61 protein-coding genes and 1 pseudogene (1 of these 62 running past the window's edge) are annotated in these 55,712 nt (G+C 65.3%); 21 read left to right on the top strand and 41 right to left on the bottom strand.

Annotated elements, in window-relative coordinates:
* Positions 1 to 849: pseudogene (locus A5658_RS28405) on the top strand (glycosyl transferase); its annotated part reaches 184 nt to the left of the window's first position; the annotation flags it as partial.
* A gap of 73 nt (positions 850 to 922) precedes the next feature.
* Here the strand turns inward: A5658_RS28405 and A5658_RS07660 are convergent.
* The gene (locus tag A5658_RS07660) at positions 923 to 1,642 is read right to left on the bottom strand and encodes a hypothetical protein (RefSeq protein WP_156751318.1); all 720 of its coding nucleotides are present in this window, start codon (positions 1,640 to 1,642) and stop codon (positions 923 to 925) included.
* A 379-nt stretch (positions 1,643 to 2,021) separates the two neighbouring features.
* Between A5658_RS07660 and A5658_RS07655 the strand changes: the two genes are divergently transcribed.
* Positions 2,022 to 2,816, top strand: coding sequence for a hypothetical protein (locus tag A5658_RS07655; protein ID WP_156751317.1), 795 nt, complete (start codon positions 2,022 to 2,024; stop codon positions 2,814 to 2,816).
* Positions 2,817 to 2,885: 69 nt separating this feature from the next.
* Here A5658_RS07655 and A5658_RS07650 read toward each other — a convergent pair whose 3' ends face one another.
* From A5658_RS07650 to fgd, 4 genes are all read right to left on the bottom strand, one after another.
* On the bottom strand, positions 2,886 to 3,218 hold the full coding sequence (locus A5658_RS07650) for a metallopeptidase family protein (RefSeq protein ID WP_231997243.1): 333 nt from the start codon (positions 3,216 to 3,218) through the stop codon (positions 2,886 to 2,888).
* 334 nt (positions 3,219 to 3,552) lie between these two features.
* The gene (locus A5658_RS07645; RefSeq protein ID WP_067332848.1) at positions 3,553 to 4,701 is read right to left on the bottom strand and encodes an acetate kinase; all 1,149 of its coding nucleotides are present in this window, start codon (positions 4,699 to 4,701) and stop codon (positions 3,553 to 3,555) included.
* On the bottom strand, positions 4,698 to 6,794 hold the full coding sequence (gene pta / locus A5658_RS07640; RefSeq protein ID WP_067332847.1) for a phosphate acetyltransferase: 2,097 nt from the start codon (positions 6,792 to 6,794) through the stop codon (positions 4,698 to 4,700). The genes A5658_RS07645 and pta overlap by 4 nt, the downstream gene beginning before the upstream one ends.
* Positions 6,763 to 7,773: a glucose-6-phosphate dehydrogenase (coenzyme-F420) gene (fgd, locus tag A5658_RS07635; protein ID WP_067332846.1), complete on the bottom strand. Its 1,011-nt coding sequence runs from the start codon at positions 7,771 to 7,773 to the stop codon at positions 6,763 to 6,765. Before fgd ends, pta begins: the two co-directional genes overlap by 32 nt.
* 35 nt (positions 7,774 to 7,808) lie before the next feature.
* Here fgd and A5658_RS07630 point away from each other — a divergent pair, with 35 nt between their 5' ends.
* Positions 7,809 to 8,549, top strand: coding sequence for an MBL fold metallo-hydrolase (locus A5658_RS07630; protein ID WP_067332845.1), 741 nt, complete (start codon positions 7,809 to 7,811; stop codon positions 8,547 to 8,549).
* Between the two features lie 219 nt (positions 8,550 to 8,768).
* On the top strand, positions 8,769 to 9,158 hold the full coding sequence (locus tag A5658_RS07625) for a heme-binding protein (RefSeq protein WP_067332859.1): 390 nt from the start codon (positions 8,769 to 8,771) through the stop codon (positions 9,156 to 9,158).
* Between the two features lie 72 nt (positions 9,159 to 9,230).
* On the opposite strand, the gene A5658_RS07620 is transcribed toward A5658_RS07625, so the two are convergent.
* The 9 genes from A5658_RS07620 to A5658_RS27955 are packed head-to-tail and all read right to left on the bottom strand — an operon-like array spanning position 9,231 to position 15,874.
* Entirely contained in the window at positions 9,231 to 10,574 is a 1,344-nt protein-coding gene (locus A5658_RS07620; protein ID WP_067332844.1) for an NtaA/DmoA family FMN-dependent monooxygenase, read from the bottom strand.
* Positions 10,571 to 11,692: an LLM class flavin-dependent oxidoreductase gene (locus tag A5658_RS07615; protein WP_067332843.1), complete on the bottom strand. Its 1,122-nt coding sequence runs from the start codon at positions 11,690 to 11,692 to the stop codon at positions 10,571 to 10,573. Before A5658_RS07615 ends, A5658_RS07620 begins: the two co-directional genes overlap by 4 nt.
* The gene (locus tag A5658_RS07610; RefSeq protein ID WP_067332842.1) at positions 11,689 to 12,789 is read right to left on the bottom strand and encodes an LLM class flavin-dependent oxidoreductase; all 1,101 of its coding nucleotides are present in this window, start codon (positions 12,787 to 12,789) and stop codon (positions 11,689 to 11,691) included. The genes A5658_RS07615 and A5658_RS07610 overlap by 4 nt, the downstream gene beginning before the upstream one ends.
* A complete protein-coding gene (locus A5658_RS07605; protein WP_067332841.1) occupies positions 12,786 to 13,292 on the bottom strand; it encodes a GNAT family N-acetyltransferase in 507 nt (168 codons plus the stop codon). Before A5658_RS07605 ends, A5658_RS07610 begins: the two co-directional genes overlap by 4 nt.
* Before the next feature lie 44 nt (positions 13,293 to 13,336).
* Positions 13,337 to 14,248, bottom strand: a complete 912-nt coding sequence (locus A5658_RS07600) for an SAM-dependent methyltransferase (RefSeq protein ID WP_067332840.1) — start codon at positions 14,246 to 14,248, stop codon at positions 13,337 to 13,339.
* Positions 14,245 to 14,616 carry a DUF3054 domain-containing protein gene (locus A5658_RS07595; protein ID WP_067332839.1) on the bottom strand — a complete coding sequence of 124 codons (372 nt, stop codon included), beginning with the start codon at positions 14,614 to 14,616 and terminating at the stop codon, positions 14,245 to 14,247. Before A5658_RS07595 ends, A5658_RS07600 begins: the two co-directional genes overlap by 4 nt.
* A gap of 54 nt (positions 14,617 to 14,670) precedes the next feature.
* A complete protein-coding gene (locus A5658_RS07590; RefSeq protein WP_082993009.1) occupies positions 14,671 to 15,171 on the bottom strand; it encodes a helix-turn-helix domain-containing protein in 501 nt (166 codons plus the stop codon).
* A 44-nt stretch (positions 15,172 to 15,215) separates the two neighbouring features.
* Positions 15,216 to 15,737, bottom strand: coding sequence for a PaaI family thioesterase (locus A5658_RS07585; RefSeq protein ID WP_197503074.1), 522 nt, complete (start codon positions 15,735 to 15,737; stop codon positions 15,216 to 15,218).
* Positions 15,734 to 15,874, bottom strand: a complete 141-nt coding sequence (locus A5658_RS27955; protein WP_156751316.1) for a hypothetical protein — start codon at positions 15,872 to 15,874, stop codon at positions 15,734 to 15,736. Before A5658_RS27955 ends, A5658_RS07585 begins: the two co-directional genes overlap by 4 nt.
* Before the next feature lie 450 nt (positions 15,875 to 16,324).
* On the opposite strand from A5658_RS27955, the gene A5658_RS07580 reads away from it, so the two are divergent.
* Positions 16,325 to 17,209: an NmrA family NAD(P)-binding protein gene (locus A5658_RS07580; protein ID WP_067332837.1), complete on the top strand. Its 885-nt coding sequence runs from the start codon at positions 16,325 to 16,327 to the stop codon at positions 17,207 to 17,209.
* A 19-nt stretch (positions 17,210 to 17,228) separates the two neighbouring features.
* Here A5658_RS07580 and A5658_RS07575 read toward each other — a convergent pair whose 3' ends face one another.
* A complete protein-coding gene (locus A5658_RS07575) occupies positions 17,229 to 18,089 on the bottom strand; it encodes a lysophospholipid acyltransferase family protein (RefSeq protein WP_082993011.1) in 861 nt (286 codons plus the stop codon).
* The gene (locus A5658_RS07570) at positions 18,082 to 18,894 is read right to left on the bottom strand and encodes a class I SAM-dependent methyltransferase (protein WP_067332857.1); all 813 of its coding nucleotides are present in this window, start codon (positions 18,892 to 18,894) and stop codon (positions 18,082 to 18,084) included. Before A5658_RS07570 ends, A5658_RS07575 begins: the two co-directional genes overlap by 8 nt.
* A gap of 73 nt (positions 18,895 to 18,967) precedes the next feature.
* Here A5658_RS07570 and A5658_RS07565 point away from each other — a divergent pair, with 73 nt between their 5' ends.
* Both A5658_RS07565 and A5658_RS07560 read left to right on the top strand, forming a co-directional pair.
* Positions 18,968 to 19,534, top strand: a complete 567-nt coding sequence (locus A5658_RS07565; protein ID WP_067332836.1) for a TetR family transcriptional regulator — start codon at positions 18,968 to 18,970, stop codon at positions 19,532 to 19,534.
* 110 nt (positions 19,535 to 19,644) lie between these two features.
* Positions 19,645 to 19,875, top strand: coding sequence for a hypothetical protein (locus tag A5658_RS07560; protein ID WP_067332835.1), 231 nt, complete (start codon positions 19,645 to 19,647; stop codon positions 19,873 to 19,875).
* Positions 19,876 to 19,892: 17 nt separating this feature from the next.
* Here the strand turns inward: A5658_RS07560 and A5658_RS07555 are convergent, their stop codons facing one another.
* Positions 19,893 to 20,246, bottom strand: a complete 354-nt coding sequence (locus tag A5658_RS07555; protein WP_067332834.1) for a hypothetical protein — start codon at positions 20,244 to 20,246, stop codon at positions 19,893 to 19,895.
* Positions 20,247 to 20,317: 71 nt separating this feature from the next.
* On the opposite strand from A5658_RS07555, the gene A5658_RS07550 reads away from it, so the two are divergent.
* Genes A5658_RS07550 through A5658_RS07540 form a run of 3 tightly spaced genes read left to right on the top strand, consistent with a single transcriptional unit; the run spans position 20,318 to position 23,553 of the window.
* The gene (locus tag A5658_RS07550; protein ID WP_067332833.1) at positions 20,318 to 21,502 is read left to right on the top strand and encodes an acyl-CoA dehydrogenase family protein; all 1,185 of its coding nucleotides are present in this window, start codon (positions 20,318 to 20,320) and stop codon (positions 21,500 to 21,502) included.
* Positions 21,499 to 22,647, top strand: coding sequence for an acyl-CoA dehydrogenase family protein (locus A5658_RS07545; RefSeq protein ID WP_067332832.1), 1,149 nt, complete (start codon positions 21,499 to 21,501; stop codon positions 22,645 to 22,647). The genes A5658_RS07550 and A5658_RS07545 overlap by 4 nt, the downstream gene beginning before the upstream one ends.
* Before the next feature lie 48 nt (positions 22,648 to 22,695).
* Complete coding sequence (locus tag A5658_RS07540; RefSeq protein WP_067332831.1) at positions 22,696 to 23,553, top strand: SDR family oxidoreductase; 858 nt, start codon at positions 22,696 to 22,698, stop codon at positions 23,551 to 23,553.
* Here the strand turns inward: A5658_RS07540 and A5658_RS07535 are convergent, their stop codons facing one another.
* The 6 genes from A5658_RS07535 to A5658_RS07510 all read right to left on the bottom strand — a co-directional run bounded on the left by A5658_RS07535 (position 23,554) and on the right by A5658_RS07510 (position 29,982).
* Positions 23,554 to 23,889: a YnfA family protein gene (locus tag A5658_RS07535; RefSeq protein WP_067332830.1), complete on the bottom strand. Its 336-nt coding sequence runs from the start codon at positions 23,887 to 23,889 to the stop codon at positions 23,554 to 23,556.
* 3 nt (positions 23,890 to 23,892) lie between these two features.
* A complete protein-coding gene (locus tag A5658_RS07530; RefSeq protein WP_067332829.1) occupies positions 23,893 to 25,047 on the bottom strand; it encodes a cellulase family glycosylhydrolase in 1,155 nt (384 codons plus the stop codon).
* An 86-nt stretch (positions 25,048 to 25,133) separates the two neighbouring features.
* Positions 25,134 to 26,786, bottom strand: coding sequence for a hypothetical protein (locus A5658_RS07525; protein ID WP_067332828.1), 1,653 nt, complete (start codon positions 26,784 to 26,786; stop codon positions 25,134 to 25,136).
* A gap of 236 nt (positions 26,787 to 27,022) precedes the next feature.
* Positions 27,023 to 28,306, bottom strand: coding sequence for an O-succinylhomoserine sulfhydrylase (locus A5658_RS07520; protein WP_082993008.1), 1,284 nt, complete (start codon positions 28,304 to 28,306; stop codon positions 27,023 to 27,025).
* Positions 28,303 to 28,734, bottom strand: a complete 432-nt coding sequence (locus A5658_RS07515; protein ID WP_067332827.1) for a rhodanese-like domain-containing protein — start codon at positions 28,732 to 28,734, stop codon at positions 28,303 to 28,305. Before A5658_RS07515 ends, A5658_RS07520 begins: the two co-directional genes overlap by 4 nt.
* Before the next feature lie 246 nt (positions 28,735 to 28,980).
* Positions 28,981 to 29,982, bottom strand: coding sequence for a hypothetical protein (locus tag A5658_RS07510; RefSeq protein ID WP_156751315.1), 1,002 nt, complete (start codon positions 29,980 to 29,982; stop codon positions 28,981 to 28,983).
* A gap of 416 nt (positions 29,983 to 30,398) precedes the next feature.
* Between A5658_RS07510 and A5658_RS07505 the strand changes: the two genes are divergently transcribed.
* Positions 30,399 to 31,223, top strand: a complete 825-nt coding sequence (locus A5658_RS07505) for a hypothetical protein (protein ID WP_067332825.1) — start codon at positions 30,399 to 30,401, stop codon at positions 31,221 to 31,223.
* A gap of 141 nt (positions 31,224 to 31,364) precedes the next feature.
* On the opposite strand, the gene A5658_RS07500 is transcribed toward A5658_RS07505, so the two are convergent.
* From A5658_RS07500 to purT, 4 genes are all read right to left on the bottom strand, one after another.
* On the bottom strand, positions 31,365 to 32,087 hold the full coding sequence (locus A5658_RS07500) for a hypothetical protein (protein ID WP_067332824.1): 723 nt from the start codon (positions 32,085 to 32,087) through the stop codon (positions 31,365 to 31,367).
* A 28-nt stretch (positions 32,088 to 32,115) separates the two neighbouring features.
* Positions 32,116 to 32,451: a hypothetical protein gene (locus tag A5658_RS07495; RefSeq protein WP_067332823.1), complete on the bottom strand. Its 336-nt coding sequence runs from the start codon at positions 32,449 to 32,451 to the stop codon at positions 32,116 to 32,118.
* A gap of 292 nt (positions 32,452 to 32,743) precedes the next feature.
* Positions 32,744 to 33,655, bottom strand: a complete 912-nt coding sequence (locus tag A5658_RS07490) for a tyrosine-type recombinase/integrase (protein WP_082993007.1) — start codon at positions 33,653 to 33,655, stop codon at positions 32,744 to 32,746.
* Between the two features lie 173 nt (positions 33,656 to 33,828).
* Entirely contained in the window at positions 33,829 to 35,007 is a 1,179-nt protein-coding gene (gene purT, locus A5658_RS07485; protein WP_231997242.1) for a formate-dependent phosphoribosylglycinamide formyltransferase, read from the bottom strand.
* A gap of 113 nt (positions 35,008 to 35,120) precedes the next feature.
* On the opposite strand from purT, the gene A5658_RS07480 reads away from it, so the two are divergent.
* Both A5658_RS07480 and A5658_RS07475 read left to right on the top strand, forming a co-directional pair.
* Positions 35,121 to 35,591: a helix-turn-helix domain-containing protein gene (locus A5658_RS07480; RefSeq protein WP_067332853.1), complete on the top strand. Its 471-nt coding sequence runs from the start codon at positions 35,121 to 35,123 to the stop codon at positions 35,589 to 35,591.
* A gap of 60 nt (positions 35,592 to 35,651) precedes the next feature.
* Complete coding sequence (locus A5658_RS07475; RefSeq protein WP_067332852.1) at positions 35,652 to 36,467, top strand: class I SAM-dependent methyltransferase; 816 nt, start codon at positions 35,652 to 35,654, stop codon at positions 36,465 to 36,467.
* 3 nt (positions 36,468 to 36,470) lie between these two features.
* On the opposite strand, the gene A5658_RS07470 is transcribed toward A5658_RS07475, so the two are convergent.
* Both A5658_RS07470 and A5658_RS07465 read right to left on the bottom strand, forming a co-directional pair.
* Positions 36,471 to 37,103 carry a PaaI family thioesterase gene (locus A5658_RS07470; RefSeq protein ID WP_067332821.1) on the bottom strand — a complete coding sequence of 211 codons (633 nt, stop codon included), beginning with the start codon at positions 37,101 to 37,103 and terminating at the stop codon, positions 36,471 to 36,473.
* The gene (locus A5658_RS07465) at positions 37,100 to 38,398 is read right to left on the bottom strand and encodes an adenylosuccinate synthase (protein ID WP_067332820.1); all 1,299 of its coding nucleotides are present in this window, start codon (positions 38,396 to 38,398) and stop codon (positions 37,100 to 37,102) included. Before A5658_RS07465 ends, A5658_RS07470 begins: the two co-directional genes overlap by 4 nt.
* A gap of 152 nt (positions 38,399 to 38,550) precedes the next feature.
* On the opposite strand from A5658_RS07465, the gene A5658_RS07460 reads away from it, so the two are divergent.
* Complete coding sequence (locus A5658_RS07460; protein WP_369830496.1) at positions 38,551 to 39,105, top strand: peptidase M50; 555 nt, start codon at positions 38,551 to 38,553, stop codon at positions 39,103 to 39,105.
* Between the two features lie 22 nt (positions 39,106 to 39,127).
* Positions 39,128 to 39,907, top strand: coding sequence for a site-2 protease family protein (locus A5658_RS07455; protein WP_067332818.1), 780 nt, complete (start codon positions 39,128 to 39,130; stop codon positions 39,905 to 39,907).
* A 37-nt stretch (positions 39,908 to 39,944) separates the two neighbouring features.
* On the opposite strand, the gene A5658_RS07450 is transcribed toward A5658_RS07455, so the two are convergent.
* The 3 genes from A5658_RS07450 to A5658_RS07440 all read right to left on the bottom strand — a co-directional run bounded on the left by A5658_RS07450 (position 39,945) and on the right by A5658_RS07440 (position 41,566).
* Positions 39,945 to 40,376: a hypothetical protein gene (locus A5658_RS07450; protein ID WP_156751314.1), complete on the bottom strand. Its 432-nt coding sequence runs from the start codon at positions 40,374 to 40,376 to the stop codon at positions 39,945 to 39,947.
* 144 nt (positions 40,377 to 40,520) lie between these two features.
* Positions 40,521 to 40,946: a thioesterase family protein gene (locus tag A5658_RS07445; protein WP_067332816.1), complete on the bottom strand. Its 426-nt coding sequence runs from the start codon at positions 40,944 to 40,946 to the stop codon at positions 40,521 to 40,523.
* Positions 40,947 to 40,969: 23 nt separating this feature from the next.
* Complete coding sequence (locus tag A5658_RS07440; RefSeq protein WP_067332815.1) at positions 40,970 to 41,566, bottom strand: TetR/AcrR family transcriptional regulator; 597 nt, start codon at positions 41,564 to 41,566, stop codon at positions 40,970 to 40,972.
* An 89-nt stretch (positions 41,567 to 41,655) separates the two neighbouring features.
* Between A5658_RS07440 and A5658_RS07435 the strand changes: the two genes are divergently transcribed.
* The 3 genes from A5658_RS07435 to A5658_RS07425 are packed head-to-tail and all read left to right on the top strand — an operon-like array spanning position 41,656 to position 44,220.
* Entirely contained in the window at positions 41,656 to 42,321 is a 666-nt protein-coding gene (locus A5658_RS07435; protein WP_067332814.1) for a peroxiredoxin-like family protein, read from the top strand.
* A 5-nt stretch (positions 42,322 to 42,326) separates the two neighbouring features.
* A complete protein-coding gene (locus tag A5658_RS07430; RefSeq protein WP_082993005.1) occupies positions 42,327 to 43,283 on the top strand; it encodes an SDR family NAD(P)-dependent oxidoreductase in 957 nt (318 codons plus the stop codon).
* Positions 43,284 to 43,332: 49 nt separating this feature from the next.
* Complete coding sequence (locus A5658_RS07425) at positions 43,333 to 44,220, top strand: cation diffusion facilitator family transporter (protein ID WP_067332813.1); 888 nt, start codon at positions 43,333 to 43,335, stop codon at positions 44,218 to 44,220.
* Here the strand turns inward: A5658_RS07425 and A5658_RS07420 are convergent.
* Positions 44,217 to 44,633, bottom strand: coding sequence for a DUF3151 domain-containing protein (locus tag A5658_RS07420; protein WP_067332812.1), 417 nt, complete (start codon positions 44,631 to 44,633; stop codon positions 44,217 to 44,219). The genes A5658_RS07425 and A5658_RS07420 overlap by 4 nt on opposite strands.
* 106 nt (positions 44,634 to 44,739) lie before the next feature.
* Here A5658_RS07420 and A5658_RS07415 point away from each other — a divergent pair, with 106 nt between their 5' ends.
* A complete protein-coding gene (locus A5658_RS07415; protein ID WP_067332811.1) occupies positions 44,740 to 45,591 on the top strand; it encodes a hypothetical protein in 852 nt (283 codons plus the stop codon).
* 75 nt (positions 45,592 to 45,666) lie between these two features.
* Here A5658_RS07415 and fbaA read toward each other — a convergent pair whose 3' ends face one another.
* Positions 45,667 to 46,701: a class II fructose-bisphosphate aldolase gene (gene fbaA / locus A5658_RS07410; protein WP_067332810.1), complete on the bottom strand. Its 1,035-nt coding sequence runs from the start codon at positions 46,699 to 46,701 to the stop codon at positions 45,667 to 45,669.
* Positions 46,702 to 46,835: 134 nt separating this feature from the next.
* Here fbaA and A5658_RS07405 point away from each other — a divergent pair, with 134 nt between their 5' ends.
* Positions 46,836 to 47,519, top strand: a complete 684-nt coding sequence (locus A5658_RS07405) for a DedA family protein (protein ID WP_067332809.1) — start codon at positions 46,836 to 46,838, stop codon at positions 47,517 to 47,519.
* On the opposite strand, the gene A5658_RS07400 is transcribed toward A5658_RS07405, so the two are convergent.
* The 6 genes from A5658_RS07400 to A5658_RS07375 all read right to left on the bottom strand — a co-directional run bounded on the left by A5658_RS07400 (position 47,520) and on the right by A5658_RS07375 (position 52,357).
* Complete coding sequence (locus tag A5658_RS07400; RefSeq protein WP_082993004.1) at positions 47,520 to 48,551, bottom strand: PE-PPE domain-containing protein; 1,032 nt, start codon at positions 48,549 to 48,551, stop codon at positions 47,520 to 47,522.
* Positions 48,445 to 48,708, bottom strand: coding sequence for a hypothetical protein (locus tag A5658_RS28400; RefSeq protein ID WP_067332807.1), 264 nt, complete (start codon positions 48,706 to 48,708; stop codon positions 48,445 to 48,447). The genes A5658_RS07400 and A5658_RS28400 overlap by 107 nt, the downstream gene beginning before the upstream one ends.
* Before the next feature lie 60 nt (positions 48,709 to 48,768).
* Positions 48,769 to 49,266: a peptide-methionine (R)-S-oxide reductase MsrB gene (gene msrB / locus A5658_RS07390; RefSeq protein ID WP_067332850.1), complete on the bottom strand. Its 498-nt coding sequence runs from the start codon at positions 49,264 to 49,266 to the stop codon at positions 48,769 to 48,771.
* Between the two features lie 24 nt (positions 49,267 to 49,290).
* The gene (locus tag A5658_RS29180) at positions 49,291 to 50,640 is read right to left on the bottom strand and encodes a 3-oxoacid CoA-transferase (protein WP_067332806.1); all 1,350 of its coding nucleotides are present in this window, start codon (positions 50,638 to 50,640) and stop codon (positions 49,291 to 49,293) included.
* Complete coding sequence (locus A5658_RS07380; protein ID WP_067332805.1) at positions 50,637 to 51,755, bottom strand: glycoside hydrolase family 76 protein; 1,119 nt, start codon at positions 51,753 to 51,755, stop codon at positions 50,637 to 50,639. Before A5658_RS07380 ends, A5658_RS29180 begins: the two co-directional genes overlap by 4 nt.
* Positions 51,756 to 52,018: 263 nt before the next feature.
* Positions 52,019 to 52,357, bottom strand: coding sequence for a hypothetical protein (locus A5658_RS07375; RefSeq protein WP_067332804.1), 339 nt, complete (start codon positions 52,355 to 52,357; stop codon positions 52,019 to 52,021).
* Positions 52,358 to 52,543: 186 nt separating this feature from the next.
* On the opposite strand from A5658_RS07375, the gene A5658_RS07370 reads away from it, so the two are divergent.
* Positions 52,544 to 52,876: a nuclear transport factor 2 family protein gene (locus tag A5658_RS07370; protein WP_231997241.1), complete on the top strand. Its 333-nt coding sequence runs from the start codon at positions 52,544 to 52,546 to the stop codon at positions 52,874 to 52,876.
* Here A5658_RS07370 and A5658_RS07365 read toward each other — a convergent pair.
* Entirely contained in the window at positions 52,873 to 55,470 is a 2,598-nt protein-coding gene (locus tag A5658_RS07365) for a LuxR family transcriptional regulator (RefSeq protein WP_067332802.1), read from the bottom strand. The genes A5658_RS07370 and A5658_RS07365 overlap by 4 nt on opposite strands.
* Positions 55,471 to 55,712 lie beyond the last annotated feature (242 nt).

The following is a 55,712-nucleotide window of genomic DNA, read 5'->3' as shown; positions in this document are numbered from 1 at the left end:
TTCGCGGAGATTTACTCCTGGCGCGCAACCGATGAGCAGGCGGTGTGTGCTTCCTGGGTCGGTCAGCACGCCGAGGCGTTCACGCTGTGCCGGCGCCTGCTGGCCCAACCCGACATCCCCGACCCGGATCGGCAACGCATCGCGGCCAACCGCGACCTTTTGGTGCCAGCCATGATCGAAGCGGCCGCGCCGTATCCCGACGCCCTGGTGCAGTCATTGACCGCTGGGACCGATGCGGCCGACGTCACCGTCAGCCTGATCGCCGGACCGGACCCCCGGAGCGCCGAACAAACCATCAACTCATTTCTGAACTGCTGCCTCGACGTCACACGGGTCGGTCGCTTCCTAGTGCTCGACACCGGCCTATCCGCACCCGACCGCGCGTTGCTGCAGGAACGCTACGCGTTCCTCGAGTTCGCCCATTCCGTCCCCAGGGGCAAGCCCGCCGCTCAGCTGGCGGCGCTGCGCGTTCAGATCGACGGACGGTTCTGGCTACACCTGGGCGAAGGCTGGCGGTTTTTTGCCTCCGAGAACTACATCACCCGCCTGACCGCGGTGCTCGACGCCGAACCGCAAGTGTTTCAAGTGGGCATAAACCTCGCCGACGCGGTCAAACTGACCGGCGCCTGCGCCGTCGAGCAGGCGATACGCCGGGCACCCGACGCCGGCCGCTACACCCTGACCGAGGCGATGGCCCGCGGCCCGGCGATGTTCGACACCGCACGCCTGGATCAGGCCATCGGTGCGCAGAACAGTGACCCCGCCGAGCGTGGACGACCGGCCGCCGGCACGGGACTGCGCACCGCCAGCCTCGACGAAGTGCTCTGCATCTCCGGTGCCGCGCGATGATCCTCGACCACATGCACAGCACACCCACGGCTTGCCGAGGTCGTATCCCTCGAATCCGGCGCGAGCGCGGTTGCTACTTCGGGTGAGGCGGCGACGGACATTTGCCTTCAGCGTTGGCCGAACTCAAGGTGACAAGTGCCGCCTGCAGTGTCCCGCCCCCATTTTTGGTTCCCAGTGCGGTGATGCACTTGCCTTGCGAGACGGCCTGCGAAGTTGCGGGGACACCCTTGGTGTAATCCGTCTTGTCGGTGACCGTCACAGCGGTTTGAGACGGGTTGCCATTGGCGTCGACGTCGTCGACTTTAATGTTGTTCCCCTCGACAGCAGCAACCGTGCCCACCGCCAGGAAATTTTGGTCAGGGCCCGGGGCGCCGGGCGAACCGGCTGCTGCGGGCTTCGGTTGCGGGCACTTGCCGTCACCCCCGGGCGGGCTCAGCTGCACGGCTAGGGCCGTGGCCGGGCCACCAGGTTTGGCAATCACTCTCACGCAGTTGCCGACAGCCACATCGGTAACCTGCGCCTTCGAGTATTCGGTGACTTTGGCCGAGGGGCCGAGGTCGACGGTGGCCGTCCCACTGGTCTCGGTGACCTGGACTGCGCTGCCGGACACCGACGCTACCTGGCCCTGAACCGAGTCTTTGTGTTTGCCCTTGGCGACCGCCGTCGTCGAGGTAGCTGGAGGCTTCTTCTCATCGTGCGACTTGCTGCACGCACCCAAGGACAGCGCGGTGGCGCTCGCGACCGCGAGGATCGCGAATCCGGCCAGCCGGGCGGGCTTGAAAGTTAATTGCATCGAAAACCTTTCAAATTGTTCGGCCGCTTTGGCCAAGTCGGCTAAGTGACCGTTCGGCCGGAGGCGGAACTGAGTACCGCGATGGCTGGGCCCTACATTACTGCGTTTTTTGCGCAAACGAGCCGAATCGTCCGACTGACCGGACACGGCGAAGCCGCCCGGCGCTGGCAGGTCACCTTGTGAGGATGTACTTGTGAGGATGCAATTGCCAGGCGGCGCTATTCGACCGATTGGGCTGGCAATGCCTACAGAAAGTCGTAAGCGCGTTCCCTGCCGCGCGTAGCGTCGTCGCAATGGGAACATTGTCTCTATTGGGCCCGCCGGATTCTTACGGAATTGTCGCCGCGGCGTCGCACGAGTTCTGCGCAGGCACGTTGCGGTGATCGATCCTGACGAGACCCAAGCTGCTCCAGATCGGGATGATCGGACGGAGCAAAGCATGGAGGTATCGCAGAGTCAGGATGAGCCGCGTACAGCAGCGTTGACGTCTTCGCAAGACGATTCCGACGACATCGTCCCCGACATCTATCACCGCTCCGTCTGGCATCGCATAAAGGAGGCAGCAGGATTCAGCTTGCTACTGATCCTGTTCCTCGGCGGAACCGCGGTGACATTCCTCAACGTCGCCAGACATCCGCCGCGGCCGCCTGTGCAATCAAGCGTGAAGGGGCCGATCGACGGCACTTACCGCATAGACCGATATCAGGGCGAACTCACCACTCGCGCGCCAGACGAGAAAATTTCAGCCGCTGGGCCGAAAAGCGGCATTGTCGAAACACAATGGTGGGCTTTCCAATCGGCCTGCCCTCCGCCATCGTGCATCGCGGTAGCGACACGGCTCGACGACACCACCCACACTCAGATCGCGGCCCGTCTAGCTCCGGGCCAGGCTGAGAACAAGGGTATTCAATCGCTTCGTTTGGTCAACGGGAAGTGGGTCAGTGATCCGCCTAACCGCATGCCGCAGGATTGTGCAGCCGGTAAGCCGGGACGTGACATGTGGCGCCTCACAATGGAATTGACTCAGCTCGCCGACGGCACACTCAAGGGTCAGGAATCCGATTTGATTGAATCGAACGAATGTGGCCGCGCCGGCACTGTGGTGACGACACCGGTTGTGGCGACGCGCATTGGCGATTTACCCACCGGGCTTACACCGCTGAAAACTAAATAGGGCCACCGCGAATCCGCTCGTTGAGCGTTGCTACCTCGGTAGCGATCGAGCTCCAATAACTCGCTTCACTTAAGTCGCGAAATACCGCGCTAGCTCTTGGAGCACGACTTGTCTGACTACACGGCGCAATTGTTCGGCATCGCCGCCAGCGAGTCGAGTGAGCGGCCCGCGAAAGATGCAGACCTTGGCCGGAAGCATTCCGCCGGCTCCGAAGAGCGACCCTCTTGCGGCCCTCGGCATGCCGCTGTATCGGCCGAGCGACCGCCCGTCGAGAGGCTCGTCCTCGATCACGATCGCCACATTGCTCACTTCCGCACGAAGATCGGCCGGCAAAGAACTCAGCGCCTCGTCGATCGCCTCTTCGAAAGGATCGTCGAGATCCGGCTTGCTGTGTTTGCCCACTCGCGCAACGATGCCACGCCTAGCTGTACTGCTCTGGCAGGTTGGCTGAGGAAGTCCGGCGACTCGCCGCCGCGGTCGTCGATGGCGAAGGTGTCCCCTTGTTGAGTGGAACTGCTACCACTTCACCTCCACGGGCGAGAGAACCAATCCGCGTCTTACCTGAGAAAAAACCCTGTCGAAAACCAACTATTCTCAGGCCTAGCTCAGTTACTCTGTCCGGAATATTGGAACTTTCGTCCAAGGAGTAGCGGTGAAGAGCCTGAACAGCATCTTCACGACCTGACCCGGGGGGAGGCGGATGCTCCGGCGGGTCTTCCCGCCGGAGCATTTCGCGTCAGGCCCCGATCGCGACCAGGCAATCCCGCGCGATCGCCAACTCCTCGTTGGTGGGGACCACCAGCACAGCGACCGGCGAATCATCGGTGGAGATACGCCGAGGGCCCTCGGCGTGCTCGACATTTCGCTGCTCGTCGATCTGGATGCCCAAGCCTTCGAGGCCGCTCAGCGCGTCCAAGCGCACCGCGGCGGCGTTCTCCCCGACGCCCGCGGTAAAGCTGATCACGTCGGTATGGCCCAAAATCGCCAGGTACCCGCCGACATATTTGCGCAGCCGGTGAATGAACACGTCGTAGGCCAATTGCGCTGCGCTATCGCCCGATTCGATCAACGCGCGCAGTCGGCGGAAATCCCGCTCGCCGGCCAGCCCGAGCAGGCCGGAGCGATGGTTGAGCATCGACTCGATGTCGTCGACACTCATGTCGGCCTGGCGGTGCAGGAAGCTGACGATGCCCGGATCGATGTCGCCACTGCGGGTGCCCATCACCAGGCCCTCCAACGGGGTCAGACCCATCGAGGTGTCGACGGGTCGGCCACCGGAGATCGCCGAGGCGGACGCACCGTTACCCAGATGCAGCACAATCTGATTCACCCGCTCCCAGCGCAGACCCAGGAATGCGGCGGCCTGCTCGCTGACGTAGCGATGGGAGGTGCCGTGAAATCCATACCGCCGGATATGCCACCTCTCCGCGAGCTCGCGATCGATCGCATAGGTCGCGGCGGCGGCGGGGAGGTTGTGGAAGAAAGCGGTGTCGAACACCGCGACGTGCGGCACATCCGACAACATCGTGCGCGCGACCTCGATGCCCTCCAGGGCTGGCGGATTGTGCAGCGGAGCCAGCATCGACAGTTGTTTCAGTTGCGCGACGACCGCGTCGTCGATCACGGTCGGCCGGTAGAAGACCGATCCGCCGTGCACCACCCGGTGTCCCACCGCGACCAGCCCGCAGGCGGCCAGATCAATACCCTCGTCGGACAGCGCCTCGAACGCCGCCTGCAGCGCTGCGCGGTGATCGGCCACCGGCGACCCCGGCTCGCCGATCTGCTCGATGGTGCCGTCCGCCAGCGATTCGCCCGAATCCGGTTCGATCAGTTGATATTTCAACGACGACGAACCGGCGTTCAGCACCAGGACGCGACGGCTCATGAGGCGCCCTGCGCCTGGATCGCGGTGATCGCGACCGTGTTGACGATGTCTTCGACCAGGGCGCCGCGGGACAGGTCGTTGACCGGCTTGTTCAAGCCCTGGAGCACCGGGCCGATCGCGATCGCACCCGCGCTGCGCTGCACCGCCTTGTAGGCGTTGTTGCCGGCGTTCAGGTCAGGGAAGATCAGCACGGTGGCCTTGCCGGCCACCGGCGAGTCCCGCATCTTGGTGGCCGCCACCGAGGGCTCGACGGCCGCGTCGTACTGGATGGGCCCTTCGACCAAAAGCTGCGGGGCCCGGCTACGCACCAATTCGGTTGCCGCCCTGACCTTGTCGACGTCGGCGCCGGTACCGGACGCCCCCGTCGAGTAGGACAGCATGGCCACCCGCGGCTCGATGCCGAACTGCGCCGCCGTCTGCGCGCCGCTGATCGCGATGTCGGCGAGTTGCTCGACCGTCGGGTCGGGAACGATCGCACAATCCCCGTAGGCCAGCACCTGATCGGGCAGGCACATCAGGAAAACACTGGACACCGTCGAGATGCCCGGGGCCGTGCGGATGATCTCGAAGGCTGGTCGAACGGTATGGGCGGTGGTGTGCGATGCCCCGGACACCATCCCGTCGACATGGGAGTTGTGCACCAGCATGGTGCCGAAATACGAGACGTCGTGCATGATCTCGCGGGCCTGCTCGATGGTGACGCCCTTCTTGGCCCGCAACTTGGCGTACTGCTCGGCGAACTGGTCGCCCAACTCACTGGTGCGCGGGTCGTAAACCGTTGCGTCATCGATATTTACGCCGAGCTCGGCCGCGCGGGCGCGGACCTGGCTCTCGTCGCCGAGGATCGTCAGGTCGGCGATGCCGCGCTGCAGGACTCGACCGGCGGACTTGAGGATCCGGTCGTCGTCGCCCTCAGGCAGCACAATGCGCTTGCGATCCGAGCGGGCCCGTTCGCGAAGCTGGTAGGTGAACATCTGTGGCGTGGTCACCTTGGGAATCGGGATCGCCAACTGCGCCAACAGGTCCGCGAGATCCACGTGACTCTCGATCAGCTGCAGCGCGGTGTCGACTTTTCGCTGCGACGTCGCGGTGACCCGGCCGCGGGCCGATCCGACCGCGGTCGCGGTGTCGAAGGTGCCCAGCGTGGTGGCAATGATCGGCAGGCGCAGCCGCAGCCCGGCCACCAGCGCCCCGATCGACGGGTGCAACTCGAAGCCACCGTTGAGGATGATGCACGCCAGCGACGGAAACCCTTCGGCGGCATGGGCGCTCGCCACCGCCAACACCACATCGGAGCGGTCGCCGGGCGTCACCACCGCCGCAGCCTCGTCTAGTCGCTCGAGCACGTGATCGGCCGTCATGCCGGCCACCACCACGCCCATCACTTCGCGGTTCATCAGCGCCGCCTCACCGCTGACCAGGGTGCCGTTCACGGCGGCCTGCAGATCGGCGACCGTCGGCGCGACCAACAACGGTTCGTCGGGCACGGCATAGGTCTTTGGTGCAAGCGGCCGCAGCGCATCGGTGATCGCGCTCAATTGCGTTGGCTCGCAACGGTTGGCCACCACGGCAGCGGTGTGGGCATGCTGTGTGTTCAGTTCGGCCAGACAAACCTCGACCGCATGCACGACTTGGTCGACGCTGCGGTCCTTGGCCCGCAGGGCCAGCACCACCGGCGCGCCGAGGTTGACCGCGATGCGCGCGTTGACACTCAACTCGACCGGGCTCGCGACGTCGGTGTAGTCGCTGCCGACGACGACAACCGCGTCGCACTTGTCGGCCACCGCGTGATAGCGCTCGACGATGTCGTCGATGGCGGCGTCGCGGTCGGCATGCAGCTGCTGGTAGCCCACACCGATACACCGCTCGTAGGGCAGGCCCGCGGTGCTGTGCGCCAGCAGCAGCTCCAGGATGTAGTCGCGGTCGCCACCGTCGGCGCGTGTAATCGGCCGGAACACACCGACTTTGGCGACGGTGGCGGCCAGCCGATGCAGAATCCCCAGCGCGATCGTGGACTTGCCGCTGTCGCCCTCGGCTGCGGCTATGTAGATCGCGGACACGTTAGCCCAGTCGCCGGAGCCTTGGCTCGAGATCCTTCTGGAACAGCTCCAAGAAGCGGCGCTGGTCCTGCCGAGGGTCGTGGAACACCAGGTGGTTGAGGCCCCAGTCGACGTAGTCCTTGACCTTCTCGACGGCCTCGTCGGGATCCGACGCGACGATCCAGCGCTTGGCGACCTGTTCGATCGGCAGCGCGTCGGCGGCCTTCTCCATCTCGATCGGGTCGTTGATGCTGTGCTTCTGCTCGGCGGTCAGCGACAGCGGCGCCCAGAATCGCGTGTTCTCCAGCGCCAGCTTCGGATCTGGGTCGTAGGAGATCTTGATCTCGATCATCCGGTCAATGTCGTCGGGGTTCTTGCCGGCGGCCTCGGCGCCCTCACGCATGGCGGGAATCAGCTTGTCCTTGTACAGCTCTTCGCCTTTGCCGGAGGTGCAGATGAAGCCGTCGCCCGCGCGGCCGGCGTACTTGGCAACCTGCGGCCCGCCCGCGGCGATATAGATCGGGATGCCGCCCTCGGGCACGTCATAGATCGAGGCGCCCTTGGTGTTGTAGTACTCGCCCTCGAAGTCGACGCGGTCGCCCAGCCACAACTCGCGCATGAGCCGGACCGCCTCGCGCAGCCGCGCGTAACGCTCCTTGAACTCCGGCCACTCCCCCTCGTACCCGGTGGCAATCTCGTTGAGTGCCTCACCGGTGCCGATGCCGAGGAAGATCCGGTCCGGATACAGGCAGCCCATGGTCGCGAACGCCTGCGCGATGACGGCCGGGTTGTAGCGGAAGGTCGGGGTCAGCACCGACGTGCCGAGCTGCAACCGCTTGGTGCGCTCACCGACCGCCGTCATCCAGGCCAGCGAGAACGGCGCGTGCCCGCCCTCGTGGCGCCACGGCTGGAAGTGGTCGCTGACCGTTGCGCTGTCCATGCCATGCGCTTCGGCGGCGACCGCCAGCTCGACGAGTTCCCGCGGGGCGAACTGCTCCGCCGACGCCTTGTATCCAAGTTTGAGTTCAGCCACGTTGTCGTTTCTACTCCACGCCTAGACTTCGCCACATGGCAGCGGTGTTGAAAGCGGTCACCGAACACGTGCACCTCGCCCAGGGCGGGGCGGTCAACTGGACGCTCGTCACCGACGAGCGTGGGGTCATGCTCATCGACGCCGGGTATCCGGGCGACCGCGACCACGTGCTGGCCTCGCTGAGTCAGCTGGGCTACCAGCCTGGCGATGTGCGCGCGATCCTGCTCACCCACGCCCACATCGACCACCTGGGCTCGGCCATCTGGTTCGCCAAAACCCACGGCACGCCCGTCTACTGTCACGCTGACGAGGTCGGCCACGCCAAACGGGAGTACCTGGAGCAGGCGTCGCCGATCGATGTCGCGATGAACATCTGGCGGCCCCGGTGGGCGCGGTGGACCGCACACCTCATCCGCGACGGCGGCCTGAGCCGCGAAGGCATCCCGACCACCCAGCCGCTCACCGTCGACGTGGCCGCGGCGTTGCCCGGCAACCCGATGGCCATCCCGACCCCGGGGCACACCGGCGGCCACTGCTCATACGTCGTCGACGGCGCACTCATCAGCGGCGACGCCCTGGTGACCGGACATCCCCTGCTGGCCAAGAGCGGCCCGCAACTGCTACCCGAGTTGTTCAGCCACGACCAGGACGGCTGCATCCGCAGCCTGGCGGCACTGGCCCTGCTGGACACCGAGATTCTGGTGCCCGGCCACGGGGATCTGTGGCGAGGTCCGATCCGCGAAGCCACCCAGCAAGCGACCGCGCTGGCGCAGTAATTGGTCACAATCGGGTCACGTCCGGATCAGAGGTCGTTAAGAGACGCCCGCGGATTCTAAGAATCCGGCGCCTAAACCGCCTCAATTGCCACTTACTTCACACCGATTACCCGAAGCGCCTATCTCGCAACGGTTTCCGCTCGCCACGCTTCACGTATGTTGGGTGTCGGGTCTCGGCAACCTGTCATCACAGTGCGATTTCAAGGACTCAATCAAATGATGAAATTCAGTGGTAAGAACGCGCGCCGAAACGTCGTCGGTTGCTCTCTTCTCGCCGGGCTGGCTGCGAGCGCGATCGCCGCACCGGCAGCGTGGGCAGCGCCTGACTGCAGCCCCGCAGGCGTCTCCAACACAGTCAGTTCGGTGACGGGCTCGGCCACCCAGTACCTGGGTAACCACCCGGGCGCCAACGCGGTGGTGTCGGCAGCGCGGAATGAGCCTCGTGGGCAGGCGGCCACGGATCTGCGCAACTACTTCACTGCGCACCCGCAGGAATATGTGGAGTTGCGAGGCATTCTCGCGCCGATCGGCGACACCCAGCGCCAGTGCAACACCTCGGTGCTGTCGCCGGATCTGCAGTCGGCCTACGACGAGTTCATGGCGGGGTAGTCGGTTCAGGGTCGAGATCGACGTCGGCGTGAGGAAGTTCGAGTAGGAATCACGCTGGCGTCGATTTCGGCGTTACAACTCGGCCAGCCCTAAGTGCTCGCGCAGCGTGGTGCCGCTGTATTCGGTACGGAATCCCGACCGTTCCTGCAGCAGCGGCACCACGTTGTCGACGAAGTCGTCGAGACCATGCGGCGTCAGGTGCGGCACGAAGATGAATCCGTCGCAGGCGTCGGCCTGGATGTAGCGGTCGATCTCGGCGGCGACGTGCTCGGCGGTGCCGACGAACTGCTCCCGACTGGAGACCGCGATGATCAGCTCACGGATCGAAAGGTTCTCGGCCTCAGCACGTTCGCGGTAGCGGCGGGCCACCTCGACCGGGTCGCCGTGCCGGACCCGACCCTGGGTGATGCTGGTGTCGCCGGTCGGATCGTCCTGGGGCAGCGGGCCGTCCGGGTCGTAATCGGAAAGGTCACGGCCCCATACCTGTTCGAGCATCGCGATCGCGGTCGGGCCGCTGACCTGTTGGTGCCGGATGTACTGCGCCTTGTCGGCGGCCTCTTCGGCCGTGTCCCCGAGTACGAACGTCGCGGCCGGAAACACCTTGAGCCCATCGGGGTTTCGCCCGAACGAGGCCGCGCGGCTCTTCACGTCGGCGTAATAGCGCTGCCCGTCTTCCAGCGACCCATGCAGGGTGAACAGCGCATCGGCGTAATGAGCGCCGAAGTTGCGTCCCTCATGGGAGTCACCGGCCTGCAACAGGATTGGATGCCCCTGCGGTCCGCCGGGCAGTGTCGCGACCCCGCGCACGTCGAACTGTGGGCCGTGATGCTCGACGACCGCTATCCGGTCGGGGTCGGCGTAGATTCCGGCGTGGAGGTCGGCCCGCACGGCGTCGGAAGCCCAACTGTCCCAGAATTCGCGGGTGACCGTGAGGAACTCTTCGGCCCGCGAATAACGGTCGGCGTGGTCGAGAAAGCCACCGGGTCGGAAGTTTTCGCCGGTGAACGCATCCGACGAGGTGACGATGTTCCAGCCGGCCCGGCCGTCGGACAGGTGGTCCAGGGTGGCGAATTGCCGTGCCACTTCGAAGGGTTCGTTGAAGGTGGTGTTGATCGTGCCGGTCAGCCCGAGCCGGTCGGTGACAGCGGCCAGCGCCGCCAGCACCGTGAACGTGTCCGGCCGGCCCACCACGTCGAGGTCGTAGATCTCACCGCGGTGCTCACGCAGTCTCAGGCCCTCGGCGAGAAAGAAGAAGTCGAACAGCCCGCGCTCGGCGGTGCGGGCCATGTGCACGAACGACTCGAATTCGATCTGGCTGCCCGACCGCGGATCGGTCCACACCGTGGTGCTGTTGACCCCCGGAAAATGCGCGGCCAAGTGAATGGGCTTGCGGTGCTTACCCTCTCGGACGCTCATCGGCCGATACCCCACCGCTTGGCGAGCAGCTCGTGTGAGCGCAACCGGGTCTGGTGGTCGTGGGTCACCGAGGTGATCACCAGTTCGTCGGCGCCGCTGAGACGCTGCAGTGCGGACAGCCGCTCGGCGACCTCGTCGGGGTCGCCGACGAATTGCGTCTCCAGCCGGTCCTTGACCACCGGTAGCTGCTCCTCGGTCACCGGTTTCGAATCACCGGGGGCCGGGTAGGGCACCGCACCCACCCCGGTGCGTATCGAGTACACCCACTGCCCGTACCCGGACGCGAGTTCCTGTGCGGTGGAACTGTCATCGGCGACGACGACGTCAGCGGACACCACGACGTATGGCTCCTGCAGCGCCGCCGACGGAACGAACGTCTCGCGGTAGGCCTCGATGGCTTCCAGTGCGGTCGCCGGCGTGATGTGGTAGCTGGCGACGAACGGCAGTCCGTGCGCGCCGGCCAGCCGTCCGCTTTGACCACGGGTGCTCCCAAAGATCCACGGCACCAACCCCGATCGCTCGCCCGGCACGGCATGCACGTCGAATCCCCCGGCCTGGTAGGTGCCGTCGAGCATCGCGAGGATGTCGGCCAGTTGGTCGGCGAAGTCGGGGGCGACGGCCTGCGGCTGCTGCAGAATCTCCATCGTCGCCATCACGCGTTCGGTGTCGAGCAGACCCTTCAGGTCGAACGGCAGCGGGAGCACCACACCGTCGATCTCACGCCACACCCGCGGCGGACGGTTCTTGGTCGACGGGCGCTTCGGTTTGAACCCGGTGTCGCGGCGTTGCCCGCGGCCGAGGCCGAGGTCGATGCGGCCCGGGTAGAACGCCTCGAGCATCCCGAAGCTTTCGACCACCGCGGCGGCGGTGGTGTGGCTCAACTGGACTGCGGCCGAGCCGACCCGAATTGTGTTGGTAGCGGCGGCGATCTGTCCGATCAGCACGGCCGGCGCGGAGCTGGCTACCCCGACGAAGTGGTGCTCGGCGATCCAGAATCGGCGATACCCCCAGCGCTCGGCGTGCTGCGCGAGATCGATTGTGTTGTGCAGCGCCGTGGTGGCGTCGCTGCCGGCGCTGATCGGCGACAGATCCAGGACCGAAAGCGGAACGGTAGTCACGTCACCTCCGCGTACCGGTTGGGCGCGACAGGCAGGCCGAGTCGTTGCCGCAATGTCTCACCGTGCGTGTAGTCCGTGCGAAACCGGTTGGCCCGCTGGAGCAGTGGGACCACCTCGTCGACGATCACCGGGAGGTCGGTGGCGTTGACCGCGGGCCGCAGCCGCACGCCGTCGATGCCGCGCTGCTGCCAGCCCAACACCAGGTCCACCACATCGGACGGGCTACCGTCGAATATCACTGCGTCCGAGCCGAACTCGGTGTCACCGCCAAATGTCACCACCACATCGGCGTAGACCTTCAGGTGCTGCCCGCCGGCAGCCTTGACGTCGTCACGGATGGCATCGAGTGACGCGTTGTCGGTCGGTGTGATAAAGACCAGATCGGCACTGGTTGCCGCGAACTCGTAGATGCGAGGGCCGTGGGCCAGAGCGGCCACCACAGGCTGCCCCTGCGGCGGGCGCGGGGTGATCGAGGGGCCTTTCACCGAAAAGTGTTTGCCGCGGAAATCGATGTAGTGCAGCTTCTTTCGGTCGATGTAGCGTGCGGTCGCGGCGTCGCGGATGATCGCGTCGTCCTCCCAGCTGTCCCATAATCGGCGCACCACCTCGACGGCCTCGGCGGCCTCGTCGAACAGGTCCTCGCCATCGGTGGGCGCTTCGCGACGCCCGAACAGGGCCGCCTCGTGCGCCGTCGAACTCACCCGCGGCTGCCAGCCGGCGCGTCCGTGGGATACGTGGTCCAGCGTGGCGATGGCCTTGGAGACGTGGAACGGTTCGGTGTGGGTGACGGTGGCCACCGGGATCAGCCCGATGTGCTTGGTGACCGGTGCGATCCGCGCGGCGACCAGCACGGCATCGGCACGGCCGGCCAGCCGCCGTGGGCTGATCGCCGCACTGCGTCCGGGCTGCGGCGTCAGCGCGTCGTCGATGGTGAGGAAGTCGAGCAGGCCGCGCTCCGCGGTGGCGGCCAGCTGGGCCCAATACCGGCCGGACAGCACCGATTCCGTGGTGGGATCGGCGGCGAGCGTGGTGCGCCACGCCTGTCGGTGCCAGCCGTATCCGTCGAGGGCCACGCCGACGTGCAGTTGGTCAGTCACGGCAGATCCTTGACGAACGCGATCGGGAAGACCGGTCCGACCGACGGCAGCGGCTCTGGAAGCCGGGTGTAACCGGCCGCCTCGTAGAGCGCCTCGGCTTCCGGTTGCCGGTTGCCGGTCGTCAGATACACCCGACGGTAGCCCCGCCGCGCGATGACGCTTTCCAGTTCGGCCAGCAGTGCCGAGGCATAACCACTGCGACGATGCTGCCGATCGGTCCAGATCCGCTTGAGCTCGGCCGTCTGCGCGTCGAACCGCTGGAAGGCGCCCCCGGTGACCGGCACCCCGTCCACCTCTCCGATCAGAAAGCCGCCGTCGGGTGGCGCGAATTCGGAGGTAGGCACCGACTTCATCCAGGCGACGACGGTCGGCACGGTGGCTTCGTAGCGTTGCGCGTATTCGACCGCCAACTGGTCCAGCAGGGGTTGGGCCCTGGGATCGTCCGCGGTCACCGCGACAAAACGGACCTGCTGCGCGGCGGCGGGTTGGCTGGCTGGGGGCATCACTACATTTCTAACGTTTCGCTATCAGCCGCATTCCGGCACTCCTAGGCCAGAATTGCGCGGACATACCGGCCCGCCACCGGTGCGCCGTTTAGATCCTGACGACGCAAACCCGGCAGCCCGGTCGCAGTGAACAGCTTCTGGATCTCGGTCATCACGGTTCGCCAGCCCAGTGCGGCCAACGACTCGGCGGGATCATGGTGCTCCTCCGGATAGGTGAGCTCGGCCATGTCGCCACGGAACCCAAACTGCCGCCAGTGCGCCGCCAGCGCGTGCTCCTGATCCAGGAAGAGCGATTTCTGGTCCGGAAAGTAGTCCGCCGCCGTGCGACTGCCAGGCGCACTCAGCGCGGTGACGTCGTCAAGCAACCGGTCTTGCAGGGCCGCCGGAAGGAACCCGATGAACAATCCCTCGGCGATCCAGACCGTCGGCTCGGCGGCGTCGAAGCCGATCCTCCGCAACGCCTCTGGCCAGTCCTGGCGAAGATCGATCCCCACCGCGCGCCGGTTGGCGCTGGGCGCAACGTCCAGGCCGCGCATCGTCCGGGTCTTGAAGTCGATCACCTCGGGTTGATCGATTTCGTACACGGTGGTGCCGCTCGGCCACCACATCCGGTACGGCCGGGCGTCGAGCCCCGACGCGAGAATGACCGCTTGCCGGATCCCGGCTCGGCACGCCTTGCTGACGAAGTTGTCGAAGAACCGGGTTCGCACCGCCAAAAGGTCTGTCAGCAAAGCTAATCCATTGTTGTCGCCGAGGTCGCTGAGCGCCAAGTCGCCGTTGGCTACCTTGCTGAAAAAGTCCAACCCGACGGCGTTGACCAATGATTCAGCGAACGGGTCGTTGATCAGGCCCGCCCGGTGCGCCAGTGCCCGTGCCGTCGCCACCAGGGTGGCGGTGGTACCGACGCTGGTGGCCGGACCCCAGGTGTCGTTGTCGGCGCGTTTCGTACTCACGCCGAGCCTGCGCGGCGTCGGGGCTGGGCGATCGCCCGCCAACCGAGCAGCAGCAGGGCGGTCACCGTCGAGGCGACCACGATGAAGCTGCCGGCCACTCCGGCGGCGGTGACCTTGCGCAGCAGCATGCCGACCACGACCGTGCACAACCACACCACCACGCCGGTGGGACAGACCGCTGCCGGACGCCGCCAGGCCTGCGACGCCAGCCAACCCACCGCGGTGCCGCTCAGAAATGGCCACGCGGTGGTCGCGATGCCCGCGACGTTGAGACCTTCGTCGTGGCTGCGGCGCCCAAGCGCGCAAAACACCAGCACGCAGGCCACATCGATGCCCAGCCACGCCGGGCCGCGCCGCGGATGATCCATGGGGTGAGGCTACCGTCCGGGTCGAGCCGTCGGCGGCACCGCGCGATGCGTGACTCAGCGCCTCCGTTTGGGGCGAAGCCGCGCTTCGGCTTGCGCGAGTTGCACGGGGTGCCCCTCAGCGCACTGCACGTGCGTCGCGAGCGGAGCTCCGCAGCCTTCGCCATGCACCATGTCGAGCCTTCTGGCGTCGCCCTGCAGAAGCATGCCGAACTCAACGAGGCTGACCAGCACCGGGAACAGCTGCCGGCCGCGTGTGGTGAGCACGTACTCATACCGCGTGCGCTGCCCCGGGGACTTGTACGGCTGCTTCGTCAGCACACCGGCATCCACCAGTTGTTTGAGGCGCGTGGCCGCGATCTGCTCGGTGAAGCCTGCGCGTTGCGCAAAGTCTTCGAAACGGGTTGTGCCCCAGAATGCTTCACGCAAGAGCACCAGGGCCGAACGTGTCCCGATGGTGTCCAGGGCCCGCTCGATCGGACAGACTTCCCGGTAGCCGGTCCGGTCTCCGTCGGCGAGACGACCCGTCAGTGTCATCGCATCAGTTGGTGCGGTCATCGCGTCAGCTTACCGCTGACCATTACTTTTATATAGCCAGATGGTCAGGGCCCGGGAATGATGAGGCAGCTGCTCGTGGCCGTGGCCAGCAGCTTGCCGGTCTCGGCGGTCAGCGAAGCCTCGGCGAGCGCGGTACGCCGCCCCAGGTGCCGGACGGTGCCCGTACACCGGACTGTTCCGGTGCTCACGCGGATGGCACCGAGGAAACGCACCGCGAGGTCCTGACTGGTGTAGCCGGTCCCGGCGGGCAGCAGGCTGTGCACCGCGCACCCCGCCGCGGAGTCCAGCAGTGTGCTGAATACTCCTCCATGCACCGAACCGATTGGGTTGTAATGGAACTCGGCCGGTGTCATCGCGAAGACGACCTCCCCGGGCTCGACCGACTCGACGCGCACATCCAGCGTGTCCATCAGCGGCGGCTTCGGCAGGGTGCCGGCCAGGATCGCGCGCAAATAGTCGAGGCCGGCCAGCCCCATGGCAGCCTGCGCCCCGATCTGCGGATCCTGCCAACTGAATGTGCGGGTGCGCACGTGATCGACTTCGGCGCTCTCCATCGTGTAGGTCATCGTGCCGCCCCCAGGGTCTCTCGGTTAACGCGGATGAATTCTCGAAGCGACATCGGCGTGCGCTCGATGAGCGCGCCCACTGCGGCCAATGCATCGGTGCGCTCACTGATGGTGCGGGCCAGGATTCGCACCGGCATGCCCACCTCACGGAGCCTGCGTGCGACATGCCCTCCGGCGGACCCGTGACGTCCGGTGGCACCTGTCACCAATATGGGCGCGGCTGATCCACTCATCGAGACCTCTCTTGAGATGCGCGGCGGCTGCGCCGCGGGTCGACTTTGACCACCATCATCCCTGGCTTCATCAATGTCAAGTAAGCGATTACCGGCCGCCTGGCACAGGCGTTGTGCCAAAACAGTTTTGATGCTCTCGGCCGTACCGGCTCGATCTGCATGGCACGGCGGTACGGGATCAGAGCGCGAGGCAGACCGCCCTATAACCGGCCTTCAACCGCAGTTATTCCGCGTTTTGGCGATGTCTTTTGGGAACAATTCGGGCTACTCTCTTGACATTACTTTACTAGAGTTAGATGTGACGGTTGACCCCGGTCCACATTCTGCGAATGGCAGCGACGAGAGGAAACCCGGATGCCCACTGACCAAAGCGCCTTGCTCGTTACCGGTGCCGCCGGTAAAACTGGTGGCTACACTGCGAAACTGCTGCTCGAACGCGGTCACCACGTACGGGCGCTGGTGCACCGCTTTGACGACCGCGCCGCGGCGTTGCGTGACAGCGGCGCCGACGTGATCGTCGGTGACCTGCTCGATATCGACACCGTCCGTGCTGCCGCCGATGGTGTTCGGTCGGCATACTTCGTGTATCCGATCAAGCCCGGCCTACTCGAGGCGACAGCCACGTTTGCCGACGCGGCCGAGGATGCCGGCGTCAGTGCGGTCGTCAATATGTCGCAGATCTCGGCGCGGCGCGGCGCCGCGAGCGACGCAGCGCGCATTCATTGGCTGGGCGAGCGGATCCTGGACTGGTCCCCGGTCGCCGTAACCCATTTACGTCCAACCTATTTCGCGGAGTGGTTCACCATTTTCGGCGCCAGGGGAATTCGTGAGGAAGGGGTGTTGCGTCTGCCCTTCGGTAATGGCCGACACGCCCCGATCACAGCGGAGGACCAGGGGCGTGTGATCGCGGCGATTCTGGAAAACCCGGAGAAGCACGTTGGGCAGGTCTATCCGCTGTTTGGCGCGGTCGAGATGAACCACGACCAGATCGCCGATGCCATCTCCGATGTGCTGGGTCGCCCGGTGCGTTATGAGCCGGCGGAGATTCCGGTCTGGATCGAAAGCATCAGGGCGCTGGGCTTTCCCGATTTCCTCGCGCAGCACCTGAGCAACGTCGCCGTCGACTACCAGAACGGAATCTTCGCCGGCAACAACGATCTGGTCGAACAGATTGGCGGCAAGAAGCCGACGACGGTCCAGGAATTCATCGCCGAACATCTCGCGGCGTTCGCGAGCTGACGGCGGCGTGGTCGGCGAGTTACGACGACGGTGTGACCGCGCTACGCCAACCCAACGGGTTCAGCGCGCGGTAGGGGTCTGACGACCGCAACTCGACCAGGTCATCGAGGATACGTTCCAATGCCCGCTGAGTGCGCTCCTTGACGGCATCGACCCATGAGTCCGCATCAATGCCGGGCGGGTGCGATGTGTCGATCGGCGCCCCGAACCGGAGGTACATCCGCTGTGGCCGCGGAATGAGCGTGGGGCCGACCCCACGCAGTAAGGGCAGCGCCATATCGGGGCGTCCGTTTACCTTACGACTAACTGCGGCACTGACTTTCGCGTAGACGCTGTCCCGGGTCGTCAGGCTTCGATAGACATCGTCGCCGCCGACCAGACCGACAGGCACGATCGGGTAGGACTGCTCGATCGACAATCGCGCGAACCCGGCACGCCCCTGCCAGCGCAGGGTGTATTCCTCGCCCCTGAACTTCCCGATCTCACGACCACCACCGGGAAAGACGAGAATCGTCTCGTCGTGTCGCATCAGTTCGCGCGCCGTTTCGGGCGCGCCGACGACGGCACCAAACGCGGCCAGCAGATCCGCGGGTAGCCCGCGCATGCGCCCGAAATTTCGGTCAGCCAATGGGCGCACCCGTCTTCCGATCGTCGATCGCACGGCATCGGAGATCATAAATACTTCCGAACCGAACTGAGTATGGTTGCCCACCAACAACGATCGCCCGTCGACGGGAAGATTCTCGACTCCGTCGACGTAGGGCCGGGAGAGTCGCACCAGTGGGCGAATCTGCCGGGTGACCGTGTCAAGACCTCGGCGCAGAGCTTCGACCCGTGCGGTCGGCTCCATGATCGTGGTCAGGTCCGTGCCGTCATTCAGCATCGCGCGCCCCCGAACGGGAGAACACTGCAGCAATCGAGGGTAGACCGAATCGCTTTGACGTTGACTGGATCTCCACGCGCATCGTCGGATCTGCCGCGCGCCCCAGCGCCTCCAACGCCGACGGACTGTAGGCGCGCAATGCGCTGATGAAGCCGTCGTGCAGGCTTGGCGGGATCCACGACCACGGCATCAGAACCAGCTGAACCGGCAACGTCACCACTGGAAAGAACAGCATCGCCAGCGGCGTGCGACGTTTGAGATCGATGACCAGGAAGCGCTTTCCGACACGCGTCGCCTCGCCGATCGCCCGAGCTGCGACCGACGGCGGTAGGTGGTGGAAGGCCAGGGCGAACACGACCAGGTCGTAGCTGTCATCCGCGGCATCGATCGCGGTGGCATCGATCACCTGGGTCCGCGCCCGCGGATGAGCGCCCAGTTCACCGGCGGCGATGTTGGCCACCGAGGTCGGGTCCAGGTCGCTGACGGTCACGGTGGCGGTGGGGTGCAGCTCGAGGATTTTTGCCGATAGTCGACCGTGGCCGGCGCCCAGCTCGAGGATGCGCGGGTTGGGCACGTCGGCAACCAGATTCAGCGCGGTGCGCGCGTGCTGCTGGTGCTGATCGGTCAATGCGCCCACCCTGTCGAGCATGCCGATGACCTTTTGTTTGACCTCGTCAGAGATGTCCTCGCGGTCGAGATACTCGAGCGCATCGGTCTCGAATCGCCGGTCGAGCCAGGACGCGTTCGGGCCGCCTCGCGGCATCACTGCAATTGACTGATCCACAAACTTTTGTGCGGGCATCACGTCACCTCTTCTTTCCTACGGTTGGCACCACTATAACGAACGAACTAGTTCGTCTGTATATGCTGAGCGTGTGAGATCGACGACAGAGCTCCGTGGTGAGATCCTGGCGGCCGCGCGCGCGGAGTTCGCTCGCTACGGCCTGGCCGGTTCGCGAATTGACCGCATCGCCCGGGCCGCGAGCGCCAGCAAGGAGCGCCTATACGCCCACTTCGGCGACAAAGAAACCCTGTTCCGCGATGTAGTCGCCACCGACGGGGCGGAATTCTTCCGTGCGGTGAAGTTGCGCCCCGACGCCGTGCCCGAATTCGTCGGTGACCTCGTCGACCTCGCACAACGCCGGCCCGAGCACCTACGCATGATCAGCTGGGCGCGTCTGGAAGGCTTCCCGCTCAACCTTCCAGACGTCGACGGCGAGAACCCGCCTGACACCGCTATCGCCGCAATCCGCACCGCCCAAGCCGACGGCTACGTCGATTCGGCCTGGGAGCCGCAGCAGCTGTTGGTGATGCTGTTCGGGATCGGCCTGGCCTGGGCGCACTGGCCCGACCCGGCGGAGGCCGTCGCCGACCCGGCAGCCCACTCCTCACGTCGCGCCGCGGCAGTCGAGGCGGCGACGCGTATCGTCCGAGCGAAATAGTCGGCTTTCGGAGCAGCGGTCGACCGCGAGGTGTACAGATAGCTAAATCAGCGCAATTTCTGCCGCGCGCAGGCGAATTCGCCCGGGCCGGGCGCATATCGTTGAGAAATGTGACCATTGCAGACCAAGAGCCCGAATCGCCCGAACAAGAGCTCGTCGCCGTGGCCGACAGCGGCGCCGAGCACGGCCCCTCCTCACGCAAAGGCACCCGGTACGTCGAGCACCCGGAGAATCGGGTGCGTCCCGGCGGCAAGCGGTCCGCCGACGTCCGGCGCGAAGGGAAATTCTGCGGCTGCGGCATGCAGTTGTCGCTGACCGGAGTCTGCGTCAACTGCGACTAGCGCTGCGGACGAACGACTTACGGCACTCGCGTCCACGGTTGACAGTTCTGCGACTCGAACGCCTTGACGCCGGTGTTGATGTTCGCGAACATCGGGCCGACGGACGTGTTGGTCTGCAGGACATGGTCTTTGGCCGCGTCGGGCGTGCTGTAGGTAAACCACGAGCACATCGAGTCCTGGGTCGGCACATTGTTGATCCAGACGCCGAACGTCGAGTTCGACCCGGCCGTGTGGTAGAGCCCCGGGGCGATATCGGGCCCGACGACGAAGACACCGTTGCCGGGGATGGGGTCGAGCGGATCGGCGACGGCCGGCGGGGCCAGTGCCACCGCCGCCAGGACGACAGCCGAGATGCGAAGTAGTGGGGGCATGTCTGTTACCTCCGTGTTCAGTCCCCCGAAGGCAGACTAGGCCGACTTCCCCGCGGTGGCAGTATTACCGCATGAGTACCGCTACGCCTCCCGCCTTCAATCCGCAGGATCCGCTCGGCTTGGACGCCTCGCTGTCCGACGACGAGAAGGCGGTCCGTGACACCGTTCGGCAGTTTTGCAACGAGCATGTCCTCCCGCACGTCGCAGAGTGGTTCGAAATCGGCGACCTGCCGGTCCGTGACCTGGCCAAACACTTCGGCCAGCTCGGCCTGCTCGGCATGCACCTGGAGGGTTACGGCTGCGGCGGCGCGTCGGCTGTGCATTACGGGCTGGCGTGTACCGAGCTGGAGGCCGCCGACTCCGGCATCCGGTCGATGGTGTCGGTGCAGGGTTCGCTGGCGATGTTCGCGATCTGGCGCTTCGGCTCCGAGGAGCAGAAGCAGCAATGGCTGCCGGGCATGGCCGCGGGCGAACTGCTCGGCTGCTTCGGGCTGACCGAACCCGACGCCGGGTCCGACCCGGCAGCCATGACCACGCGCGCGCGTCGCGACGGGTCCGACTGGGTGCTCAACGGTCGCAAGATGTGGATCACCAACGGCTCGGTCGCCGACGTCGCGGTCGTGTGGGCGGCCACCGACGAGGGAGTTCGTGGCTTCATCGTTCCCACCAAGACCGCGGGCTTCTCAGCGAATACCATCCACCACAAGCTCTCGCTGCGGGCCTCGATCACGAGCGAGCTGGTGCTCGACGACGTACGGCTGCCCGACGACGCGCTGCTGCCCGAGGTGACGGGGCTCAAGGGCCCGCTGTCGTGCCTGTCGGAGGCGCGCTACGGCATCATCTGGGGTTCGATGGGCGCCGCGCGTTCGGCATGGCAGGCCGCGCTCGACTACGCCGGCGAGCGCACTCAATTCGGCCAGCCGATCGCGGGATTCCAACTGACCCAGGCCAAGCTCGTCGACATGGCCGTCGAATTGCACAAGGGGCTGCTGCTCGCGCTGCAGCTGGGACGGCTCAAGGACAGCACCGGCCTGCGCCCCGAACAGGTCAGCTTCGGAAAGCTCAACAACACCCGCGAGGCGATCGAGATCTGCCGCACGGCGCGAACGATCCTGGGCGGCAACGGGATATCGCTGGAGTACCCGGTGATCCGCCACATGGTCAACCTGGAGTCGGTGCTCACCTACGAGGGCACCCCGGAAATGCATCAGCTGATCCTGGGCCAGGCCTTCACCGGATTGGATGCGTTTCGGTGAGCGCGCGGTTGGAGTACACCTCCGAGCACCGGCAGTTCCGCGACATGGTGCACGACTTCGTGCAGCAGACGGTGGTGCCTGCCCACGAGGAGTGGGAGCAGGCGGGCTGCGTGGACCGCCTGCTGTTCACCGAGGCCGGCAAGCTTGGGCTGCTGGCCTTTTCGGTTCCCGAGGAGTTCGGCGGAGCGGGTGTCGAGGATTTCCGGTATAACGCGATCGTCGTCGACGAACTGCAGCGGGCCGGGGCGGCGGCCGAGGCCATCGCGCTGTCGCTGCAGAACGACATCGTGCTGCCCTATCTCACCGACCTGACCACGGCCGAGCAGAAGAAGCGCTGGTTGCCCGGTGTCGTCACCGGCGAGACGGTGATCGCCATCGCGATGACCGAACCCGGCGCCGGCAGCGACCTGGCCGGGATCCGAACCACTGCGGTGCGCGACGGCGACCACTACGTGGTCAACGGCGCGAAGACCTTTATCTCCAACGGTCAGACCGGCGACCTGTTCGTCGTCGCGGCACGCACCGGGTCCGATCGACACAAAGGCTTGTCGCTGTTCGTCGTCGAGCCGGACACCCCGGGCTTCAGTCGCGGCCGCAACCTCGAGAAGATCGGGCTGCACGCCCAGGACACCAGCGAGCTCAGCTTCACCGACATGCGGGTTCCCGTCGACAATCTGCTCGGCGAGGAAGGCGGCGGTTTCTATCAGCTGATGAACAACCTGCCGCAGGAACGACTTTCGCTGGCGGTCGGCGCGGTGGCCGCCGCCGAGGGTGTGCTGGCTGAGACGCTCGACTACGTCAAGCAGCGCAAGGCTTTCGGCTCCCCGATTTCAGGACTGCAGAACACCCAGTTCGTACTCGCCGAGTTGGCCACCGAAATCGATGTCGCGCGTACGTATCTCGACGACTGCATCGCCGAGCATCTCAGGGGTGAGCTGACCGCGGCTCGAGCGGCCAAGCTGAAGTGGTGGACGACGGAGCTTCAGGTGCGCACTGCCGACCGCTGCCTGCAACTGCACGGGGGATACGGGTATATGCGGGAGTATCCGGTCTCGCGGGCCTTTGTCGACGCCCGCATTCAGACGATCTACGGCGGCACCACCGAGATCATGAAGACGATCGTCGCCAAAGATCTCGGGATCTGAAGCTCAGGCCCGTTTCGCGGCAGACTTGACACCTGTAAAGTCCGTCGGATGGACAACATCAGGGGTAAGACGATCGTCGTCACCGGTGCTGCCCGCGGCATCGGGTACGCGACCGCTCAGGCGCTACTGGCCCGGGGTGCCCAGGTCGTCATCGGCGACCGTGACCTCGATGTGCTCGAGAGCGCCGTCGCCGGCATCAGCAGCCTCGGGCAGATCAGCGGCCATCCACTCGACGTCACCGACAAGGAGTCGTTCGCGGCTTTCCTGGACAAGGCTCGGGCCGACGGCGGCGGACACATCGACGTGCTGATCAACAACGCCGGTGTGATGCCGGTAGGTCCGTTTTTGGAGCAGTCGGCGCAAGCGATCCGCTCGTCGATCGAAGTGAACCTCTATGGCGTGCTCACCGGCTGTCAGCTGGTGCTGCCGGAGATGGTGAAGCGGCGCGCCGGGCATATCGTCAACATCGCGTCGCTGGCGGGCATGGTCGCCGTCCCGGGCCAGGTCGTCTACGCCGCAACCAAATTCGGGGTCGTCGGGCTGTCCACCGCGCTGGCCGACGAGTTCGCGCCGCAGGGCGTGCAGATCACCGCGGTGCTGCCGACCTTCACCAACACCGAACTCATCGCCGGCACATCGCCGTCGTCGGCGCAGAAGCCAGTCGAGCCGGCCGAGATCGCCGCGGCCGTCGTCAAGGTGCTCGACAAGCCGAAATCCCGTGTGTCCGTGCCTCCTTGGGGAAAGTCATTCGCCGCGGCGGCCACTCTGCTGCCGGACCGCGGCCGCCGCTGGCTGAACAAGAAGATGGGCAACGACACCGTGTTCCTCAACTTCGACATCAGCGCGCGCCGCAGCTACGAAGACCGCGCGCAGCACGCGACCGGGGTCGTCGAGCACAACGAGTGATCAGCGGCCACGCGGCGCGTACATGATCACCCCGACGCCGGCCAGGCAGACCACGGCGCCGAGAACGTCCCACCGGTCGGGCCGAAACCCGTCCAGCGCCATGCCCCATGCCAGGGAACCGGCGACGAACACGCCGCCGTAGGCGGCCAGCACTCGACCGAACTGCGCATCGGGCTGAAAGGTCGCAACGAAACCGTAAGCGCCCAAGGCTATTACCCCGAGCCCGGCCCAGATCATGCTGCGGTGCTCGCGGACGGCCTGCCACACCAGCCAGGCGCCGCCGATCTCCAGCAGCGCGGCCAACCCGAACAGCAAGATCGACTTGGCGACCGTCATGGCTCAGCCGTATGTCGACGCACTCAGGGATCGGATGGTCTGCGATTCGGTGTTGTCGAAGGCGGTTCCGTCCGGCCGTAGCAGATCGTGGAACCACACCTTCGGCACGGCCGAGTACGGATGGTTCCAGGAGTCCCACGGGAAGTAGGTCTGCGTCTTGCCGGCCACCAGGCCCCAATTGATCGCGCCGACGTTGTGCCGCTTGGCAACTGGGAGGATCGACTCGACGGTGCTGCCCTGCGGCCGCGCCATGTACTCGGTACACAGAATCGGCCGGCCGTGGGGTGTGAGCTCGTTGATGCGCGACTCGAAGGTCGACGGGCCGGCGTAGGAGTGGAAGCTGATCACGTCGGAGTTGGTCAGCTGAATGTTCTGAATTGTGGTGCGGCTACCGGGATCCGCCCACTCGCCGTCCCACACACCGCTGGTCAGCGGCTGACGCGCATCGACCGACCTCGCCCAGGTGAAGACCTGCGGAAGCAGGTCGGCCACCCGGTCCAGTTTGTCGGCGCGCTCGACGCGGGCGTATTGCGGTGCGGGGTTGTCGGGCTCGTTCCATACGTCCCACCCCAAAACCCGGTCGTCGTTGCGGAATTGGGTCATGACGCCGGTGACATAGTCCTGCAGAGTGCGGGTGTAGCGCTTGTCGTCGATGCGTTCGGCGCCGGGGCTCTGCACCCAGCCGGAGTTGTGCACCCCAGGCGTCGGCGCGTGCTGCTGACCCACTTTGGGGAACGGGTCCCAGCAGGAGTCGAACAACACGAACAGCGGCTTGATCCGATGCCGCGCGGTGATGCCGACGAATTGCGCAAGACGGGTTTGGAAACCGCGCGAATCCTGCGCCCACAACTGGTCGTGCAGAAAGACACGCACCGAGTTCAGTCCGTGCGCGCGGGCCCAGCCGAGTTCCTGATCGATACGACGCGGATCGTAGGTGCCCGGCTGAAACATCTCGAGCTGGTTGATCGCCGTGGACGTAATGAAGTTCGCGCCGACCGGCCAGCCTTGGGCCTGGTACCAACGGTTGGCTCGATCGGATGACCACCGACTCGATTCGGCCGAGGCTCGTGGAGGATCAGCGGAGGCGCGCGGCGCTTGAGCTAGAGCCGTGCCCGCCGCCAACAACAGCGGCAGTTTGAGAACAGTGCGGCGGTACACAACGCGACGATAAGTTGCGCACTGCGGCGTTCCCGGTATTCAGCCAGCGCGTCGCGCGACTTGTTATCGGGCCGTCACCAAGCGGATCAGCGAGCGGCCCCCAGCGTCCGTTCCATGGTCAATGCTTGGGCGCCGGCTGTGAGTGACGTCGCCGCCGACGTGGCGATCATCGCCCAGCGGCCGGGCACGATACCCACTTCCTCGCAAGGCTGTTGGGCCGTCGCGCATTCGGCGACCAGCTCGCGGATCCGTTCGGCGCTGCCGGTGGCGTCCGGGCTCAATACCCGGGTGGCCGCGCCCGCGCCGATCTCGGGGTGTCGCGCCATGAACTCCCGCAGGAACAGTGCGCCCGTGACTTTCGGGTTGATGTCCTGGACGGCGGCCAGCACGGTGTCGCCGAAGACGCCGCCGACGGTGCCGACAGCGAAATCGATGCCGCAGTGCAGCAAGCCCAGCCGTCGATGCAGATCGGTCATCGTCGCCCGCAGCCCGGTGTAGACGTCCCTGTCGAGGCCCAAGCGCTCCCAATCGTCGATGCCGACGAAGATGTTGCCCTTCCACGAGGTGCCACGCATGAACTGCAGCGTGAGCCCGTCGAGCAGTTCACCCGAGCGCACGTGCGCCGACGGCGTGGTCAACACGCGCTCGCCGCCCACTTCTCGCTCGAAATAGGTCACGTGCGCTTCGAGAACCTGGTCGCCGCCCAGCCTCCAGGCGTTGCGCGCGAGCTCGTCGAGCCGGGCGGTGTCGTCGAGTTCGATACCCGGCGTGATGCGTCCGCCGTTGCCACCGTCGGACGGCTTCAGACAGGCGTGGGTGAGGCCGTAGCGGCTTTGCAGAAGCGCGCCGGCGCGGAGCAGATCGCGAACGAAATCATCGCGATCTTCTTGCCACACAACCGCATAGCCGGGCAGCACCGGGATTGGTGTGTGCAGCGCCGCGTATGCCTCGCTGGCCCGGTGCTCGCACGTCAGCACGACCGGGCCCGGCTGGCCGTCGACCTGGCTCTCCAGACGCAGTGCGGCCTCGACCGTCGGATGCAGCATGCGCTTTCGATTCCACACTCCAAGGCGAGAATCGTTGGCATCGACGCGAATTCGACCAATGCCGGTGATCCGGGCCAGCCATGTCACGAATAACTGGAATTCTGGCTCAAAGTCGTAGGGACACACCACCGTTGATGGGTTTTCCCGCAGAAACGCGATGATCTCGCGCATCACCGGGTCGCGATCGCCGCCGTCGACCGCGCGCCGCACGAGTGCTTGCGACATGTAGTAGTAATCCGCATCCGGAAGCACCAGCCGCCGAACACCGTCCGCCGCGCTGCCATGAACCCACGGCTGGGTGCGACCGATGACGAGATCGCCGCTGCGGGCGAGGTACAAGCCGCGCGTCTCCACATACGTGGTCAGGTCGAGCACCTGCCGGCCCTCCACCATTGCGGTGAGATCCGTTTCGAAGCTGCTGGCATACGGCGTCGTCGAATGCACCATCAGCCGGCGCTGCCCCTGGCTGGGGGAAGCGAACTCGACGTGCTCTGCCACCAGTTCGGGCAGTTCACCGGGCTCGATCGACAGCAACTTCCGGGTCGCGATCGCGAAGTCGGTTTCGTCGAATCTCAGCGGTCCCGCGTAGCCCTGCCAGGCGATTTCGTCGCCGTCGACGATGACGGCCCACTCATAGAAATCGCCGGTCAGCGGATGAGGTGAGGTCCGCGGCCGGCTGATGCTCGATATCACTCAAGTCTCTCCATTTCGGGCCCAACGCAGTCAGGCGGGTACCACGCTGCGATTACGCACGGTCCTAGTGCTATCGAGCATGATCGCTATGGCGTTACTATCGCCCCGAAAATTCCTACGGTTGGAAAGACTAAACGACGGTTACGTGAATAACCGGGTAACGCGGGCGATCACAGCAGCAATATCCGTTGTCGGACATGTCAATTGCCGATCACCAGCCAACTCCCAGGAGACTCCTAGCTCAAGGCCCTGTCGAGGTCCGCGATCAAATCGCTAGTGCCCTCGAGGCCCACCGAAATGCGAACAACCCCGTCGCCCAAGCCAATAGCCGCACGCCCTTCGGGGCCCATCGCGCGGTGGGTGGTGGTCGCCGGATGCGTGACAAGGGATTTCGAGTCGCCCAGGTTGTTGGAGATGTTGATCAGCTGTAGTCCGTCGATCACCTCGAACGCCCGCTGCTTGGCGGCGCCTTCTGCGGCCTCGAGTTCGAAGGTCACAACGGTGCCGCCACCGGACATTTGGCGCTTGGCCAGGTCGTATTGCGGGTGCGAAGGCAGGAATGGGTAACGCACCCAACGCACCGCCGGATGGCCCTCGAGGAATTCGGCGATCCGTTGTGCGGAGTTGTTTTGATAGTCGACCCGAATAGCCAGCGTTTCAAGGCCTTTGAGCATCACCCAGGCGTTGAATGCGCTCATAGCGGGACCGGTGTGACGCATCAGCTTCTGCACCGGGCCGTCGATGTATTCCTTGTCGCCCAGGATCGCGCCGCCCAGCACACGACCCTGACCATCGATGTGTTTGGTGCCCGAATAGACCACGACGTCGACGCCGAGCGGAATGCCCTGCTGTAACAGTGGTGTGGCAAAGACGTTGTCCAGCACCACTTTTGCTCCGGCGCCGTGGGCGAGCTCGGTCACCGCAGCGATGTCGACCAGCGACTGCATCGGGTTGGACGGCGTCTCGAAGAACACCGCCTGGGTCGGCACCGAGAGCGCCTTCTCCCACTGAGACAGGTCGTCGCCGTCGACGAACACGGTTTCCACACCCCAGCGCGGCAGAATTTCGCTGCACACCACGAAACATGAGCCAAACAGACTGCGGGAAGCCACAAGTCGATCGCCTGCGCCCAGCAGCGCGCCCAACGACGTGAAGACGGCCGCCATTCCGCTGGCGGTGGCGAATGCCGCGGGTGCGCCCTCGATCAAACGCAGCCGCTCCTCGAACATGCTGATCGTGGGATTGCCGTAGCGCGAGTACACGTAGCGGTCGACTTCACCGGTGAACGCCTGCTCCGCCTCGACCGAGGAGCCGTACACGTAGCCCGAGGCCAAATACATGGCCTCGCTGGTCTCTTCGAACTGCGACCGCATGATTCCGCCGCGCACGCCGATGGTGGCCTGGCTGACGCCGTCGGGCAGTGGAGCCGGGATGCGGACCGACGGCACCTCTTTTGGCTGATCAGATGATATGCGCCGCTCCTCCTCATCGCTGCGCTCTGCATCGTCGCCGGCGCTCATGTCTGCGTCCACGGCAAACCGATTGCCCGCCAGCCCCTTCCACCGCGGTGACGATCGCTGTCGAGCTGACCTTCGAAGCCGTCGAGCACGTTGTACGACGGGGCGACGCCGGCCTCGGTGGCCGCCTCGGCGGCACTGATCGAACGATTACCTGAGCGACACAGGAACACCACCGGGCGATCGCCGCCGGCCGGGACGTGCTCGAGCAGGTCGGCGACGAAGTTCTCGTTGGGCTTGCCGTCGACGTCGTTCCACTCGATGTACACGACATCGCGGCCCAGGCTGGCCAGGTCGGGCACACCGACGAAGCGCCATTCGGCCTCGGTGCGGACGTCGACCAGAACCGCCTCGGGGTTCTCGCTGAGCAGCTTCCAGGCCTGCTCGGGGGTGATATCTCCGGCGTATGGACGCTTTTGCTCTGTACTCACCAGCGGTTTCCCATGCTCGTTCGACAACGTTGTAGTCGACAATATCCACGCTTGAACTCAACCCGCGACTGCCCTCAGACCCAGGTCAGTTTCAATCGAAGCAGAGTACTGCACAACGCCCAGCACGCCGCGATGCCTGCCGAACGTACAAACACATCACCGACAGCTGGTTCGCCGCCGAGACCGCGGGTCAGCGGTCGTTCTGACGAGACGAGCCCCTGGGGCCTTCAACCTGCCGGGGAAGTGTCACCTTCTTGGTCCACGCCGGGGGTCTTCTGCGTCAAGAGTGAAACGACGCTCGGCGTTCATCAGCAGTGCCCGCGCATCCGCTGCTGACACTTCACCGCGAGCCACGCGGCGATCCAGGACGAACAGATCGCGGGTGTCGACAAGGACGCCGTTGAAGTTGTCGACGAACATGTCAACGTCTTCAGCCTGAAGCTCCATCAGCAACGGACGTCTGTCTGGCGCTCTGTCCAAAAATTGATTCACCACATACCAAGTCGCGTCAGGCAGCTCGTCGTCATTGCGGGCTTGATACAAGCCGACGAAGCGACCAATTTTCCCGAAGTCACCGGCCTTACCGCCGCCGGTGTAGCCCTTCACTTCCGCCAGTGCGACCCAGGAACTATCCGGGTCGGAGACCCGTAAATCTTCCAGCTTCGGACGAGGCTTGCCGCCCTTTGCGAGATCCTCCGCAGCGCGCTTTTTGTCTATGTCTTCAACGCCGAATCCCAGCCGCTCAAGCATCGAATGGACGGCGTCGACAAGCACGGCGCTTTGACCGGTCAACAGAACGCGCTCGCCCTCGTCGTGGCGCGCCTGCGCGTCCGCGAGCTCCGACTCAGCGGCAGAGACTTTCTCCAACAATGCCGCCTGCTGCCGCTCCAATTCAGCCTGCGCCTCTTCGACAACGGCTTGCAGCTGCAACTCTTCGTTTGTCATCCATTCTTTCGAACGCGCCCAGTCGGCTGGACCTGGAAACCGTTCTGGCTCTTGCTCGTGCCACGCTTCTAATGCTGCGGTGATCCACGCACCGAAATCAAAGACTTCGCCGTCAGGACGCTCGATCGGTAGCCACCACACCTCTGCTATGTAGGGGTGCCGATAAATTGCCGCCAGCGCGTTTCCGTCTGATGTCTCAAGAAGCGGGATGAAAGTGGTTGGCGTCGACTCCTCCCACTTGGGCAGAATGCAAACCCTTTCGCTGGTTCGACTTTTGAGGAGCGGAACCAACGTGTCATGCACTAGCGCGCGCAAGCTCCCGGGGCAAGAACCGGGTATGTGTAACTCGTCTCCGTACGCGGTAACGAGGGCAGGACCTACTTGTGCATCGGCTGCACTGTCTACCCACTCGCTCGCTGGGGGACCACCGAATTGAAGGATTCGGAGGTGCGCCTGTTCATCTGCCCCAAGATATGACCGTGCGCCGCCGTAGCCAGCTGCGTATTGCCAGATGATGACAAGATCGCGTTCGTGCATAGGCTGTCGGTCAATGATGTCGGTACTGACCGAACCCACGAGTCTCCGAGCCGCCACCATTAGAGGATGGGTTTCGACGCAACTAGTGAGGATTGTTCTTGGCCGTTCGAACTCATTAAAAGCCGCCACGCAGACCGATGTTATCCCGCATCCCTCCTACTAATTGGACACACTTGCTGGATATGAGCGTGATCGACAGGCATCGGCGCTGGAACAGGCTCGCGTACCTGAGCACGTCCGAGAAGGTGCTCAACCGCGCGCTATGGGCACTGCTCGTAGTCGCCGTCATGTACGCGGTCGTCCATCATGTAGTGCTCGTTAACGTCCCGGCCCGCTCCACTTGGGCGCCCGCGCTCGGATCGATCTTCTACGACTTCGCCATCGCGTACGCGGGCGCGTTCACGTTCTACCTGTTGAACGTGCGGCTTCCGCTGCGACGCGATCGCCGCAACGTCTACCGGCATGTCGGGCCGCTCGTCGGACTCATCGTCACGCAGAGCGACTACTTGATCACGAAGCTCAACGAAGCCGCACAGATCACCCCACCCAACCGCGACAACACGTGGCCGAACATTCAAGAGTTGTGCAGCAAGATCAACGCCGACACGGTCAGCGACGCGGGCCTGTTCTTCGGCACAAAAGGCATTGGGCACCACAACGTGCTGACGCTGATCGTTGACAACATGAACCGAACCCGCGCATGGATCACCAGCATCCTCGGCTTCTCCAGCTTTCTCGCTACCGACCTAATCGACATGCTCGCTGCGTTCGACGTGCACACCCACTACCGACTCGCCAGCGAGCACGTCATGATCATGGAAACCACCGGAATCCCGGTTAAGAACGACGATTTGAAGTTCTGGGCGGAAGGGCTATTCGCCTTCACTCAATTGACTAGCCAGCTCAAGGACTATGGCGACAAGTACTTGCCCATGAAGTACGAAACCAGACCAGAACTCGCACCACCCCCAGCGCACCGCGCTAATCATGTCGCGCCGCCCCGGTAGCCTTCGCGGCCTGCGCAATAGCTCTGCGGTCCTCAGAAGAAACTTCGTCTAGATCTAGACTAACTTTCTCTACTGGCCGCTCTGGTGCTGAACCTTGGCCTGCGTCGCGTTGGCGTTGCTTCGCTGCAGCGGCACACACCTTCACCAGGGTTCGATCTTGTTGTATGGGGGCAGTGGGCGGTTGATGCCGAAATACGTGATCGGGTCGGTATCAAGAGATTTCAAGGCCCCTGGGGCGGCGCGGCGTATCCAGTGGCGGCCCGCGCCGTCGGTGAACGCAATCTCCAACCCGAGGTGTCCGTGTCCTTGCATCGGATGGTTGCTCGGCCCCGTCAACGTCAACTTGTAGTTGCCGGGTGGGAGAACCTGAACAATCGCGCGCATCCGATGGCCCTCGCTGTACTTCTCGATCTCTTCCGCTGTGCCTGGCGCAGCGCCCTGCATCCAAACCAAATACGCCACAACGTTGTACACGGCCTCGCTTGAACTGTTCGTGAGGTTCACCTGCCGCGGGTCGTTGACGTGCTCCGAGTACTTGACTTCGGCCGGCAAGTCACCGTCCAGCGGGACGCTCCACGCGCTGATTCGCCGCGCCTGATCCAGCTTCTTCTCGATATTCGCCTCATCGCGCACGCGATCAGCCTCGCGGCGGTCAACATCGGCGCGACGTCGCAGGTCCAACCCGTTGATGACCGCCCACGTCAACGTGCCCACAGTTCCGAACGCGGCTATGCCGGTGATGATCAACTGCCCGTTGATATTTATGCCCTCGTCGGCCAAAAGGATGGGTATGTCCACAAAGATGCCGACGAGCGTCGCGACGATTGCGACGACGACCGCGACGGTGAACAGACGAGAAGGCATGCCGCGAAGTTAACCGGACGCCGTTTCCTTAAAACGTCTGAACACGAATCTTCGGGTAGATCGCCTCGCACGTTGCTTGCATCGCCGGGTCGCTGCTTAGCGCGGTGGTGTAGTAGCGAGCTACACGCTCAATGTCGCCGGAGAAATCAGACAACTGCACATTGAGCGCTCTCACTGTTGTCACCTTTCCGGCGACTGCGTCGATCACAGCGTTCTGGTAGTTGGAGGTCTCGTCAGACAGCGTGTAATGCGCAGCGCCGTCTGGCAACGGACCAGCCGAGTAAACACGCCACGTGTACGCCGTCTGTGTTGACCGCTCATACAGGAACCGAAGCGCACCCGTGTGCATCAGCGTGTGCCGCATCAGCGCGCTTGGCGGGCGTTCGCGGTTCGCGCGCTGCGCTCACTATCTGGGGTGTTCGCCCACGACTGATGCCCGCCTTTCGAGCCGGCTAGTCGCCGCTCGGCTGGGGTCATCCCGTTGTTCGCCACGAGGCAACCATAACGCTGCCGGCGGCGCCGTGACAACGTCAAATGTGTTGCCGTGACAATGTATTGACGTTTGCAGGTGTGAAAACCGTTACCCGACAACAACCTTCACAGCAGCAGCGAAATCTACATAGACAGTGTGGTTTTCGCTGCTTGAGACATCATTTTCACAGGTCCCCGAGATTCAGACCACGGGCCTCATCAGCGGTGCGGGAACTCGCGGTCGCCCGCACATACCGGTCCAGCATCTCGCGGGAGCGCCACCCCGCGACGGCCATCAAACCGCCCTCGCTGCCCCCTGCGGCGAGCCACCGACTCGCGGCGGTGTGCCTCATGATGTGCGGATGGAACCGCGGGATGCCCGCGAGTTGAGCGCGGTACGCCAGCGAGCGTTGCATCGCACCATACGAGAACGTGGTACCGCGGTCACCCAGCCACAGCGCCTTGGTGTCGGCGAGCCGATGAGTGCGACGCATCCGCTGATACCTGTCGATAGCCAACCCGGTTTGCGGCCCGAACGGCACAATGCGACCGTAGCCACCTTTGCCTCGCGTGATGACCGCAGTCCCCCGCTTGACGTCAACGTCGTCGACGAGCATCGCCGCGACTTCACCGGCCCGCGCACCCGTCTCGCACATCAGCCGCACGATTGCCTCGTCGCGTCGATCACGCAGCGTTTTACCCTCACACGCCTTCAACAGGCGTTTGATTTCGTTGTCGTCCAGCGGCTCGGTGATCTTCTCGTCCAGCTGCGGCTGCTTCATACCCAGCAACTCGTTGTGCTCAATCTCGTCTTCGCTGAGCAACCACGCCGAATAGCGGCGCAACGCCTGCTGTCGCGTCCGAGCGGTATGCGGCTCGGCGCCCGCTGCGAGTAGCGCAGCGGTGAACGCTTGCACCGTCGGCCGGTCAAGGACCGCTTCGCGTTCGTTGTCAGCACACCAGTCGACGAAGATGCGGACACCGCCGATATACGTGCGGATCGTCCTCGGACTTTTACGCTCGGCGGCTAGTGCGACCTGCCATGACTCCAGTAGAGCAGCGAGGTCGGGTGCAGCCTTTTTTCGGCGGCTAGACATGCATATATCATGCTTGACAGTTTTGTGGTTGCCGAACGTTTGGGCGAATTCGTCTGTTTACGCACGTCAAAGCACTGCTGTCATGACAATATCACGACATCTCAAGCGTGATATCTCCTGCGTAACTCACCTGCGTGAGTCTCGCATACCCGGCTGGGAGGCCAGCCCGCCGGCTACCAGAGCCTGCGCAGTGCGGCCGAGGCGTTTCGGGCTCGGCCGCGGGCGGTGGCGACGTCCGCGGCGGTCACGACTACCGCCCCCAGCGGCCTGCGGGACTCAGCCTCATCGTGAGCGAATACCCGCACGTCACTTTCGGTGGTGCGCAGCGCCTCGGCCAGCGCGCCACCGCCCCGCGGGTGGGGGTCCCCGCCGCCACCGGCGTAGATCACTCCGACCGCACCCGGGGAAACCATGATGGTGTCGGTGGGCAGGCCCAGGATCGCGCGCGCCTGCAACTCGAATTCCGAGAGCCGTTGCGTGCGAAGGGTGACCAGGCCGCTCTCGAACGGCAGGGCGGTGACGTCGTTGAAATACACCTCGTCGCCGCGGACCATCAACTCCACGCCGAACAGGCCACGTCCGCCCAGGGCCTTGACTATGCGGGCCGCGATCGACCTCGCGGCGTCCAGCGCGGCCGGGGTCAGGTCCTGCGGCTGCCAGGATTCCCGCACGTCACCGACGGCATCGCCATGACCGATCGGCTGACAGAAGTCCAGCGTCGGGCCCGACGGGCCGTCGCTGCGGACCGTCAGCAGGGTGACCCGGAAGTCGATCTCCACCAGGGTCTCGGCCAGGACCCTGCGGCTACCGGCCCGCTGCCAGGCCGCTTCGACGTCGCCCGGTAGCAGCACCACCGATTGGCCCTCGGTCCCGACGGCAGCCACCGGCTGCACCCGCAGCGGGTAGCCGGCGTGGTCGGCGATGGCGCGCAGCTCGTCGAGCGAAGCCGCGAACCAGAACGGCGCGGTGGGTAGGCCGAGTTCGTCGGCGGCCAGCCGCCGCAGGCCTTCCCGATCGGCGGTGAGCCGCGCGCAGCGCGCCGAGGGGACGAACTGCGTGGCGACGCCGTCGCCCGCGGCAGCCAGCGTGTCGGTGGACACCGCGTCGGAAGCCGTCACCACGACATCCGGCCGCGCCCGCTTGATGGCGGCGCCCAGCTCGTCGGCGTTGGTCAAGTCGATCAGCAGCGATTCGTCGGCCGGGACGTTGGCGTTCGGCTGCTGTCCGGCAACGATCACGTGCGCCCCCAGACGCCTGAGCGCGGTCGAGAGTTCACGGCTGAATTCGCCTGTGCCCAGCAACATGACCGTCGGCCCACGCCTCGACCCGTTGTGCAGCCCGCCTTCAGCCACCGGTCCCACCCTCTCCCCTAGTAACGCTGCTCAAGGATAGGTGCGCTGCGCGACCAGGCGGGCGACCGGTAAACGCACTCAGTTACTTGCATCATGCAAGTAACATGGCAGGCATGCTGCCCCGCATTTACGAGAATCAGGTGTGCTCGATCGCGCGCACCCTGGAGTTGGTCGGCGACCGATGGACGCTGCTGATCGTCCGCGACGCCATGCGCGGAGTGCGCAGGTTCGACGATTTCCGCGCCAAGCTCGGCCTGGCCCAAAACGTGCTCAGCGACCGACTGTCCCGGTTGACCGAAGCCGGTGTGCTCGAGCGGCACCGCTACCAGGAACGGCCAGACCGGTATGAGTACCGCCTCACCCAGCAGGGCAAAGACCTCTGGCCGGCGCTGATGTCGATGCTGCTGTGGGGGGATCGCTACCTCGCGCCGGATGGCCCGCCGCTGCTCGTGACGCATCGAGACTGCGGCGGCCGCCTGACCGAACAGCTCACGTGCACCGATTGCGGCGCCAGCCTGGGGTACGGCGACCTGGAGACGGCGCCAGGCCCCGGCAGTCGTGAGTCAGTTGCACGACGCAACTGACTCTGCCATAGTGGGTTGCATCACGCAATTGACTTGGAGATGCCGATGACCGTCGACCAGATGCCTTCCAACGCAAGCACATACCTCCTCGGCCACGCCGATCCCGAGGTGCAGCGGCTGCTGAAACAGGCCAAGTTGTATGACGGCTATACCGAGCACGCACTGCGAGAAGCGGGTCTGCGGCCGGGCATGCGGGTGCTGGACGTCGGCTGCGGGCCTGGCGACGTTTCGTTCGTCGCGGCGAAGTTGGTCGGCGAGCAAGGCTCCGTGCTCGGCATCGACGCCGCCGACATCGTGGAGCTGGCGCGTTCCCGCGCCGCAGAACGTGGGCTGAACTGGGTGCGTTTCGAGCAGACCACGGTTGGCGACCTGTCGCTCGACGAACCGGTGGACGCCGTGATCGGGCGACTGATCCTGATGCATCTCCCTGACCCGGTGGCGACGCTTCGGCAGCTGGCCGGCTTTGTCCGACCGGGCGGTTTCCTCGCGTTCTCCGAATACGACATGACGGCCGCGCGGACCGTCCCCAAGGTGCCGCTGTGGGAGGACGCGAGGGATGTCATCGCCGCTACCTTCACGGCCATGGGCCTGTCCACGACGTTCGCCGCCACGCTGCCCGCGTTGTTCGGCGCGGCGGGGCTGTCTGCGCCACGGCTGACGTTGGGTCAGCCGGTCGGCGGGGCAGATCATCCGGAGGTGGTGGAGTTCGTCGCCGACACGCTGCACACGCTGGTTCCCGCGGCCGAAAAGTTGGGTGTGCCCCTCGACGGATTCGCCGACCCGGACGCACTGCGGTCCCGGTTGCTCGACGACCTGGCCGCCGCGGGGGCCATCGCGACAACTCCCGCGTTGATCACCGCCTGGAGTCGCGTCTAGCGGTTACGGCTGACCGGGCAGCAATCGGAGCATCAGGCCGTTGGCCTCGGCCAACATGGTGTCGCCGTCGAACAGTTCGCCGCGGACAAACGCCTTGCGGCCCTCGGTAGCGGCGACATGTCCGCGCACCACCAGCGGGGTGTCGATCGGGGTGATCTTGCGGTAGTCGACGTGGATGAACGCGGTGCGGCTGATCGGCCGGCCGGCGGCGTGCACCACCATGCCGAAGACGTGGTCGAACAGCAGCGGCAGCACACCGCCGTGCACCGCACCGTTGCCGCCGACGTGGAATCGGCTGAAGTGGCCACGCATTTCGACCCCGTCGGGGTCGTACCGACTCATCGTCCACGGCGGCAGCAGCAGGCTGCCCATCCCGGGCAGTTGCGGCGATCGTCCGGCCGGGGCCTGACCTTCGGGCGCTTTGTAGGGCGCGAGCTGGTCGGCCAGTGCTTCGGCGTGCGCGGCGGCGTCATTCCAGAGGTCGTCGCTGGGATCCGCCGACACCGCGAGGTCCTGCACCCGCCGCATGGCCGCGACGAACCGGCCGAAACCCGGGCCCGGGCTGGCCGCGCCGTATTCCGGGAAACCGCCGTGATGGTCGTAGTCGGGGTCGAGCTGTTCCGGAGAGTCGGTCACGGGCGAGCCGCCAGCACGTCACGACGCACGATCGTCTGGTCGCGACCCGGCCCCACACCGATGCACGAAATGTGAGCTCCGCCAAGCTCTTCCAGCCGCAGCACGTAGTCACGCGCCTTCGCGGGCAGATCGTCGAATTCGCGCGCGTCGGAGATGTCTTCCCACCAGCCGGGCAGTTCCTCGTAGATGGGCTCCGCGCGGTGCAGATCGCTCTGCGTCATCGGCATCTCGTCGGTGCGCACCCCGTCGACGCGGTAGCCGACACACACCGGCACTGTCTCCAGGCTGGACAGCACGTCGAGCTTGGTGAGGAAGTAATCGGTGATGCCGTTGACCCGGGTGGCATAGCGTGCGATCACCGCGTCGAACCAGCCGGTGCGGCGGCGGCGTCCGGTGGTGACACCGAACTCACCCCCGGTCTTGGACAGGTATTCGCCGCTCTCGTCGAACAGTTCGGTGGGGAATGGACCCGAGCCCACCCGAGTGGTGTAGGCCTTGAGGATTCCCAGCACGGTGGTGATCCGGGTCGGCCCGATGCCGGATCCCACGGCCGCGCCGCCCGCGGTCGGATTCGAGGACGTCACATAGGGATACGTGCCGTGGTCGACGTCGAGCAGCGTGCCCTGCGAGCCCTCCAGCAGGACGGTCTCGCCGGCCTCCAACGCGGTGTTGAGCAGCAGCCGGGTGTCGGCGATGCGGTGCTTGAAGCTCTCCGCCTGCTCCAGCAGAGCCTCGACGACGTGCGCAGGGTCGAGCGCTTTGCGGTTGTAGATCTTGACCAGCACCTGGTTTTTGAATTCCAGCGCGGCCTCGATCTTGTGCGTCAACTCGTCGGGGTGCAGGACGTCGGCGACGCGGATCCCCTGCCGGGCGATCTTGTCCTGGTAGCAGGGCCCGATCCCGCGGCCGGTGGTGCCGATCTTCTTGTTGCCCATGTAGCGTTCGGTCACTTTGTCGATGGCCACGTGATACGGCATCAGCAGGTGCGCGTCGGCGGAGATCAGCAGCTTCGAGGTGTCGACGCCGCGATCCTCGAGCCCCTTCAGCTCGTCGAGCAGCACGCCGGGGTCGATCACCACACCGTTGCCGATGACGTTGGTGACGCCCGGGGTCAGCACACCCGACGGGATGAGATGCAGCGCGAAGTTCTCGCCGCTGGGCAACACCACGGTGTGCCCGGCGTTGTTGCCGCCTTGATAGCGAACGACCCACTTGGTGCGGCCGCCGAGCAGGTCGGTGGCCTTGCCCTTGCCCTCGTCGCCCCATTGGGCGCCGATCAGGACGATTGCCGGCATGCCTCGCTCCCACTCATTTTCGCCGCTTATTGTGGTCCAGCCGGTGACCCACACTATCTCAGCCGTTTGCGAGGAAGCTCTTGAACGCCCCACCCGTCGCAGTTTTGGCGTTCGACGATCGACTGCCGCGCGCACTGCGCGACCAGACGGTAATCGACACCGGTGACATCGATGCGGCGATCGCCTCAGCGCGACGGGTGGTGGTGCTCGGCGCGGACGGCGACCTCGCATTGGTGCTGACCCGGCTGATGCGCGCGGAGCTGCTCGACGTCGAGGTGGCCTACGTCCCGCGCCGCCGCACGCCGGCCACCCGGGCGTACCGCCTGCCGGCCGGGTGGCGGGCCGCGCGTCGGGCAGTGCGCGGTTCGGCCGTGCGGTTGCCGCTGATTCGCGACGAGACCGGGTCGGTCATCGTCGGGTCGGCCGTCTGGCGGCCCGCGGCCGGCGAGCGGCTGCTGCACGGTGAGGCCGTGGTGGACGACGCGTTGCTCTTCGACGGCGACGTCGCCGAGGTGGCGGTCCAGCCGACGGCGGCCCTGCCTGGAGTGCGGGCCCGGGTCTCGGGCACGCGTCGCTGGTTGACCGGCCGGGCCGCGCAATTGGGTGGGCCCGGGATTTCGGTGGTCCGCGATGGGGTGGCCGCGCCGCGGCCGGTGCGCCGCTCGACGTTCTATCGGCACACCGAGGGCTGGCTGGCCGTCCGGTGACCAGCGTCGGTAGTTTCGTCGGGTGAGCGCCCGCGACTTGCACCGGTCGGTGCGACCCAGTCCGATCTTCTGGGCCATCGTCGGACTGACCGTCCTCGGTGGCGGGCTGGCTTACTGGGTGGGCGACGACGTGACACCACTGGCCTACGCCGCAGTGTTCGTGATGGTGATCGCCGGCTGGGTGGTGTCGCTGTGCCTGCACGAGTTCGGGCACGCCTTCACGGCCTGGCGATTCGGCGACCGTGACATCGAGCTACGCGGCTATCTGGACATGGACCCTCGGCGCTACGTGAGCCCGGTGTGGTCGATCGTGGTGCCGATCGCGATCACGGCGATCGGCGGGATCGGTCTGCCGGGCGCCGCGGTCTACGTGCGGTCGTCGTACATGACGGCGCGGCAGCGCACGCTGGTCAGCCTGGCCGGGCCGGCGGCGAACCTGGCGTTGGCCGTGCTCTTGCTCGGGGTGACGAATCTGTTCTTCGACCCGAAGCACCCCGTGTTGTGGGCCGGGGTGGCCTTCCTGGGCTTCCTGCAGATCACCGCGCTGCTGTTGAACCTCATCCCGATTCCCGGCCTGGACGGATACAACGCCCTGGAGCCGCACCTGAGCCCGGAGACACAGCGCGCGCTGGCACAGTTCAAGCCGTACGGCTTCCTGCTGCTGTTCTTCCTGTTGTTCGCCTCGCCGCTCAACCACTGGTTCTTCGGGCTCGTCAACGCGGTCTTCGAACTGTCGGGGGTCTCGGGGTTGCTGTGGCAGTTGGGCGCGGGCCTGACCCAGTTCTGGCGACACCTGTTCTAGATCGGCGGCGCGCCGACGCTCCCCGCTCCGTGCTCTCTCAAGACTGGCGGGTGTTGTCTCGATAGAGCTGATAGAGGTTCAGCCAGGCCAGGCACATCACGAACAATGGGATAAACGGCGGTTTTATCCCCAGGGGCAGCACGTTTGCCGGCACTTCTGGCTGCATATGCACATACGTCGCGACCCCTAAATTGACCACCAGTCCGGCCGAGGCGGCGAACACAAGCGGGCCATACAGGGCCGGAACTTTCTGCTTGGCGTGGCAAGCCGAAAGCAGGCCAAGGCCGATGGCCATTTCTCCGGCTTTGCCCAGCGGAATACTGAATCGTGGCAGGCCACTCTTGGTTATCTGGATATCGAACCATGTCGCGAAAGGCTCGAATAATTTCAGAAACCCGAATGCAAACATAAAAAGGCCCAGGAAGATCGAATTATATTTCAAGACCCTGTTGCCGTGCGCTGGTGTCACAAGTCCCCCTCCTTGGCACAATTTTTTGACGCTCGTGAATAGACACCGCCCATCAGGACGGCGGAAAACTGGACCGACAATTCCAATACACGAGCGACCTGCACGATCGATCCGATTTGGCACGACGCGGGCGTGAGTCGGGCTTTACCCATGCGGCTGGAATTCCCGCAGTCGCGCAGCGGCGACTGCGCTCAGCGCGGTAGCGCGGCGCGTAGCGTCGTCGACCTGCACGATGACCGTGCGGGCTACAGCTACACACTGTTCGCGCTGAAACAGGGCCTGCGCCAAGGTGAATGAGGTGCGGCCGACCGACTCGACGTTTGTGCCGATCGCGACCTCGCCGGGCCAGGTCAACTCACCGCGGAAGTCGAGTTCGAGGCGGGCAATCACGAACGATTTGCCCGTTTCGACGATCCCCGCGCCGGGAGCGTAGAGAAGTTCGACGCGCCCGGTTTCCAACGCCGTCGAAAACACCGAATTGTTGACGTGGCCTTGCCGATCGGTATCTGCGTAGCGCAGCTTGTCGAAGGCGCGCGAGGAAAACCGCGCGAGCGTCGGGGCGTCGTCCATGCCGGAGTCCTTCTCTGGAGTTATCACGCGGCGGCGAATGTCGCGATGTGGTCGATAGCAGTGTTGAGCGCGGTCTCCAGCGGTTCACCGTCGCGCGTCACTTTGGCAAGCAGCAGTCCGCCTTGCAGCGACGCCAACAGCGCTGTAGCCAGCGTGTCGACATCAGCGCTGTCGACCAGCCCACCGCGATCACGCAGATCGCTGAGACCAGCTCGGATGACATCGTGCCAGCGCCGGTAGGCGACCGCGACGTCTTCTCTTGCGGCGCTGTCATTTTCGGCCAGTTCGCTGCCCAACGAGCCCAGCGGGCAACCACCGCGAAACCCGTTGCCACGTTGGAGGTCCACGATGGTCGCGGCCCAGCTGCGCAGCGCCGCTAGCGAATCGAGCCGCGCCAGCATCGACTCCTGGAACCCGAGGACCGCGTCGGCCTGATATTCGATGACCGCATGGGTGAGCGAGCGCTTGTCCGCGAAGTAGTGGTAGAGCTGTGACGCGCTGACGCCGGCCGCGGCCTGAACGTCCTCCGTACTGGTTGCGCCGACGCCGCGTTCGTAGACCAGCGCGGCCGCAGCAGCCAGGACGCGATTCCGGGTGGCCTGGCCCTTCGGGGTAGTCATCGGTCCAGACTACCGATTCTGGAGTTGACAATCCAAAAATTGACGAGTTTTCTGGAGAGATCAATCCAATCGAGCCCCGGGAGACAGTCATGGCGACACCCACGTCGACGATCAGAGACCAGGCGCGCGCACTGGCGAGCGCCTCTGCGGAGCGACTGCCCGCCGATGTCATAGCCGCCTTCGCCGCCGATCAGGCTGCATTGGACGCTCGCGGCGTACCAGAACTTGTCCTGTCGCCGGGGTCTGTCATGCCCGACGGCGAACTGCTCGACGTTCATGGCGATTCCACCTCGTTGGCGCGATTGCGCAACGGACGGCCGGCGGTCGTGGTCTTTTATCGCGGGGCCTGGTGCCCCTACTGCAACATCACGTTGCGCGCCTACCAAGCCGAACTGGTTCCCGCGCTCGGCGAACGCGGCGTCGAATTGATCGCCGTCAGCCCCCAAAAACCCGACGGTTCGCTGACTTCCGCGCAGTCCAACGAATTGACGTATGCGGTGGCATCCGATCCAGGCAATCACATCGCCACCGCGCTGGGGATTCTGACCGAACCCTCCCCCGAGTCAATCGCCGCACAGGCCAAGTTGGGACTGGACACCACCGAGGTGAATGCGGACGGGACTACAGCCCTGCCCATGCCGACCACCGTCGTCGTCGACGCGGCGGGCATCATCCGGTGGATCGACGTGCACCCCAACTACACCACCCGCAGCGAGGTGCCCGACATCCTGGCCGCCGTCGACGCGGTGAGCTGAAACCCTTGTCCAGCAACGCATTCCTCATCACCGGCGCCAACGCCGGGCTCGGCAAAGATGTGGCGCGCCAGTTGGCGCTGCGCGCCGACGTCGACTCCATCTATCTGGCGTGCCGCGACCAGGCCAAGGCAGGGGCGGCGCAAGCCGACCTGCAACGGATCACGGGTCGGTCGGTCTTCGAGGTCCTGATCATGGATACCGCGGACCTGGCCTCGGTGCGTGCGGCACTCAACGCACTGGAGCAGCCGCTGCGGGCGGTCCTGCTCAACGCCGGTGGCACCGGCGGTCCCACGCCCATGGCGCACACCCCCGAGGGGGCGACAACAATCTTTGCTTCCAACGTGCTCGGCCATGCGTGTCTATTGGAGGGCCTCCTCGATGCGGGATTGCTGACCTCGGCGGCCGTGCTCACCGGGAGTGAGGCCGCGCGAGGAGTACCCAAACTGCGGATGAAGCGGCCGACATTTGCCACCCGGTCGGTCGAGGAGTTCGCCTCGGTCATCGACGGATCCTTCTTCGACGGCCGCAAGGTCGATCCCATGCTTGCGTACGGGCAGGTGAAGTATCTCGGAGCGCTGTGGATGTCTGCGCTGGCACGAAAACACCCGGACCTTCGGCTGCTCACCGTCAGCCCGGGAAACACGGCGGGCACCGATGCACTCAGAGACCTGCCCACCGTGCCCCGGGTGATCATGCAGCGCGTGGTGATGCCGTATGTGGGACCGCTCTTCGGAATTTCGCATCCATTGGACGTCGGCGCGAAGCGGCTCGTCGACGCCCTGGTGGGCGGTGAACTGCGCAGCGGAAGGTTCTACGCGAGCGCGGCCAACACGTTGACCGGTCCACTGTTCGACCAGTCCAGCATCGTCGCCGACTTCGCCGACGTGACCGCTCAAGAGCACGCATACCAGGCGATCCACCGCTTCTTGGAAAAATCCGATGACCACGCCACACCGGGCTGACTAGCGCGCTCCTTGCCATATATGCAAAGGTCCGCATATATTGCTGGCTATGGGCGCGGGCCACGATCACGCGAGCCCGGGCACCCCGGCGCCCCGGCTGGCGATCGCCACCGCGCTGCTCGGCGGCTTCTTCGTCGTTGAACTGACCACCGCGCTGCTGATCGGCTCGATCTCGCTGCTCGCGGACGCCGGCCACATCCTGACCGATGTCGCGGCCACCTTCATGGGGTTATGCGCGGTGATCCTCGCCCAGCGCGGCAGCGCGTCACCGGCCCGCACCTACGGTTGGCACCGCGCCGAGGTGTTCACCGCCGTCGCCAACGCCGTCCTACTGATCGGGGTCGCGACGCTGATCCTGCGCGAGGCGATCAGCCGGATCGGTCAGGCACCCGACGTACCAGGCGGGCCGATGATCGTCGTCGCGCTGACCGGGCTGGCCACCAACGCCGTGGTCGCACTGCTGCTGCGCTCGCACTCGTCGCAGAGCCTGGCCGTCAAGGGCGCCTACATGGAGGTCATCGCCGACACGGTCGGCAGCATCGGGGTGCTCATCGCCGGCGTCGTCACGCTCACCACACACTGGCCCTACGCCGACGTGGTGGTCGCCGTCCTGGTCGCGCTGTGGGTACTCCCCCGCGCCCTGTCGCTGGCCGCCGGAGCCCTGCGCATCCTGTCGGAGTCGTCGCCCAGCCACATCGACGTCGACGAGCTGCGCGCTGCGCTGGCGGCGGTAGACGGGGTCACCGAGGTGCACGATCTGCACGTCTGGACGCTGGTGCCGGGCAAAGACATGGTGACCGCGCACCTGGCCAGCTGCGACGATTCGTCGCGCGTGCTCCGCGACGCGCAGGCGGTGCTGGCCGAGCGCGGGCTCGACCACGCGACCATCCAGATCGAGCAGCCGGACGACGTCAGCGACTGCGCGCCCGGCTTCTAGCTCAGGCCGAGGCCTTCGCGCGCGGCCGGGTCACAGTCGTCGAGCAGATCCAGGCACCGGGCCTGTTCGTCGGTCTCGCCGATCGCGTCGGCCGCCCGGGCCAGCGCCGCGACGCAGCGCAGGAAACCGCGATTGGGCTCATGCGAGAACGGCACCGGACCGAAACCCTTCCAGCCGTTGCGGCGCAACTGGTCCAGGCCGCGGTGATAGCCGGTGCGGGCGTAGGCGTAGGCGGTGATCACCTTGTCGTCGGCGAGCGCGTCTTCGGCCAAGGCCGCCCACGCCACCGACGCGGAAGGGTGCGCGGCCGCGACGGCGGTCGGGTTGTCGCCGGCGTCGAGTTGGTCCTCGGCCTCGGGGTCACCGGGCAACAAGATCGGATCGGGTCCCAGCAGATCGTGCATCGGCGTCATGCCGATATTGTGCCGTGCTGCACTTGTTCGACCGATGCCGCCACCGTCAACCCGGCCTCGGGTCGCTAAGCTGCAATAGGTATTTCGACTTAAGGACGGCTGGCCTATGCCCAATCCATCAGGGTCTGACCGCGACAACACGCCGGACGCCGCCGATCGAGACGCCGCGAGCGACGCAGTGGAATCGGACGCGGACACCGCTGTCGAACCCACCGCCGGTGCCGACGAAGAGACCACCGAGACCCGTCGCGGGACCGATCCGGCGACCGAGGTGATCGGTCCGACCGGGCACGAGCAGCAATCGCCGACACCTGCGCTTCAACCCGGTGAACGACGCTTCACCGCCCCGGGTTTCGACGCCAAGGAAACCGCGATCATCAGCGCGGCCAACGAGCCCGCCACCGAGGTCTTCGCCCCCGGCCGCCCCCTCGAGGGCGGCCAACTCGGAGTCAGAACCGCTACGCCGCAACTGATTCCGCCTCGGTTGGGCGCCAAGCTCCGGCCGTCCAGCCAGCGCAGCTGGGGGTGGGTGCTGGCGCTGATCCTGATCATCTTGGCCCTCGCCGCGGTCGCGGTACTGGGCACCGTGCTGCTGACCCGCAACGACAGAAAGCCGAACGCATCGCAGGAAGACAAGGTGCGCAACACGATTCAGCACTTCGACGCCGCGGTTCAGACCGGTGATCTGACCACACTGCGCAGCCTCACGTGCGGCAGCATGCGCGATGACTACGTCAACTACAACCAGAACGAGTGGAACGACGTCTACCACCGCGTCGCGGCGGCCAAGCAGTATCCCGTCGTCGCCGACATCGACCAGGTGGTGGTGAACGGAAACCACGCCGAGGCCAACGTCACCGCGTTCATGGCGTACGCCCCGCAGACCCGCTCCACGCGCAGCTTCGACCTGCAGTACCGCGACGACCAGTGGAAGATCTGCGAAACTAATTCTGGCTAACGGGGTTTGGGCGGCGGCGCGGCCTCAGCTCACCACATGTCACATCAGTAACGTCAGCTGGAGGCCGGACCGCGGCTAGCTCGAGACCGACTTCCCGTTGCAGTGCAAGTCGTTGCAGGCCTCGATAACTCGCTCGGTCATCGACGCCTCGGCCTTCTTGAGGTAGCTGCGCGGGTCGTAGACCTTCTTGTTACCGACCTCGCCGTCGACCTTCAGCACACCGTCGTAGTTGGTGAACATGTGCGCGGCCAGCGGTCGCGTGAAGGCGTACTGGGTGTCGGTGTCGACGTTCATCTTCACCACGCCGTAGCGCAGCGCCTCTTCGATCTCGGACTTCAGCGAGCCAGATCCGCCGTGGAAGACGAAGTCGAACGGCTTGGCGCCGTCGGCAAGACCCAGCTTGGCCGCCGCGACCTTCTGGCCTTGGTCGAGGATGTCGGGGCGCAGCTTGACGTTGCCGGGCTTGTAAACGCCGTGCACGTTGCCGAACGTGGCGGCCAGCAGGTAATGGCCGTGCTCGCCGTGGCCGAGCGCTTCGATGGTCTTCTCGAAGTCCTCGGGGGTGGTGTAGAGCTTGTCGTTGATCTCGGCCTCGACGCCGTCTTCCTCGCCGCCGACGACGCCGATCTCGACCTCGAGGACGATCTTGGCGGCCGCAGCCAGCTTGAGGAGCTCCTGCGCGATTTCCAAATTCTCGTCGATCGGCACCGCGGAGCCGTCCCACATGTGTGACTGGAACAGCGGGTTCCGGCCGGCCGCGACCCGCTCGGCCGAGAGGGCCAGCAGCGGTCGCACGTAGCCGTCGAGCTTGTCTTTGGGGCAGTGGTCGGTGTGCAGGGCCACGTTGATCGGGTACTTCTCGGCGATGACGTGGGTGAACTCGGCCAGCGCCACCGCGCCGGTGACCATGTCCTTGACGCCGAGGCCCGAGCCGAATTCCGCACCGCCAGTGGAGAACTGGATGATGCCGTCACTACCCGCGTCGGCGAAACCCTTCAACGCGGCGTTGACGGTTTCCGAGGAAGTGCAGTTGATCGCCGGGAAGGCGTACTCGTTCTCCTTGGCACGTCGCAGCATCTCGGCGTAGACATCTGGCGTCGCGATGGGCATGAGTTCTCCTCCTGAGCAGGTGTCGCGCTGAGCCCGGTTCGCCCATCAGTATCGCAACCTGCTTCCGAAGCTCGCAGCCCAGCCCGGGAGGCGGTTGGTAACAGCCGGCCCGAACCGCCGGTATCTTGAATGCCGTGATCACCACCGTGGTGGCTATGCCCAACATCCTCGACCCGATGTATTGGATCGGTCCTCAGGGATTGTTCGCATCGGCGGTGCTGCCGACGATCCTGGCGATCGTCTTCGTCGAAACCGGACTGCTGTTTCCGCTGCTCCCCGGTGAATCGTTGCTGTTCACCGGTGGTCTGCTGGCCGCGCACGGCACGCTGGACATCTGGGTGCTGGCGCCGGCTGTGGCGCTGACCGCGATCGCCGGCGACCAGACCGGGTACTTCATCGGCCGCCGGATCGGGCCCGCGCTGTTCAAGAAGGAAGACTCGCGCTTCTTCAAGCAGCACCACGTGACCGAATCGCACGCCTTCTTCGAGAAATACGGGCCGGCGGCGATCATCCTGGCCCGGTTCATGCCGTTCGTCCGGACGTTCACCCCTGTGGTCGCCGGGGTGTCCTACATGCGCTACCCCGTCTACCTGGCCTTCGACATCGTCGGTGGCGTCCTGTGGGGCGGCGGGGTGACGATCGCCGGCTACTTCCTGGGCAACGTTCCGTTCATCCACCAGAATCTGGAAAAGATCGTCCTGGCCATCCTCTTCATCTCGATGCTCCCGGCGTTCATCGCGACCGGGCGCGCGTACCTGCGGCGGCGTCGCGCCGCCACGGACGACGAAGAGAAGCTGACCGTCGGCGACCGACGATAGTCAGGTCATAGCGGTGAAGGCTTGGAACAGTTCGATGATGCCTTGCAAGGCCTCCGACGGCGTCGGGTCCGGCGTGGGCAGGAAACCGTAGAGGTATCCCGCGTCGGCGATTTCGGTCAGCGAAGGGTTTTCCAGTAACGGGATGATCTTGTAGGTGTCGGGGTTCGCCAGATCGGCGAAGAAGTTGCTGACCCCGGTCTGCAGGCCGGCGCCAAGGGCGGTGGAGAGTTCACCGAGGTTGATGTCGGGCAGAAGCCCGGACGTGCTGACGACGTCGGCATCTCCAGGCGCCCAGCCCTGGTCGATGCTGCCGTAGCCGAGGTTGACCAGAATTCGGGTATCGGGCTCGAGCAAGTCGTAGAGAGGTTGTCCGAGGATCGGGATCAGGCGCAGGGGATCCAGCAGCGGCAGGCTCTCGGCCGGAATCATGTAGTAGTTGACCATGGTGTCGGCCGCGGAGGTCGGCAGCTGGATCGCGTTGCTGATCTGCTCCGGGGTCAGGCTCAAGTAGGTGCCGTGCTCGTAGATGAAGCCCAGCGCTGCATTGAGGTCCGAGAGCAGGTTGATCGGATACTTCGGGAAATCGGCGACGCCGTCGTACTCGGCGGTGTAGACGTCGGTCGGATACAGATCGTTCGGGGTGGCCACGTTGTCTTGCAGATATGCCGGGAAGAGATTGCTGGTCACGATCTCGGAGCCGCCGTTGGGGTTGTCCGGGTCGCCGATCAGCACGAAGTGCACGTCATCGCTCGGCACTCCCTGGCCCGCCAGCTCGCGCATCACCTCCGACGAGATCGAGGCGCTCTGGGAGTAGCCGAAGACCACCATGGGGTTTTGCGCGCTCAAGTCTCCGTGGTTGTAAGACTGCAGGATCGTCGAGTCGAGGATCTGCTCACCTCGCGATTGCGATGTCGGACTTATGTTTTCAGGGGTGAACAGCGACTGAAGTGCCGGTGAAGCCGCGCGGCTGCAGGTAGAGACTGTCGGCGGCGTCGAGGTAGGGCTGGCTCGGTTGCGGAATGCTGGTTCCACCCATCAGCAACGCCGTGCCATCCCCCAGTGGCAGATCGGCGCTGGTGTCAACCAGTTGCACGGCATGCGTCCGAGTGGGGACCGACATTGCCGCGCAGGGTGACACGACGGCGATAATGGCGGCCACGACGCACCAGAGGAAGCCGACAGCGCGCATGTCCGGTCCTTTCACGACACCGGACGACAGTACTACACAAGTACAATTGCGCTTCGGCGATTAGGCGGCGGTGAAGCCCATCGCGACGCCATTCATGCAGTACCGCAGCCCGGTCGGCTGCGGGCCGTCGTCGAAGACGTGACCGAGATGCCCGCCGCAGCGGCTGCACAGCACCTCGGTGCGCGACATCCCCGCGCTGTGGTCCGGCCGCTCGAGCACGGCGTTGTCCAGCGCCCGGTAGAAGCTGGGCCAGCCGGTGCCACTGTCGAACTTGGTCGACGAGGCGAACAGCGCCTGCCCGCAGCCGGCGCAGGTGAAGGTTCCGGCTCGGTGCTCGTCGTTGAGCGGGCTGCTGTAGGGCTGCTCGGTGCCCGCGTTGCGCAACACGTCGTAGGCCGCGGGCGACAACAGACGACGCCACTCCTCGTCGGTGTGGTTGACCTCAAACGTCTTGGCCGGACCGCTCGGGGCGCCGGTCGCGGTGAAAGCGCCCACCGCGCCGGCACCGGCGAGCACACTGAACGCGGCGCCGAGCAGGACGTTGCGTCGGGTTGTCATGGTTTCCACCATACGACCGTGCGGTCAGACGGCGACTTTGAAATCGCATCCGGTCTTGGCGCGGACGTCGGCTACGGTGACGCCCGGGTGCAGCTCGATCAGCGTGAGCCCGTGTTCGGACTCGACCTCGAAGACGCACAGGTCGGTGATGATGAGGTCCACCACCGCCCTGCCCGTGACGGGCAGCGTGCACTGCTTGAGGATCTTCGGGCTGCCGTCCTTGGCGGTGTGGTCCATCACGACGACCACGCGTTTGACGCCGGACACCAAATCCATTGCGCCACCGGGCCCTTTGACCATCTTGCCGGGCACCATCCAGTTGGCTAGGTCGCCGTTCTCGGCGACCTCAAGGCCGCCGAGGATGGACAGGTCGATGTGTCCACCGCGAATCATCGCGAACGAGTCGGCGCTGCTGAAGAAGCTCGACCCGGGCAGGCTGGTGACGGTCTGCTTGCCGGCGTTGACCAGATCGGGGTCGACGTCGTCCTCGGTGGGGTAGGCGCCGATGCCGAGTAGCCCGTTCTCGGACTGCAGCGTGACCGTGATGTCGTCCGGAATGAAGTTGGCCACCAACGTCGGAATACCGATGCCCAGGTTGACGTAGTAGCCGTCGCGCAGCTCTTTGGCGGCGCGCTGCGCCATCACTTCGCGAATCGGGCTGTCTTTCTTGACCGCAGCACCGCCCGTGGTGGTGCGGAATTCGATGCGCTTCTCGTAGCTCGGGCCTTCGATGATGCGGTCGACGTAGATCCCCGGAGTGTGTATTTGGTCGGGATCGAGCTCGCCGATCTCGACGAGTTCCTCGACCTCGGCGACGGTCACCGTGCCGCAGGTGGCGATCATCGGGTTGAAGTTGCGGGCCGTCTTGCGGTAGATCAGGTTGCCCGCCTTATCTCCCTTCCACGCTTTGACGATCGCCACGTCGGCCCGAATGCCTTCTTCCAGAACGTATTCCGTGCCGTTGAAGACCCGGGTGTCTTTACCTTCGGCGAGGTTGGTGCCGAACGCGGTGCGGGTGTAGAAACCGGGAATGCCGGCACCACCCGCGCGCAGCTTCTCCGCGAGCGTGCCCTGCGGGGTCAGCGCCAGATCCAGCTCGCCGGCCAGCACCTGACGCTCGAACTCCTTGTTCTCCCCCACGTAGGAGGCGATCACCTTTCTCACCTGACGCGCCTTGAGCAGTAGACCCATGCCGAAATCGTCTACGCCGGCATTGTTTCCGACGATGGTGAGATCCTTGACGCCGCTGTCGACCAGGGCCTGGATCAGGTTCTCCGGGATACCGCACAGTCCGAAACCGCCTGCGGCGATGGTTATTCCGTCTGCCAACAGGCCGTGCAACGCCGATTCGGCGTCGGCGTGGACTTTACTCATTTGCTCGCTCCTTCATCGACGGTGACGGCGTGGGCGGCTTCCATCAGCATCCAACCGGACAGTTGCACCGACAGATCACGCTCGGGGATTTCGGAAGCGGTGACGGCGCCCGCGACGAACTGCGCCTTCTCGCCGCCGGCCGTCGGCAGGTCGGCCGGGCGGTCCCAGAACGGCCCGAACAGCGGCAGCCCTTCGACGGTCTGGCGGTTGTCCCACGCCGACTGCGCCGACGTGAGCACGATGTGACGGGCGGTGTCGCGGGCCTTGACGTCGTCGGGTGTATCGCCGGGCAGCGTGGTCGCGACCAGCGCGAGGTAGCGGGCGGTGATGCCGGAGAACAGCCCGCCGTCCCCGCCGCCGGCGCCCCGGATCACACCGCCGGGGGCCATCTGCTGGTCGACCGCCGCGACCAGGCGGTGCACCCGCCGCGCGTGGCGGTCGTCGTGGGTGCGGGCGGCGAGTTCGGTCTCTAGACCCAGCACTACGCCCTGGCAGTAGGTGTACTCGGCGCGCACCAGCGAGCCCGCTTTGATGCCGTCGAATACCAGGTGCGTCTCGGGGTCGATCAGCGTTTCGTCGATCCAGTCCGCCATCTGCTGGGCCCGCCGCAGCCGGTCGCCGTAACGGGCCAGGAAGATGCCGGCCGGACCGTTGGCCGGGGCGTTGAAGAACTGGTCCTGCTTGCGCCACGGGATGCCGCCGCCGTCTTCGGGCACCCACGCCTTGACGAATTGGTCGTTCAGCTTGTGCAGTGCGCGGTTACGCTCCACGTCGGCGATCCGGGCCGCCCGCTCCAGGGCCAGGGCCAGCCACGCCATGTCGTCGTAGTAGCTGTTGACCCAGGATCCGTTGTTACGCAGTCGATGTGCACGGATCTGCCGCTTGATCTTGATGCGGCGCTCGGGCTGCGGGTCGCGCTGCTGGGCGTCGACCAGGCAGTCCAGCAGATGCGCCTGCCACCAGTAATGCCAACCGCCGAACCATCGGTCGCGCCGGGTCGCGGGCCAGCCCACCACACCGAGTTGGGTGCCGGGCAACGCCCACAGCTTTTTCAGATGGCGACCAGCGACAGCGGCCTCCGCGCTGACCGCCCGGTTGACCCATACCTGATCCATGTCTGCTGATCTTGCCTTACCCGGGCAGCCACCATCCCGCGGTCTCAGCCACCACGTACAGGCATGAGACCCAATTGCGCCAAGATCCCGGCGAAATCCACCACCGACCAATACTCGACGATTTTGCCATCCCGAACCCGGTGGCGACGTAGCAGATTCTTATTCTCCTCGATCGACATGTGGGCGTCTTCCCCGACTGACGAGGCTCAGCCGTGGTGACACGGTGTCCCACATCTCGACGGGCAATCATGGCCTCCTGCGGATTAGAGGCGATCCATCTCGCGGACCATCGCCGCATTTTCCAGCCAGGAGTAGTGCCTCGGGTAGTCGTGGCGCTTCGGGCGGGCATCGTGCGGCGGTGCCACAAGCGCGTTCTCCACGGCTGCAAGTCGGACACGGACCGCCAGGATCCGACGGCGCAGAGCCGAAGGCTGCGCCCGCAACGCTGCCGCGGTGCCGAGTGCCACCTCTTGCTCGGTGATCAGGACGGGTGCCGGCGGCTTGGTGATCGAGCCCCGCGCCGGCGCCACCAGTTGCTCTCGGGCCTCATCGTTATCGGCGGCCTCGGTGGAAGCGTTGAATACGAGATCTGGCGTGAGCATGTCAACCTCCGTTGGTGCGATCCGTTAATGAAATGGTTGATCGCGGCCTACCGGTCGGAGTCAGTGGCGCACTACTGATATTTCGCACCGTCGCGGCGTGGTAACACCTACAGATGGACAGCAGCGAGATGGCAGCGCTGGTCGACGCACCTGAGGGCCGAAAGTCAGGGCGACATCGATGGGGCGGTGGCGGTATACACCGACGACGTCGAGCACGACGTCGTCGGATTCCCGCACAGCCCCAGTCGCGGTAAGCGCGCCGCGCGCGAGTTCTACGCCTACCTCACCGCCAACTTCCGCGCCGAAAGCTGGGATGTCCTGCGCCAGTATGGCGCCGACGACGCGATGGTCCTCGAGCAGCTCATGACCGGAACCGTCATCGGATCATTGCTCGGGCTCGCGGGCAATGGGCGGCGGATCAGTTTCCGCATGTTGCACGTATTCGAATTCCGCGACGGGCTGATCAGCCGGGAGAATATCTGGCTGGATACGGCCGCGGTGGTGGATCAGTTGAGCTAGCGCCGGGGTAGCAACGCGGCGAGGTCGTCGCGGCTGGCCGTGCCGGTTTTGGCCATCGCCTTGTAGATATGACTTTCGACGGTGCGAACCGACAGCGTCAGCCGTGTCGCGATGTCGCGGTTGGACAGCCCTTCTCCGATAAGCATCACGATTTCTCGTTCGCGGTCGGTGAACGGCAATCGCTCGACAGCCTTGCGCAGGACTGGCGTGCGCGCGTCACATCGCTCCGCCAACGCTTCCGCCTTCGCCGAGCAGCCCAACGCCGATCCGCGTAGGTCGTGGTGCCGGTAGGCGATGGCGGCGTGCGCCGCCGCATCGACAGCGGCGACGAGATCGCCCATCTCCTCGAATTGTTTTGATACCGCTGCCAATTCGGATCCATCGTCGTCATGCAATGCCTCAGCGAAGCGGGCCGCCACGCCCGCGCGGGGGCCTTCGACGGCCGCTTCGAGCTCCCGCAATCGCGGTCCGCAAGTACGCTCCCCGAACTGCGTGGCTGTCTGCAGGCACATCACTTCAGGAGCCAGTTGGCCGTTGCCCCTGGCTGTTTCGGCGGCAGCAAGCGCGATTACGATAGCCTCGCTGATCGCGCCCTGCGCGGCCGCCACCCATGCCTTGGCGATGGCGTACTCGTAGTCGAGGTATCGCCAGCTGGGATGGCGCTCCTTTTCGAGTCTGGCGAGCCGAGCCGCAGCCTGATCCGCCGAGCCGCGCATCGCGAGCGCCGTCGCCAGCGGTATCTGGCATCGATAGCCCCACCCGTTGGAGTCGCTGGAAGGCTCTACGGTTTCGGTGGCCTGGGTCAGCAGCGAAATCGCGGTGTCTAGCCGCCCAGCACCAAGCGACGCTCTGCCCACCGCGAGAGAGCCGACCTGGAAAGACTGGAATGCTCGGAATTCGATCTGTATTTGTCGTACGTTCTCCGCCGGCGCCTCCGCCTCGGCGATTTGGCCAGACAACAAGAGCGCGCCGATGTGGGCGTCGGTGATGATGACGAACGAGCGTATTGGGACGGGATAACCGGCCGTGGCCGCCATAGCCGCTGCGCCGGCGCGGCCCGCTTCTCCGAGCGCAAGCGCGAGGGCCCAGGCTGTCACTCGCTGCGCGACGAGGTCTGGTAGCTCCTTCCAGCTGAACTTGCGCGACGATTCGATCGCCGCATCCGGCTTGCCCATCGCCGCCCAGTACACCGTCAAAAACGCGTCGATACAGCAGCGGCCCTGCGATCCCGCGGCCGGGGATGCATCGTCGATGAGCGCCTTGGCGCCGACGGGATCGGCCAAGGTGAACAGCCGATTGGTGGCCCGCAGAAAGGCGACCCGACCGTACAGTGCGTCGGCCAGCTCGCCTGCTTGGATGTCGGCGAGCAGAGCGTCGGCTTGCTGGCCGCGACCCGTACACGACAAGGCGTAGGCGCGAATAAGCTTCGCGTCTGCGCCCCCTCCCGCACGCATGGCCGCATCAGCGAGCCGATCGGCCAGCTGAATCTGCCAGAGCCAGACCGCGCCGCGGGCTGCCCGGACAAACAGATCCGGATCGGCTTCGAGGTCGGAGTCGAGGCGCAGCGTCGCGCGGCGTACCACCATCCGCATGTCGTCGCGATCATCTGCCGCGGCGAGTTCGCCGGCCACGAGGCCACGTAACCGTCGTAGCCTCGTTGCGGCGGCCCGGTTCCTGCGCACCTCGCCATACAGCGGGTGTGCCAGGCGTGCCTCGACGTGCCCGCCCACATGGTCGAGAGCGATGAGACCCCGTAGGTCGGCCTGCTCGACCGCGGCCGCGTCAGTGATCCGGGTCAGTGACCCGAGCTCAATGGGCTCACCGACAGCGAGGACGTCGATCACATCACTCACCTCGCTGGGCAGGCCTCCGATCCGCCCTTCGATCAATTCGACGAGGTTGGGCGGCAGGACCGGATCACCAAGCCAGCGCCAATAGCCGTCCTGCAGCTTGATCCGTTCATCAGCAACCTCTTGTTCGACGATGTTTCGCAGATACAGCGGGTTGCCGCGGGTCAACGTCCACAACCGCTCAGCGGCTTGCGGGTCCAGCGGACCGCCCAACGTTGCCGAGATGAGCGGGCATATTTCGGCTTCGCACAACGGTTGCAGGTCGAGGCGGTCGAACTGCCCGACGTCCCATAGCTCCCGCGTCGCGGCGGGGACCGGCTCTCCTTGGCGGACGGTGAGTACGACCTTCGCGGCGCGGCGCTGGATGATCTGGTGCACGACGAACGTCGAGACGTCGTCGAGCAGAGCCGCGTCGTCGACACCGAGAACCACCGCCTTGTCCGCTGGTGACGAAGTCAGCGAGGCGATCACGCCACGGACCAATTCAAGGTTGTTGTCGACGGCAGGGCCCACCCATGAGGACAGTGCCCCCAACGGAATCGACCGGGCCGAGGAGGTGCCGACGATCCAGCGGGTTTCACATCCCCGCGACGCGGCAGAAGTCAGTGCTTCGCGCGCGACCCGGCTCTTCCCCACGCCGGCAGCCCCGCAAACCACGATGCCGGAGGACTCCGAGTCGAACACAGCGGCTTCGATGAGTCGCTGTTCTTCTGAGCGGCCGGTCAACGGCCAGGTCAACCGCACCCGTACAGCCTAGAAGCGGTAGCCCCCGCGGTGAGACGAAAAAATCAGTATCCGCCTACTGAGTTGCCACTTACGCACCGGAGCAACGATGACGTCGCGGCCAGCAACCGCTAACGCCCACCTTCCACGGAGGAGCCGTCATGACCACCGACACCATGCCGACCCTGGGCTTCCCCCGAAATCGTGGAGGCATTCTTTATGCTGCCTCCGACTGGATGGCAGCGATCTTTTCGTACTCGATT

This window comes from Mycobacterium sp. 1245111.1 (genome assembly GCF_001673405.1).
Lineage (GTDB): Bacteria > Actinomycetota > Actinomycetes > Mycobacteriales > Mycobacteriaceae > Mycobacterium.
This window is presented reverse-complemented; position numbering and strand designations above follow the sequence as displayed.

Coding starts and splice junctions, on each gene's coding strand:
- A5658_RS07660 (WP_156751318.1), bottom strand. CDS start 1,642: ATGCAATTAACTTTCAAGCCCGCCCGGCTGGCCGGATTCGCGATCCTC.
- A5658_RS07645 (WP_067332848.1), bottom strand. CDS start 4,701: ATGAGCCGTCGCGTCCTGGTGCTGAACGCCGGTTCGTCGTCGTTGAAA.
- A5658_RS07630 (WP_067332845.1), top strand. CDS start 7,809: ATGGCAGCGGTGTTGAAAGCGGTCACCGAACACGTGCACCTCGCCCAG.
- A5658_RS07625 (WP_067332859.1), top strand. CDS start 8,769: ATGAAATTCAGTGGTAAGAACGCGCGCCGAAACGTCGTCGGTTGCTCT.
- A5658_RS07620 (WP_067332844.1), bottom strand. CDS start 10,574: ATGAGCGTCCGAGAGGGTAAGCACCGCAAGCCCATTCACTTGGCCGCG.
- A5658_RS07605 (WP_067332841.1), bottom strand. CDS start 13,292: ATGCCCCCAGCCAGCCAACCCGCCGCCGCGCAGCAGGTCCGTTTTGTC.
- A5658_RS07595 (WP_067332839.1), bottom strand. CDS start 14,616: ATGGATCATCCGCGGCGCGGCCCGGCGTGGCTGGGCATCGATGTGGCC.
- A5658_RS07590 (WP_082993009.1), bottom strand. CDS start 15,171: ATGACCGCACCAACTGATGCGATGACACTGACGGGTCGTCTCGCCGAC.
- A5658_RS07585 (WP_197503074.1), bottom strand. CDS start 15,737: ATGACCTACACGATGGAGAGCGCCGAAGTCGATCACGTGCGCACCCGC.
- A5658_RS27955 (WP_156751316.1), bottom strand. CDS start 15,874: ATGCCGGTGCGAATCCTGGCCCGCACCATCAGTGAGCGCACCGATGCA.
- A5658_RS07580 (WP_067332837.1), top strand. CDS start 16,325: ATGCCCACTGACCAAAGCGCCTTGCTCGTTACCGGTGCCGCCGGTAAA.
- A5658_RS07570 (WP_067332857.1), bottom strand. CDS start 18,894: ATGCCCGCACAAAAGTTTGTGGATCAGTCAATTGCAGTGATGCCGCGA.
- A5658_RS07555 (WP_067332834.1), bottom strand. CDS start 20,246: ATGCCCCCACTACTTCGCATCTCGGCTGTCGTCCTGGCGGCGGTGGCA.
- A5658_RS07550 (WP_067332833.1), top strand. CDS start 20,318: ATGAGTACCGCTACGCCTCCCGCCTTCAATCCGCAGGATCCGCTCGGC.
- A5658_RS07540 (WP_067332831.1), top strand. CDS start 22,696: ATGGACAACATCAGGGGTAAGACGATCGTCGTCACCGGTGCTGCCCGC.
- A5658_RS07535 (WP_067332830.1), bottom strand. CDS start 23,889: ATGACGGTCGCCAAGTCGATCTTGCTGTTCGGGTTGGCCGCGCTGCTG.
- A5658_RS07520 (WP_082993008.1), bottom strand. CDS start 28,306: ATGAGCGCCGGCGACGATGCAGAGCGCAGCGATGAGGAGGAGCGGCGC.
- A5658_RS07505 (WP_067332825.1), top strand. CDS start 30,399: ATGAGCGTGATCGACAGGCATCGGCGCTGGAACAGGCTCGCGTACCTG.
- A5658_RS07500 (WP_067332824.1), bottom strand. CDS start 32,087: ATGCCTTCTCGTCTGTTCACCGTCGCGGTCGTCGTCGCAATCGTCGCG.
- A5658_RS07495 (WP_067332823.1), bottom strand. CDS start 32,451: ATGCGGCACACGCTGATGCACACGGGTGCGCTTCGGTTCCTGTATGAG.
- A5658_RS07490 (WP_082993007.1), bottom strand. CDS start 33,655: ATGTCTAGCCGCCGAAAAAAGGCTGCACCCGACCTCGCTGCTCTACTG.
- A5658_RS07480 (WP_067332853.1), top strand. CDS start 35,121: ATGCTGCCCCGCATTTACGAGAATCAGGTGTGCTCGATCGCGCGCACC.
- A5658_RS07475 (WP_067332852.1), top strand. CDS start 35,652: ATGCCTTCCAACGCAAGCACATACCTCCTCGGCCACGCCGATCCCGAG.
- A5658_RS07465 (WP_067332820.1), bottom strand. CDS start 38,398: ATGCCGGCAATCGTCCTGATCGGCGCCCAATGGGGCGACGAGGGCAAG.
- A5658_RS07445 (WP_067332816.1), bottom strand. CDS start 40,946: ATGGACGACGCCCCGACGCTCGCGCGGTTTTCCTCGCGCGCCTTCGAC.
- A5658_RS07440 (WP_067332815.1), bottom strand. CDS start 41,566: ATGACTACCCCGAAGGGCCAGGCCACCCGGAATCGCGTCCTGGCTGCT.
- A5658_RS07435 (WP_067332814.1), top strand. CDS start 41,656: ATGGCGACACCCACGTCGACGATCAGAGACCAGGCGCGCGCACTGGCG.
- A5658_RS07425 (WP_067332813.1), top strand. CDS start 43,333: ATGGGCGCGGGCCACGATCACGCGAGCCCGGGCACCCCGGCGCCCCGG.
- A5658_RS07420 (WP_067332812.1), bottom strand. CDS start 44,633: ATGACGCCGATGCACGATCTGCTGGGACCCGATCCGATCTTGTTGCCC.
- A5658_RS07415 (WP_067332811.1), top strand. CDS start 44,740: ATGCCCAATCCATCAGGGTCTGACCGCGACAACACGCCGGACGCCGCC.
- fbaA (WP_067332810.1), bottom strand. CDS start 46,701: ATGCCCATCGCGACGCCAGATGTCTACGCCGAGATGCTGCGACGTGCC.
- A5658_RS28400 (WP_067332807.1), bottom strand. CDS start 48,708: ATGCGCGCTGTCGGCTTCCTCTGGTGCGTCGTGGCCGCCATTATCGCC.
- msrB (WP_067332850.1), bottom strand. CDS start 49,266: ATGACAACCCGACGCAACGTCCTGCTCGGCGCCGCGTTCAGTGTGCTC.
- A5658_RS29180 (WP_067332806.1), bottom strand. CDS start 50,640: ATGAGTAAAGTCCACGCCGACGCCGAATCGGCGTTGCACGGCCTGTTG.
- A5658_RS07380 (WP_067332805.1), bottom strand. CDS start 51,755: ATGGATCAGGTATGGGTCAACCGGGCGGTCAGCGCGGAGGCCGCTGTC.
- A5658_RS07375 (WP_067332804.1), bottom strand. CDS start 52,357: ATGCTCACGCCAGATCTCGTATTCAACGCTTCCACCGAGGCCGCCGAT.